58 protein-coding genes and 1 pseudogene (1 of these 59 only partly in view) are annotated in these 55,977 nt (G+C 72.2%); 35 read left to right on the top strand and 24 right to left on the bottom strand.

Going from position 1 to position 55,977, the window contains the following annotated elements; all coding sequences use genetic code 11:
* Positions 1–396, top strand: the 3' portion of a protein-coding gene (locus L2K70_RS14040; RefSeq protein ID WP_236402801.1) for an acyl-CoA dehydrogenase family protein. 804 nt of this gene lie to the left of the window's left edge; only the last 396 of its 1,200 coding nucleotides appear in the window; the start codon falls outside the window, past its left edge; its stop codon occupies positions 394–396.
* 176 nt (positions 397–572) lie between these two features.
* On the top strand, positions 573–1,577 hold the full coding sequence (trpS, locus tag L2K70_RS14035) for a tryptophan--tRNA ligase (RefSeq protein WP_236402800.1): 1,005 nt from the start codon (positions 573–575) through the stop codon (positions 1,575–1,577).
* Here the strand turns inward: trpS and L2K70_RS14030 are convergent.
* Complete coding sequence (locus tag L2K70_RS14030; RefSeq protein ID WP_236402799.1) at positions 1,567–2,256, bottom strand: HNH endonuclease; 690 nt, start codon at positions 2,254–2,256, stop codon at positions 1,567–1,569. The two genes, trpS and L2K70_RS14030, sit on opposite strands and share 11 nt — an antisense overlap.
* Before the next feature lie 22 nt (positions 2,257–2,278).
* Positions 2,279–2,854: a 13E12 repeat family protein gene (locus L2K70_RS14025; RefSeq protein WP_236402798.1), complete on the bottom strand. Its 576-nt coding sequence runs from the start codon at positions 2,852–2,854 to the stop codon at positions 2,279–2,281.
* A gap of 198 nt (positions 2,855–3,052) precedes the next feature.
* Between L2K70_RS14025 and L2K70_RS14020 the strand changes: the two genes are divergently transcribed.
* From L2K70_RS14020 to L2K70_RS14005, 4 genes are read left to right on the top strand one after another with little or no spacing between them, the layout of a single operon-like run.
* The gene (locus L2K70_RS14020; RefSeq protein ID WP_236402797.1) at positions 3,053–4,393 is read left to right on the top strand and encodes a sensor histidine kinase; all 1,341 of its coding nucleotides are present in this window, start codon (positions 3,053–3,055) and stop codon (positions 4,391–4,393) included.
* 11 nt (positions 4,394–4,404) lie between these two features.
* A complete protein-coding gene (locus tag L2K70_RS14015; RefSeq protein ID WP_236402796.1) occupies positions 4,405–5,082 on the top strand; it encodes a response regulator in 678 nt (225 codons plus the stop codon).
* Between the two features lie 51 nt (positions 5,083–5,133).
* Entirely contained in the window at positions 5,134–6,015 is an 882-nt protein-coding gene (locus L2K70_RS14010) for an ABC transporter ATP-binding protein (RefSeq protein WP_236402795.1), read from the top strand.
* On the top strand, positions 6,012–7,220 hold the full coding sequence (locus tag L2K70_RS14005) for an ABC transporter permease (RefSeq protein WP_236402794.1): 1,209 nt from the start codon (positions 6,012–6,014) through the stop codon (positions 7,218–7,220). Before L2K70_RS14010 ends, L2K70_RS14005 begins: the two co-directional genes overlap by 4 nt.
* A 22-nt stretch (positions 7,221–7,242) precedes the next feature.
* Here the strand turns inward: L2K70_RS14005 and L2K70_RS14000 are convergent, their stop codons facing one another.
* Genes L2K70_RS14000 through L2K70_RS13985 form a run of 4 tightly spaced genes read right to left on the bottom strand, consistent with a single transcriptional unit; the run spans position 7,243 to position 10,654 of the window.
* On the bottom strand, positions 7,243–7,701 hold the full coding sequence (locus tag L2K70_RS14000) for a VTT domain-containing protein (protein WP_236402793.1): 459 nt from the start codon (positions 7,699–7,701) through the stop codon (positions 7,243–7,245).
* Positions 7,701–8,342, bottom strand: a complete 642-nt coding sequence (locus L2K70_RS13995) for a CDP-alcohol phosphatidyltransferase family protein (RefSeq protein ID WP_236402792.1) — start codon at positions 8,340–8,342, stop codon at positions 7,701–7,703. Before L2K70_RS13995 ends, L2K70_RS14000 begins: the two co-directional genes overlap by 1 nt.
* Positions 8,343–8,360: 18 nt before the next feature.
* The gene (locus L2K70_RS13990; protein ID WP_236402791.1) at positions 8,361–8,966 is read right to left on the bottom strand and encodes a Maf family protein; all 606 of its coding nucleotides are present in this window, start codon (positions 8,964–8,966) and stop codon (positions 8,361–8,363) included.
* Positions 8,963–10,654, bottom strand: coding sequence for a DUF885 domain-containing protein (locus L2K70_RS13985; RefSeq protein WP_236402790.1), 1,692 nt, complete (start codon positions 10,652–10,654; stop codon positions 8,963–8,965). Before L2K70_RS13985 ends, L2K70_RS13990 begins: the two co-directional genes overlap by 4 nt.
* A gap of 116 nt (positions 10,655–10,770) precedes the next feature.
* Between L2K70_RS13985 and glsA the strand changes: the two genes are divergently transcribed.
* On the top strand, positions 10,771–12,552 hold the full coding sequence (glsA, locus tag L2K70_RS13980; protein ID WP_236402789.1) for a glutaminase A: 1,782 nt from the start codon (positions 10,771–10,773) through the stop codon (positions 12,550–12,552).
* A gap of 5 nt (positions 12,553–12,557) precedes the next feature.
* Here glsA and L2K70_RS13975 read toward each other — a convergent pair whose 3' ends face one another.
* On the bottom strand, positions 12,558–12,773 hold the full coding sequence (locus L2K70_RS13975) for an acyl-CoA carboxylase subunit epsilon (RefSeq protein ID WP_236402788.1): 216 nt from the start codon (positions 12,771–12,773) through the stop codon (positions 12,558–12,560).
* Positions 12,773–14,392: an acyl-CoA carboxylase subunit beta gene (locus L2K70_RS13970; RefSeq protein ID WP_236402787.1), complete on the bottom strand. Its 1,620-nt coding sequence runs from the start codon at positions 14,390–14,392 to the stop codon at positions 12,773–12,775. The genes L2K70_RS13975 and L2K70_RS13970 overlap by 1 nt, the downstream gene beginning before the upstream one ends.
* A gap of 50 nt (positions 14,393–14,442) precedes the next feature.
* On the opposite strand from L2K70_RS13970, the gene L2K70_RS13965 reads away from it, so the two are divergent.
* From L2K70_RS13965 to purE, 6 genes are all read left to right on the top strand, one after another.
* Positions 14,443–15,243, top strand: a complete 801-nt coding sequence (locus L2K70_RS13965) for a biotin--[acetyl-CoA-carboxylase] ligase (RefSeq protein ID WP_236402786.1) — start codon at positions 14,443–14,445, stop codon at positions 15,241–15,243.
* A 15-nt stretch (positions 15,244–15,258) separates the two neighbouring features.
* On the top strand, positions 15,259–15,762 hold the full coding sequence (locus tag L2K70_RS21720; RefSeq protein ID WP_236402785.1) for a PH domain-containing protein: 504 nt from the start codon (positions 15,259–15,261) through the stop codon (positions 15,760–15,762).
* Positions 15,752–16,777 carry an adenylate/guanylate cyclase domain-containing protein gene (locus L2K70_RS13955; RefSeq protein ID WP_236402784.1) on the top strand — a complete coding sequence of 342 codons (1,026 nt, stop codon included), beginning with the start codon at positions 15,752–15,754 and terminating at the stop codon, positions 16,775–16,777. Before L2K70_RS21720 ends, L2K70_RS13955 begins: the two co-directional genes overlap by 11 nt.
* Before the next feature lie 183 nt (positions 16,778–16,960).
* Positions 16,961–17,278, top strand: coding sequence for a winged helix-turn-helix domain-containing protein (locus L2K70_RS13950; RefSeq protein WP_236402783.1), 318 nt, complete (start codon positions 16,961–16,963; stop codon positions 17,276–17,278).
* Positions 17,279–17,321: 43 nt separating this feature from the next.
* Positions 17,322–18,491 carry a 5-(carboxyamino)imidazole ribonucleotide synthase gene (locus tag L2K70_RS13945; RefSeq protein ID WP_308195822.1) on the top strand — a complete coding sequence of 390 codons (1,170 nt, stop codon included), beginning with the start codon at positions 17,322–17,324 and terminating at the stop codon, positions 18,489–18,491.
* A 3-nt stretch (positions 18,492–18,494) separates the two neighbouring features.
* Entirely contained in the window at positions 18,495–19,037 is a 543-nt protein-coding gene (gene purE, locus L2K70_RS13940; protein ID WP_236402782.1) for a 5-(carboxyamino)imidazole ribonucleotide mutase, read from the top strand.
* Here purE and arfB read toward each other — a convergent pair.
* On the bottom strand, positions 19,034–19,462 hold the full coding sequence (gene arfB / locus L2K70_RS13935; RefSeq protein ID WP_236402781.1) for an alternative ribosome rescue aminoacyl-tRNA hydrolase ArfB: 429 nt from the start codon (positions 19,460–19,462) through the stop codon (positions 19,034–19,036). The two genes, purE and arfB, sit on opposite strands and share 4 nt — an antisense overlap.
* Positions 19,463–19,501: 39 nt before the next feature.
* Here arfB and L2K70_RS13930 point away from each other — a divergent pair, with 39 nt between their 5' ends.
* On the top strand, positions 19,502–20,500 hold the full coding sequence (locus tag L2K70_RS13930; protein ID WP_236402780.1) for a Gfo/Idh/MocA family protein: 999 nt from the start codon (positions 19,502–19,504) through the stop codon (positions 20,498–20,500).
* Positions 20,501–20,511: 11 nt separating this feature from the next.
* Here the strand turns inward: L2K70_RS13930 and L2K70_RS13925 are convergent, their stop codons facing one another.
* Positions 20,512–20,958, bottom strand: a complete 447-nt coding sequence (locus tag L2K70_RS13925) for a CoA-binding protein (RefSeq protein ID WP_236402779.1) — start codon at positions 20,956–20,958, stop codon at positions 20,512–20,514.
* A 54-nt stretch (positions 20,959–21,012) separates the two neighbouring features.
* On the opposite strand from L2K70_RS13925, the gene L2K70_RS13920 reads away from it, so the two are divergent.
* Genes L2K70_RS13920 through L2K70_RS13910 form a run of 3 tightly spaced genes read left to right on the top strand, consistent with a single transcriptional unit; the run spans position 21,013 to position 23,817 of the window.
* Positions 21,013–22,185, top strand: coding sequence for an acyl-CoA dehydrogenase family protein (locus L2K70_RS13920; protein ID WP_236402778.1), 1,173 nt, complete (start codon positions 21,013–21,015; stop codon positions 22,183–22,185).
* A 22-nt stretch (positions 22,186–22,207) separates the two neighbouring features.
* Positions 22,208–22,951 carry a dienelactone hydrolase family protein gene (locus tag L2K70_RS13915; protein ID WP_236402777.1) on the top strand — a complete coding sequence of 248 codons (744 nt, stop codon included), beginning with the start codon at positions 22,208–22,210 and terminating at the stop codon, positions 22,949–22,951.
* A 23-nt stretch (positions 22,952–22,974) separates the two neighbouring features.
* On the top strand, positions 22,975–23,817 hold the full coding sequence (locus L2K70_RS13910; RefSeq protein WP_236402776.1) for a DUF8832 domain-containing protein: 843 nt from the start codon (positions 22,975–22,977) through the stop codon (positions 23,815–23,817).
* Here L2K70_RS13910 and L2K70_RS13905 read toward each other — a convergent pair.
* From L2K70_RS13905 to L2K70_RS13880, 6 genes are all read right to left on the bottom strand, one after another.
* Positions 23,786–25,477 carry a copper resistance CopC/CopD family protein gene (locus L2K70_RS13905; RefSeq protein ID WP_236402775.1) on the bottom strand — a complete coding sequence of 564 codons (1,692 nt, stop codon included), beginning with the start codon at positions 25,475–25,477 and terminating at the stop codon, positions 23,786–23,788. The genes L2K70_RS13910 and L2K70_RS13905 overlap by 32 nt on opposite strands.
* The gene (locus tag L2K70_RS13900; RefSeq protein WP_236402774.1) at positions 25,474–26,229 is read right to left on the bottom strand and encodes a YcnI family copper-binding membrane protein; all 756 of its coding nucleotides are present in this window, start codon (positions 26,227–26,229) and stop codon (positions 25,474–25,476) included. The genes L2K70_RS13905 and L2K70_RS13900 overlap by 4 nt, the downstream gene beginning before the upstream one ends.
* Positions 26,230–26,315: 86 nt before the next feature.
* Positions 26,316–26,870 (bottom strand): hypothetical protein, encoded by a 555-nt coding sequence (locus L2K70_RS13895; protein ID WP_236402773.1) that lies wholly within the window; start codon positions 26,868–26,870, stop codon positions 26,316–26,318.
* 74 nt (positions 26,871–26,944) lie between these two features.
* Positions 26,945–27,373, bottom strand: a complete 429-nt coding sequence (locus tag L2K70_RS13890) for a DUF1707 SHOCT-like domain-containing protein (protein ID WP_236402772.1) — start codon at positions 27,371–27,373, stop codon at positions 26,945–26,947.
* Positions 27,370–28,011, bottom strand: coding sequence for a PadR family transcriptional regulator (locus L2K70_RS13885; RefSeq protein ID WP_236402771.1), 642 nt, complete (start codon positions 28,009–28,011; stop codon positions 27,370–27,372). Before L2K70_RS13885 ends, L2K70_RS13890 begins: the two co-directional genes overlap by 4 nt.
* Before the next feature lie 109 nt (positions 28,012–28,120).
* Positions 28,121–29,341, bottom strand: a complete 1,221-nt coding sequence (locus tag L2K70_RS13880) for an LCP family protein (protein WP_236402770.1) — start codon at positions 29,339–29,341, stop codon at positions 28,121–28,123.
* A 24-nt stretch (positions 29,342–29,365) separates the two neighbouring features.
* Between L2K70_RS13880 and L2K70_RS13875 the strand changes: the two genes are divergently transcribed.
* The 10 genes from L2K70_RS13875 (at position 29,366) to L2K70_RS13830 (ending at position 41,876) form a co-directional block, all read left to right on the top strand.
* Positions 29,366–29,863, top strand: a complete 498-nt coding sequence (locus L2K70_RS13875) for an acyl-CoA thioesterase (RefSeq protein ID WP_236402769.1) — start codon at positions 29,366–29,368, stop codon at positions 29,861–29,863.
* Positions 29,864–29,870: 7 nt separating this feature from the next.
* Positions 29,871–30,482 carry a GNAT family N-acetyltransferase gene (locus L2K70_RS13870; RefSeq protein ID WP_236402768.1) on the top strand — a complete coding sequence of 204 codons (612 nt, stop codon included), beginning with the start codon at positions 29,871–29,873 and terminating at the stop codon, positions 30,480–30,482.
* A gap of 90 nt (positions 30,483–30,572) precedes the next feature.
* Positions 30,573–32,108: an LCP family protein gene (locus L2K70_RS13865; protein ID WP_236402767.1), complete on the top strand. Its 1,536-nt coding sequence runs from the start codon at positions 30,573–30,575 to the stop codon at positions 32,106–32,108.
* 22 nt (positions 32,109–32,130) lie between these two features.
* Positions 32,131–33,060 (top strand): glycosyltransferase family 2 protein, encoded by a 930-nt coding sequence (locus tag L2K70_RS13860; protein ID WP_236402766.1) that lies wholly within the window; start codon positions 32,131–32,133, stop codon positions 33,058–33,060.
* A complete protein-coding gene (locus L2K70_RS13855; RefSeq protein WP_236402765.1) occupies positions 33,057–33,962 on the top strand; it encodes a glycosyltransferase family 2 protein in 906 nt (301 codons plus the stop codon). Before L2K70_RS13860 ends, L2K70_RS13855 begins: the two co-directional genes overlap by 4 nt.
* A 48-nt stretch (positions 33,963–34,010) precedes the next feature.
* A complete protein-coding gene (gene glf / locus L2K70_RS13850; protein WP_236402764.1) occupies positions 34,011–35,216 on the top strand; it encodes a UDP-galactopyranose mutase in 1,206 nt (401 codons plus the stop codon).
* Entirely contained in the window at positions 35,213–37,264 is a 2,052-nt protein-coding gene (locus L2K70_RS13845; protein ID WP_236402763.1) for a glycosyltransferase, read from the top strand. Before glf ends, L2K70_RS13845 begins: the two co-directional genes overlap by 4 nt.
* Complete coding sequence (locus tag L2K70_RS13840) at positions 37,261–38,232, top strand: ABC transporter permease (protein WP_236402762.1); 972 nt, start codon at positions 37,261–37,263, stop codon at positions 38,230–38,232. The genes L2K70_RS13845 and L2K70_RS13840 overlap by 4 nt, the downstream gene beginning before the upstream one ends.
* Positions 38,232–39,020, top strand: a complete 789-nt coding sequence (locus L2K70_RS13835) for an ABC transporter ATP-binding protein (protein WP_236402761.1) — start codon at positions 38,232–38,234, stop codon at positions 39,018–39,020. Before L2K70_RS13840 ends, L2K70_RS13835 begins: the two co-directional genes overlap by 1 nt.
* 141 nt (positions 39,021–39,161) lie before the next feature.
* Complete coding sequence (locus L2K70_RS13830) at positions 39,162–41,876, top strand: FG-GAP-like repeat-containing protein (protein WP_236402760.1); 2,715 nt, start codon at positions 39,162–39,164, stop codon at positions 41,874–41,876.
* A 13-nt stretch (positions 41,877–41,889) separates the two neighbouring features.
* Here the strand turns inward: L2K70_RS13830 and L2K70_RS13825 are convergent, their stop codons facing one another.
* The 4 genes from L2K70_RS13825 to cofD all read right to left on the bottom strand — a co-directional run bounded on the left by L2K70_RS13825 (position 41,890) and on the right by cofD (position 45,405).
* Positions 41,890–42,621 carry a TIGR03089 family protein gene (locus L2K70_RS13825; RefSeq protein ID WP_236402759.1) on the bottom strand — a complete coding sequence of 244 codons (732 nt, stop codon included), beginning with the start codon at positions 42,619–42,621 and terminating at the stop codon, positions 41,890–41,892.
* Positions 42,622–42,634: 13 nt separating this feature from the next.
* Positions 42,635–43,372, bottom strand: a complete 738-nt coding sequence (locus L2K70_RS13820) for a DUF3105 domain-containing protein (RefSeq protein WP_236402758.1) — start codon at positions 43,370–43,372, stop codon at positions 42,635–42,637.
* 63 nt (positions 43,373–43,435) lie between these two features.
* Positions 43,436–44,368 (bottom strand): coenzyme F420-0:L-glutamate ligase, encoded by a 933-nt coding sequence (gene cofE / locus L2K70_RS13815; protein WP_236402757.1) that lies wholly within the window; start codon positions 44,366–44,368, stop codon positions 43,436–43,438.
* A complete protein-coding gene (gene cofD, locus L2K70_RS13810; RefSeq protein WP_236402756.1) occupies positions 44,365–45,405 on the bottom strand; it encodes a 2-phospho-L-lactate transferase in 1,041 nt (346 codons plus the stop codon). Before cofD ends, cofE begins: the two co-directional genes overlap by 4 nt.
* A 138-nt stretch (positions 45,406–45,543) precedes the next feature.
* Between cofD and L2K70_RS13805 the strand changes: the two genes are divergently transcribed.
* From L2K70_RS13805 to L2K70_RS13795, 3 genes are all read left to right on the top strand, one after another.
* The gene (locus L2K70_RS13805; protein ID WP_121140335.1) at positions 45,544–45,801 is read left to right on the top strand and encodes a WhiB family transcriptional regulator; all 258 of its coding nucleotides are present in this window, start codon (positions 45,544–45,546) and stop codon (positions 45,799–45,801) included.
* 65 nt (positions 45,802–45,866) lie between these two features.
* A complete protein-coding gene (locus L2K70_RS13800) occupies positions 45,867–48,791 on the top strand; it encodes a glycosyltransferase family 2 protein (protein WP_236402755.1) in 2,925 nt (974 codons plus the stop codon).
* The gene (locus tag L2K70_RS13795) at positions 48,784–50,181 is read left to right on the top strand and encodes a DUF5719 family protein (RefSeq protein ID WP_236402754.1); all 1,398 of its coding nucleotides are present in this window, start codon (positions 48,784–48,786) and stop codon (positions 50,179–50,181) included. Before L2K70_RS13800 ends, L2K70_RS13795 begins: the two co-directional genes overlap by 8 nt.
* 18 nt (positions 50,182–50,199) lie before the next feature.
* Here the strand turns inward: L2K70_RS13795 and L2K70_RS13790 are convergent, their stop codons facing one another.
* The gene (locus tag L2K70_RS13790) at positions 50,200–50,673 is read right to left on the bottom strand and encodes a metallopeptidase family protein (RefSeq protein WP_236402753.1); all 474 of its coding nucleotides are present in this window, start codon (positions 50,671–50,673) and stop codon (positions 50,200–50,202) included.
* A 49-nt stretch (positions 50,674–50,722) separates the two neighbouring features.
* On the opposite strand from L2K70_RS13790, the gene L2K70_RS13785 reads away from it, so the two are divergent.
* The 5 genes from L2K70_RS13785 to L2K70_RS13765 all read left to right on the top strand — a co-directional run bounded on the left by L2K70_RS13785 (position 50,723) and on the right by L2K70_RS13765 (position 53,956).
* Positions 50,723–51,088, top strand: coding sequence for a DUF3499 domain-containing protein (locus L2K70_RS13785; RefSeq protein ID WP_236402752.1), 366 nt, complete (start codon positions 50,723–50,725; stop codon positions 51,086–51,088).
* Between the two features lie 15 nt (positions 51,089–51,103).
* Positions 51,104–51,280: a Trm112 family protein gene (locus L2K70_RS13780; protein ID WP_308195820.1), complete on the top strand. Its 177-nt coding sequence runs from the start codon at positions 51,104–51,106 to the stop codon at positions 51,278–51,280.
* Positions 51,280–52,311, top strand: coding sequence for an SIS domain-containing protein (locus L2K70_RS13775; RefSeq protein ID WP_236402751.1), 1,032 nt, complete (start codon positions 51,280–51,282; stop codon positions 52,309–52,311). The genes L2K70_RS13780 and L2K70_RS13775 overlap by 1 nt, the downstream gene beginning before the upstream one ends.
* A gap of 115 nt (positions 52,312–52,426) precedes the next feature.
* The gene (locus L2K70_RS13770; RefSeq protein WP_236402750.1) at positions 52,427–52,606 is read left to right on the top strand and encodes a hypothetical protein; all 180 of its coding nucleotides are present in this window, start codon (positions 52,427–52,429) and stop codon (positions 52,604–52,606) included.
* A gap of 9 nt (positions 52,607–52,615) precedes the next feature.
* A complete protein-coding gene (locus L2K70_RS13765; RefSeq protein WP_236402749.1) occupies positions 52,616–53,956 on the top strand; it encodes a DUF2254 domain-containing protein in 1,341 nt (446 codons plus the stop codon).
* Positions 53,957–53,961: 5 nt separating this feature from the next.
* Here L2K70_RS13765 and L2K70_RS13760 read toward each other — a convergent pair whose 3' ends face one another.
* From L2K70_RS13760 to L2K70_RS13750, 3 genes and pseudogenes are all read right to left on the bottom strand, one after another.
* A complete protein-coding gene (locus L2K70_RS13760; protein ID WP_236402748.1) occupies positions 53,962–54,468 on the bottom strand; it encodes a GNAT family N-acetyltransferase in 507 nt (168 codons plus the stop codon).
* Positions 54,469–54,472: 4 nt separating this feature from the next.
* Positions 54,473–54,844, bottom strand: a complete 372-nt coding sequence (locus tag L2K70_RS13755; protein WP_236402747.1) for a nuclear transport factor 2 family protein — start codon at positions 54,842–54,844, stop codon at positions 54,473–54,475.
* A gap of 356 nt (positions 54,845–55,200) precedes the next feature.
* Positions 55,201–55,977 (bottom strand): annotated as a pseudogene (locus tag L2K70_RS13750) (HNH endonuclease); the annotation flags it as partial.

Raw genomic sequence — 55,977 nt, 5'->3', positions numbered from 1 at the left:
TCGCTGGAGTACGCCGGTGAGCGCCAGACCTTCGGCGGTCCGATCGGGCGCAAGCAGGGTGTCGCCTTCCAGGTCTCGGACCTGCAGGTGATGCTCGACGCCTCGCGCCTGCTGACCTACAAGGCGGCGGCGATGAAGGACGCCATGGACGCCGGCTCCGCGTCCGTCTCGATGGGCGCCTTCAAGCAGGCCGCCGCCGTGGCCAAGCTCTACGCCACCGAGTCCGCGGTGACCGCGACCCGCATCGCGACCCAGGTCTTCGGCGGCTACGGCTTCATGGAGGAGTACCCGGTCACCCGGTTCTACCGCGACGCCAAGGTCCTCGAGATCGGCGAGGGGACCTCCGAGGTCCAGCGGATGCTCATCGCCCGGGGGCTCGGCCTGCCGGTCGAGTGACAGTAGGTGCGCGTCGTGTGATGCTGTCTCCCGTGAACGCGCGCCTGATCCAGACCTGGTGGCTGTCCTAGCGGACGGCCATCTCGCGCAACCACACAAGCCGTCCCTCGGGGCGGCTTCTGTGTTCTCCAGGCAGGAGTGGGACCTCGACGGACCCACACACCAGGAGGACATCCATGAAGGACCACCGCGGCCGGGACCTGTCGGGGATCACCCCGTCGGGCCGCCTCACGTTGGGCAACCATCTCGGCGCGCTGCGCCGCTTCGTCGAGCGCCAGGACGAGGTGGAGGGTTACTACTTCGTCTCCGACCTCCACGCCCTGACCCTGCCGCAGGACCCGGCGCGCCTTCGGGAGACGACGCTGTCGACGGCCGCGACGCTGATCGCGGCAGGGCTCGATCCCGCCCGGAGCACGGTCTTCGTGCAGTCGCAGGTGCCGACGCACGTGGAGATGAGCTACCTGCTCGAGTGCACGGCGTACGTCGGCGAGCTGTCCCGGATGATCCAGTTCAAGGAGAAGGGCGGGAGGCCGCGCACTCGCGCCTCGTTGTTCACCTACCCCTGCCTCATGGCCGCCGACATCCTCCTCTACGACGCCGACCGAGTGCCGGTCGGCGGCGACCAGAGCCAGCACGTCGAGCTGACGCGCGACCTGGCGATCCGGTTCAACGCGACGTACGGCGACACGCTCGTCGTGCCGCAGATCGCGCCCGCGGCGCTGGCGGCGCGGGTGACCGACCTCCAGGACCCCAGGATCAAGATGAGCAAGTCCGCGCCCGACGACGCGCTCGGCGTCGTCCGGGTCCTCGACACCCCCGACGCCATCGCCCTGAAGATCAGGCGCGCCGTGACGGACTCGGACAACGTCGTGACCTACGACCCTGCGGCCAAGCCGGGCGTCTCGAACCTGCTCGACATCCTGGCGGTCCTGACTCGACAGGACCCGCAGGTGGTGGCCGACTCGCTGCGCGACTACGGTTCCCTGAAGCGAGCCGTCACCGCCGCAGTCGTAGCCGAGCTCGAGCCTCTTCGACGCCGCCACGACGAGCTGATGGGCGACCGGGCCCAACTGGCCGCCCTCCTCGCGGTCGGTGCCGACAAGGCCCTGCGTCAGTCGAGTGCGGTGCTCGAGCGAGCGAAGAAGGCAGTTGGCTTGACTGCCGCCCGGCTCAGCCGCTGAGGACGAAGTCGACCTGAAGTGCCGGCAGCTGCCGTCTGGCGATCGTGACGACCGGCGGAGGCCGGGTGGTGGTGGAGTGGCCGGTCGGAGTCGTGGTGGTCACGGTGCCGTCCGGCCCGGGTCTGGCGCGCCATCGGGCGGCTTCCTTGGCGTAGTTGCACGCCTCGCACAGGCCCTCGCCGTTGATCGCCGAGGTCGGGCCGCCGGTCTCCCAGGACTGGACGTGGTCGATGTGCCGGATCGGGGCGTCGCACCACGAGGTCCGGCAGACCTGGTCGCGCAGCTTGATGAATCGGGCGAGGCCCGCCGGGAAGAGTCGGGACTTGCTGTCCATCGCGACCAGCTCGCCGGTCGTGGGTGAGGCGTAGAGCCGGCGGAGCCAGACCTCGTCGCCGCGTCCGACGGCGTTGGCGACGATCTCGCGGGCCAGCTCGGCGGGGATGGGTCCGAAGCCGGCGATGCGGGCGTCGTCGTCGGCGGTGCCGAGGAGCGCGTCGTGGGACATCACGAGGTTGAGCGCGACCGACCGCGCGGCACCACCCTGCCGGTGCGCTCGCTCCTGTGAGCTCGCTCCTGCTTCGTCTCTCGGTGTCGTGCGGTCGGCGGACTCGGCACCCGGAGCACCGTCGCTGGCTGCTTGGTGGGTCCCGGCGATCCGTAGGACCAGCTCGTCGGCCATCACCTGGCCCCGGGTCCGGGGATCACCGGTGGCTCGGGCGGTTGCGGCGGCGGGCGGTGACGGCTTCGGCGTCGAGGCGGGCGGCTTCGGTCTGCACGCCTCCGACGACCTCGCGCTCGCTCATCGCTTCGAACACGTCGTGGTCGGCGGCGAGGAGCTCGTCGATCGCGAGCCGGTCCTCGAGCGAGAGGCAGGCGGTCTCACGCGCCATCACGGTGGCGCGCCACTCGGTGACGCGTCCGGCCCGCCACGCAGCCCAGGTGTGCGGAAGCTCGGTGCGCACGACACGAGCCAGGCCGAGGTGGCGCTGGCCGCGGTGCGGCGACTCCCGTCGGGCCCGGGCGATCATCGCGCCGACGCCCTGACCGCGTCGCGAAGCCGGCACGCCCAGGGACTCGTGGTCGGCCTCGACCCACTCGGCCAGGTCGGCGGCGACCGCAGCCTGCGCGGCTGTCGCCGTGCAGACCAGCTCCTCGAGCGCCCTGAGCAGATCGAACCGCGCGGCATCGTCGAGCTCGCTGGGTCCGTCGAGCGACACCTGCACCTCACGCCGCATCGCCGCGACAGCGGCTGCGGTGAGGGGCTCGGTGGTGGTCATGGATCCACTCAACGTGAAGGGTCCGACAGTCGAGTGGCCGTCTGTGGACAGGCCGGCAGGAAGGTCTTCTGTGGACGATCAGTGGTCTGCTCCGGCAGCTCGATCACTCCAACCACGCTGAGGACGCCGACAGCCGGTGCCCACCATCTCCGCCTCCCGACGGATCCGGAGAGGGACGCACCGATCTACCCTCGCCCCATGTCGTCCCCGGTCGAGCGCGTCCTGACGTGGCTGGGCGCTTGGCTGGGCGTGGACGACGTGTGGGAGCGGCCGCGCCCCGCGATCGGGCGGCAGGACGTCGTGCTGGCGGCGAGCGTCGAGGCGGTCAGCCTGCTGGCGCTGGAGCTGGTGCGCAGCTCGGGCGGGCTGGACGGCGTCGACGCCCCGGTCTGGGCGGAGTGGCTGGCGGTGTCGACCGGTTCGGTGCTGCTCCTCGGGCGGCGCAGGTGGCCGCTGACGGTGGCGCTGCTGGCGGCGCTGCACATGTTCGTCGCCGGCGTGACCATGCCGCAGGTGATGGCGCAGGTCTCCCTGCAGATCGTCTACTTCGTCGCGCTCCTGTCCGGCGTCGCGTGGGCGCGCGACCGCCGGGCGATGGTCGTCGTGGTGAGCTCGATCGTGCTTTTCATGTTCGCCTGGCTCACCTGGCAGTTCACCCTCGGCTCGGCGGTGCAGGACTGGCTGGACGAGGAGGACCTCTCCACCGACGTCGGGTTCTTCCCACCCGTGACGGCGGCGATCGCGATCACGCTCCTCGTCAACGCGATCTACTTCGGCGGCGCGATCGCGGGCGGTGGCGTCTCGTGGCGCGCCGCGCGGCAGCGCGCCCGCCTGCAGGACCAGGCGGCCACGATCGCCGCCCAAGCAGGCCGGCTGCGGGAGCAGGCGGTGATCGACGAGCGCCTGCGGATCGCCCGCGACCTGCACGACGTCGTCGCTCACGGCGTCTCGGCGATGGGCATCCAGGCGGGGGCCGCGCGCCGGGTCCTGGACCGCGACCCCGACGCCGCGCGTACGGCCCTCGCCAACGTCGAGGAGGCCTCGCGCGATGCCGTCACCCAGATGCGGCGGCTGCTCGGTGCCCTGCGCGAGGGGGTGGGGGAGGACGCCGAGGACGGCAGCCGGGCGCGTACGAGCGAGGCGGGCGTGTCCGACCTCGCGAGCCTGGTCGCCGAGGTCGACGGGCAGGGCCTGGCCGTGACCCTGGACGTGGTCGAGGAGCAGGACGGCGCGGTGGCGAGGCTGCCGCGGGGCATCGGTCTCGCGGTCTACCGCACGGTCCAGGAGGCGCTGACCAACGTCCGGCGGCACTCGACGGCCGACACCGTCTCGGTCGTCGTCCGCGTGGACGAGCGCGCGTACGCCGAGGTGGAGGTGGTCGACAACGGTCGTCCTCGTCGCGGCACGTCGGGCAGCGGACTGGGCCAGCTGGGGATCCGCGAGCGTGCGGCCGGCCACGAGGGCCAGGTCGACATCGGCCCGCGCGTCACCGGTGGCTACCGGGTGCGTGTCCGCTACCCGCTGGGGGCCGGCGGATGACCGACCCGCCGATGGATCGACTCAGGGTGCTGCTCGTCGACGACCACGCCATGGTGCGCTCGGGCTTCGCCATGGTGCTGTCGGTCGAGGACGACATCGAGGTCGTCGGCGAGGCGGCCGACGGCCTGGAGGCGATCGAGCAGGCACGCGCGACGCGTCCCGACGTGGTGCTGATGGACGTCCAGATGCCGCGGATGGACGGCATCGAGGCCACCGGGCACCTCGTCGCCGACGACCTCGGGCACGTCGTCATCGTGACGACCTTCGACCGCGACGACTACCTCTTCGACGCCCTCCGGGCGGGCGCAAGCGGCTTCCTGCTGAAGAACGCCGGACCGGAGCAGCTCCTCGACGCCGTACGTGCTGCCGGGCGCGGTCACGCGCTCCTCGCCCCGGAGGTGACGCGGCGGGTGATCGGCCGGATGGCGGGGAAGGACGACGACCGGGGCGACCGCGTCGAGCGGCCCGAGCCGGAGGCGCTGCGCCACCTCACGGCGCGTGAGCGGGAGGTGCTCGTCCTGCTCGGCCGCGGGCTGTCCAACGCCGAGATCGCCGCCGAGCTCGTCCTCGGTGAGGCAACGGTCAAGACCCACGTGTCCAACGTGCTCGCCAAGCTCCACCTGCGTGACCGCGTGCAGGCGGTGATCTACGCGTACGAGGCCGGTCTCATCCTCCCGGCGGAGGACTGATCCATCCGCGCGACGGATCCGCCCGTCGCGCCAGACCCCTAGCGTCGGGGCATGCTGGAGATTCGGGAGCTGACCAGACGGTTCGGTGACGCCACCGCCGTGGACCACGTGTCGTTCGAGGTACCGGCCGGGCAGATGACCGGCTTCGTGGGCGCGAACGGCGCCGGCAAGACCACGACCATGCGGATGGTCATGGGCGTGCTCGGGATCGACGAGGGCGAGGTCCTGTGGCGAGGCAGCCCGATCACCCGCCTCGACCGCCGCACCTTCGGCTACATGCCCGAGGAGCGCGGCCTCTACCCGAAGCAACCCATCCTCGACCAGCTCGTGTACGTCGCCCAGCTCAAGGGCATGGGGCGGACCGAGGCGCGGGCCGGGGTGCAGGAGCTGCTGGAGCGGTTCGGGCTCGGCGAGCGGACCAAGGACCACCTGGAGAAGCTGTCGCTGGGCAACCAGCAGCGCGTGCAGATCATCGCGTCCGTTCTGCCGCGACCGGCCGCGCTGATCCTCGACGAGCCGTTCTCGGGGCTCGACCCGGTGGCCGTCGACTCGATGGTCGACCTGCTGCGCGAGCACACCCGCGACGGGGTCCCCGTCCTCTTCTCCAGCCACCAGCTCGACCTGGTCGAGCGCCTGTGCGACCGCCTCGTCGTGCTGGCCCAGGGCCGCCGGGTCGCCGCCGGGACCGTGGCGGAGCTGCGCGACGCGGGGGTGCCGCGCTTCCGCCTCGTCCTCGGCGGCGACGCCGGCTGGGTGCGTGACCAGTCCGGGCTCGACGTCCTCGACCTCGACGGCACCACGGCGCTCGTCGAGGTGCGCGAGGACGGGGCCGAGCAGCACCTCGTCGCCGAGGCCACGCGCCGCGGCGCCGTCCACGAGTTCGTCCGGGTCCGCCCGGCGCTCAGCGAGATCTACCGGGAGGCCACGGCATGAGCACCGACACCAGCACCGACCGCACCGACCGCACCGACGAGCCCGCCTGGCTGCTCGTCACCCGCCGCGAGGTGGTCTCGCGGATCACCGACAAGTCGTTCCTGATCGGCACCGCGCTGATGGTGGTGATGATCGTCGGCTTCCTCGGGTTCACCGCCTGGCAGGACGAGAAGACCGACGACGTCACCCTCGGCGCGACGCCCGACGCCGTCGCGATGGCGACCGCGGTCAAGGACGGTGCGTCGGCGGTCGACGACAAGGTGAGGGTCGCCGTGGTCGAGCTCGACGACGACGCCGCCGCGAGGGCCGCGCTGCGCGAGGACGACGTGGACGCCTGGCTGCACCCGGCCGAGGACGGTGACGGCTGGCAGCTGACGTCGGAGTCGAGCGAGCAGGACTCGCTCACCGACGTGACGGAGGCCGTCGTACGCCAGCAGGTGCTCGCCCGGAACGCCGCGGACGCCGGCACGTCGGTCGATGCGCTCGAGGCGGGCAGCTCGGTGACGACGAGCTTCCTGCGCGGGGACGCGGAGCGCGCCGCCGTGGCCGAGGTCGTGGGATTCGCCTTCGTCTTCCTGTTCTACTTCGCCGCCCTGATCTTCGGCATGCAGCTCGCCTCGTCGGTCATCGAGGAGAAGCAGAGCCGCATCGTGGAGATCATCGCGGCCGCCATCCCGCTGCGGCACCTCCTCGCCGGCAAGGTGCTCGGCAACACCGCGCTGGCGGTGATCCAGCTGCTGGTCTACCTGGTCGTGGGCCTCGTCGGGATGTCGTTCACCTCCTACAAGTCCTACCTGCCGGCACTGTCCGGTCCGACTGCCTGGTTCATCGGCTTCTTCCTGGCGGGCTTCGTCGCCCTCGCCTGCCTGTGGGCCGTGGCGGGGTCGCTCGCGTCACGCACGGAGGACCTCCAGGCGACGTCGACGCCGCTGACGATGCTGATGCTGGTGATGTTCTTCGGCGGGCTGTCGCTCGACGGCCGTGCCCAGGTGATCGCGTCCTTCGTCCCGCCGGTCTCGGCGGTGGTGATGCCCAAGCGCATCCTCGCCGGCGGCGTGGAGTGGTGGGAGCCGCTCGTCGCGCTCGGCCTGCTGGCCGCGTTCGCCGCGGTGACCGTGTGGGTGGGGGAGAAGCTCTACCGCCGGGCGCTGCTGCAGACCGGCGGCCGCGTCAGCCTGCGACAGGCGTGGTCCGCGGCGGAGTAGCCCACCCGGGTGCGGGCGGCGGTCAGAAGAGGTGGAGGAGGGACGAGGTCCCGAACACCACGGCCCAGAACCGCAGTCCGCGACCCAGCAGGCCGGTCATGAAGAAGATCCCGAACGGCACGCGCAGGATGCCCGCCAGCACGGCCGTGATGGCGTACGGCGGGAAGCCGACGGCCGCGGAGAAGAAGAGCAGTCCCGCCGTGAACCACGGACGCCCCTCGGCCCGCTCGTGCCACCGGTCGAGGGACGCCTTGGCCTTCGGCTTCTGCAGCTGCCGGTGGACCCACGGGGCGCGGTCGACGTGCATGCCGCCCCAGTACCAGAGGATCTTGCCGACCATCTGCCCGACCGTCGCCGCGATCAGCAGGCCCCACACGTGCTCCGGTGCCTGGCTGACCGAGACCGCGAGGATGGCCTCGATGTTGATCAGCGGCAGCAGCGCCGAGGCGATCGAGGCGCCGAAGACGCTCCAGAAGAGCATCAACCCGCGGTCCCGGGGACGGGCAGCCCGATCCGTACGAGCCGCTGGAGGGACACGCACTTGAGCACGAGCAGGGCCGAGGCGATCACCAGCCCGACCCACATCCAGCCGGTGACCAGCAGGAGCACCGCGAACAGCGCGCTGTTGATCGCCTTGGCCGGCTTCGACCAGTTCCAGAGCCAGATCGGGCGGTCGACGACGAAGAAGTAGTTGGGGCTGCGCACCGGCCAGGCGAGGAACGCGATCGACAGGAAGCAGTCGATCACCATGAACTCGGCGAGGTAGACGAAGATCGCCGGTGACAGCTCGGGCTGCAGCCAGGCGAGGCCGATGTAGAACGCGCCCGCGTTGAGCCGGTCGCTCATGATGTCGAGCACCGCCCCGATGCGGGTCTCGCAGTCGCGCAGGCGGGCGTAGAAGCCGTCGAGCATGTCGCCGACCCAGTAGACGGCGAGGGCGGCGACGAGCAGCTCGAGGCTCTGCTGGTGCGCGGCGACGGCGGAGAGCACCACGGAGGCGATGGTGCGGACCGCGGTGATGACCGTCGCGCCGGTCAGGAGCCGCTCGTCGCGGACGCCGTACCGGTTGTCGGGGTCGGCGACAGGTCGGGCCTGCACCCCGCCAGTCACCCCGCCACCCACGCTCGGGATGCTATCGGGTCACGTCGTGGTCCACAGGCTCGGCCACGCGTGTCCGAGCTCGAGGACCAGCTCGCGCAGGAGCGGCAGGCTCACGCCGACCACGTTGTGGTGGTCGCCGTCGATCCCGGTGATGAAGGCACCGCCGACGCCGTCGATGGTGAAGGCGCCCGCGACCTCCAGCGGCTCGCCGGTGGCGACATAGGCGTCGATCTCCTCGTCGGTGACGTCGGCGAAGTGCACGGTCGTCGACCCCGTCGCGGCGGCGACCCGTCCGCTCGGCACGTCGCGCAGGCAGTGGCCGCTGTGCAGCACGCCCGAGCGGCCCCGCATCGAGCGCCACCGGCGGGCCGCCTCGTCGGGGTCGTGCGGCTTGCCGAGGGCCTCGCCGTCGAGCTCGAGCACGGAGTCGCAGCCCAGGACGAGCGCGTCGGAGGGAACCTCGTCACGGTCGACGACGGCCGCGCACTTGAGCTCGGCCAGCTGGAGCGCGAGCTCCGCCGGGGGCAGGTCGGCCACCTGGGACTCGTCGACCCCGCTCACGACGACGATCGGCTCGATGCCGGCCGCCCGCAACGTCGTACGACGGGCGGGGGAGGCGGAGGCGAGGACGAGCGGGGTGCTCACAGCCGCTCCAGCGCCGTCCGCAGCGGGTCGAGCCCGAGCGAGCCGAGATCGAGCGCGGCGCGGTGGAAGGCCTTGAGGTCGAAGTCGTCCCCCTGCCGCCGCTGGACGGCCTCCCTGGCCTCGAGCCAGATGCGCTCGCCGACCTTGTAGGACGGCGCCTGGCCGGGCAGGCCGAGGTAGCGCTTGACCTCGAACTGGATGAACTCGTCGTCCATCCGGCAGTGCAGCCGCATGAACTCCAGCCCGAGCTCGGGCGTCCAGGTCTCACCGGGGTGGAAGGCGGTGCCGCCGGGACCGAGGCGGTTGTCCTCGGGGATGGTCAGCTCGAGGTGCATGCCGATGTCGACGATCACCCGGGTGGCGCGCAGCGACTGGCCGTCGAGCATGCCGAGCAGGTCGGCGGGGTCGTCGAGGAAGCCGAGCTCCTCCATCAGCCGCTCGGCGTAGAGAGCCCAGCCCTCGCCGTGGCCGCTGCACCAGCACATCAGGCGTTGCCAGCGGTTGAGGGTGTCGCTGCGGTAGGCCGTCTGCGCGACCTGGAGGTGATGGCCCGGGACGCCCTCGTGGTAGACGGTCGTGACCTCGCGCCACGGGTGGAAGTCCTCGATCCCGTCGGGCACCGACCACCACATCCGGCCGGGCCGCTCGAAGTCCTCCGACGGGCCGGTGTAGTAGATGCCGCCGTCGTTGGTGGGCGCGAGCATGCACTCGATCCGGCGGATGGGCTCGGGGATGTCGAAGTGCACGCCCGCCATCGCCTCGATCGTGCGGTCGGCCAGCTGCTGCATCCAGTCGCGGAACGCCTCGCGTCCGTGGACGACCCGCTCGGGGTCGGCGTCGAGGTGCGCGACCGCGGCGTCGACGTCGGCGCCCGGCAGGATCCGGTCGGCCGTGGCGTGCATCAGGTCGGACAGCCGCTGCAGCTCGGTCCAGCCCCAGGCGTAGGTCTCGTCGAGGTCGACCTCGGCGCCGAGGAAGTAGCGGCTCGCGAGGCCGTAGACCTCGCGGCCCACCCCCTCCTTCTCCTTGCCCTGCGGCTCGAGCTCGTCGGTGAGGAAGAGGCCGAACGACGCCGTGGCGGCGCTCGCCGCGCCCGCCAGCGCCCGGAGGTGGGCGGGGTCGCCGCCGTCGAGCCGGTCGACCAGGCCGAGGTAGAAGTCGCCGGCGTCGCCCACCTGCCCGGTCCAGCGGCGCACCTGCTCGGCCACCTCGGCGTACTGTCGCGCGGCGACGACGTTGCCCTTGCGCGCCTCGTCGGACAGCGTCACCCGGAGGCCCTCGAGCGCGGCCGGGACGGCCTCGAGCCGCGACGCGATCGCGGCGACCGCCTCCTCGCCCTCGGTCGGCATCAGGTCGAAGACGCCCCGGATCTCGTGGAGCGGGCTCCACAGCACCGACATCCGCGAGCGGTTGACGCCCGCGTCCTCGAGCGCGATCTCGAGGCGGGTGCGCTCGAGGAACGCGTCCTGGGCGGCCGCCTCGCGGTCGTCGACCGGCGTCGCGGCCTCGACGGCCGCCACCACCTCGCGCGCCAGCGCCTCACGCGCGTCGAACCCGGCGGGGGAGTAGTCGGTCATCTCGTGCTCGTGGCCGGCCACCCCGATCGAGGTCGCGGTCAGCGGGTCGAGGGCGCAGTAGTCCTCGACGTAGGCGTTGCAGAGGGCGTCGATGGTGCGGGTGGAAGTCACCCGGCCGACCCTAGTCCCGGCCTCCGACCGCCTGATGAGCGCGCGGGCGCGTCGTCGCTCGGCGCTGGGACCATGTCTCCAGAGACGACCCGAATGGCCGCGAGGTGGGAGGCCCCATGGACCAGGTCACGACGACACTTCCCGTCGAGACGTACCTCCGGCGCGTGCACCGCACGTTCAGCGGGTTGAAGGACGGTGCCGTCGCCGACTACATCCCGCCGCTCGCCGCGGCCGACCCGGAGCCGTTCGGGATCTGCGTCGTGACCGTCGACGGGCAGGTCTACGCGGTCGGGGACAGCGACGCGCCGTTCACGATCCAGTCCATCTCGAAGCCGTTCACCTACGCCCTCGCCCTGGCCGACCGGGGCCTGCCCGAGGTGCGACGCCGCATCGGCGTCGAGCCCAGCGGCGACGCCTTCAACTCCATCAGCCTCGACTCGGCGGGACGTCCCCGCAACCCGATGATCAACGCGGGCGCCATCGCGGCAGCAGGGCTCGTCGACGGCGGCGAGAGCGGCGACCCGGCCGAGCGCCTGGTCGAGTCCCTGGGGGTCTGGGCGGGACGGCGGCTCGAGGTCGACGAGGAGGTGTTCGCAGCGGAGCAGGAGACGGGGCACCGCAACCGGGCGATCGGGCACATGCTGCGTGCGGTCGGGTCGCTCGACGGCGACCCCGAGCGGGCGCTGGACGTCTACTTCCGAGCGTGCTCGGTCGAGGTGACCTGCCGTGACCTCGCGGTCATGGCAGCGACCCTGGCCGGGCGCGGGCTCAACCCGCTGACCGGTGCGCGGGCCGTTCCGGACGCACTGGTGACCCAGGTGCTGTCCGTGATGACCACGTGCGGCATGTACGACGCCGCAGGCGAGTGGCTGGTCAACGTCGGCATCCCGGCCAAGAGCGGCGTCGGTGGCGGGGTCATCGGTGTCATGCCGGGCCAGCTGGGGGTGGCGGTGTTCTCCCCGCGCCTCGACGCCGTCGGCAACAGCGTGCGGGGCGTCGCCGTCTTCAACCAGCTCGCGCGCGACCTGCGGCTCCACTTCGTCAACACGGGCCGGACCCAGCGTGCTGCGATCCGCGTACGCCTGCTGTCCGAGACCCCGTCCGCCCGTCAGCGCCCGGCCGAGCAGCGCGGCGACCTCGCGGCGGCCTCCGAGCGCTGCATCGTGGTCGAGGCTGGCGGCGACCTCCTCTTCGCGGGCGCGGAGGCCGTGAGCCGCGAGGCGCTGGCGCCGGGACGACGACTCGTGCTGCTCGACCTGCACCGGGCCCAGACCATCGACGCCGCCGCCGCGCAGGTGCTGGCCGAGCTGGCGCGCCAGCTCAGCCGCAGCGGTGGTGAGCTGGTGGTGGCAGGCGCCCACGACGTCACCGCGGCCGCCATCGGCGCGCGCCTCTTCCACGACCCCGACGCCGCGCGCGAGTGGTGCGAGGACAAGCTGCTGGGCAAGGAGCACGCCCCGGTCGTCCTGGGCCCGGGCGACCACCCACTCGTGGGAGGTCTTCCCCAGCCCCTGCGCGAGGAGCTCGAGGGCATCACCCGGGTGCACGACTTCGTGCCGGACGAGCAGCTGGTGGAGGCCGGTACCCCGGCCCAGCGCGTGCACCTGTTGCTGGCGGGGGACGTGGTGGTCAGTGTCCCGACCGCCGGCGGGGCTCGACGTCGCCTGGCTTCCATCGGGCCGGGCGCGACCTTCGGTGAGTCAGCGCTGGCGTTGGGCGGCGTCCACACCGCCGACGTCCACGGTGCCACCGCCGGGCGGTGCCTGGTGCTGGACGTGGCCGCCCTCGAGGGCGCGTCCGCCGAGCTGCAGGTGCACCTGCTTCGCTCCTTCCTGGGCAGTGCCTTCGGGGTGCTGTCGCGGGTCACCCGCGACAGCTCGACAGCCGTTCCGGAGTAGTCGACTCAGCGCGGCAGGCCGCTCGCCCGCCAGCCGCCCTCGCCATGCCTGTGGGTACGGCGCACGAGCCGGGCGGGTGCGTTCCACGCGGGTCGCGGGCGCCTCGGGGCCTCGACGTCCGTCGAGCCGAGGGCGGAGAACACCGCGACGAGCGCCGCGACCTCCTCCGGCGTCGCGTCGGCGTTGAGGACCCGCAGCAGGGGCTTCTCGACGTCGCCCATCAGAGCGGGATGTTCCCGTGCTTCTTGGCCGGGAGGGTCTCGCGCTTGGAGCGGAGCAGGCGCAGCGAGCGGATGATCTCGATGCGGGTCTCGTGCGGCGCGATGACGGCGTCGACGTAGCCGCGCTCGGCGGCGATGTAGGGGTTGGCGAGCGTGGTCTCGTACTCGTCGATCAGCTCCGCGCGCTTCGCCTCGACGTCGCCGCCCTCGTCCTGCACGGCCTGGAGGGTCTTGCGGTGCACGATGTTGGCCGCGCCCTGCGCGCCCATGACGGCGATCTGGGCGGTGGGCCAGGCGACGTTGATGTCGGCGCCGAGGTGCTTGGAGCCCATGACGTCGTACGCCCCTCCGTAGGCCTTGCGGGTGATCACCGTGATGAGCGGGACGGTGGCCTCGGCGTAGGCGTAGATCAGCTTCGCGCCGCGGCGGATGATCCCCTGCCACTCCTGGTCGGTGCCGGGCAGGAAGCCCGGCACGTCGACGAACGTCAGGACCGGGATGTTGAAGGCGTCGCAGAACCGCACGAACCGGGCGGCCTTCTCGGAGGCGTCGATGTCGAGGGTGCCGGCGAACTGCATCGGCTGGTTGGCCACGACGCCGACCGAACGCCCCTCCACGCGGCCGAAGCCGACGATGATGTTGGGGGCGAAGAGCTCCTGGACCTCGAGGAAGTCCTCGTCGTCGAGCACGGCGGTGATCACGTCGTGCATGTCGTAGGGCTGGTTGGCGCCGTCCGGGATGAGGGTGTCGAGCGCCCGGTCGGTGTCGGTGACCTCCATGTCCGGCACCTCGTCGAGCTCGGGGGCCGGGTCCAGGTTGTTCTGCGGGAGGTAGGACAGCATCGCCTTGACGTAGTCGATGGCGTCCTCCTCGTCGGAGGCCATGTAGTGGGCGTTGCCCGACTTGGTGTTGTGCGTCCGCGCGCCGCCGAGGTCCTCCATCGTGACGTCCTCGCCGGTGACCGTCTTGATGACGTCGGGGCCGGTGATGAACATCGCCGAGGTCTGGTCGACCATCACGGTGAAGTCGGTGACGGCGGGGGAGTAGACGTGGCCGCCGGCGCAGTTGCCCATGATCAGGCTGATCTGCGGGATGACGCCGGAGGCGTGGACGTTGCGCCGGAAGATCTCGCCGTAGAGCCCGAGGCTCACGACACCCTCCTGGATGCGGGCGCCCGCGCCCTCGTTGATGCCGATGATCGGGCAGCCGGTCTTGATCGCGAGGTCCATGACCTTGGTGATCTTCTCGCCGTAGACCTCGCCCAGCGAGCCGCCGAAGACGGTGAAGTCCTGGCTGAAGACGCAGACCATCCGGCCGTCGACCTCGCCGTAGCCGGTGACGACGCCATCCCCGTAGGGCCGCGTCTTCTCCAGGCCGAACGCCGTCGAGCGGTGCCGCGCCAGCTCGTCGAGCTCGACGAAGGTGCCCTCGTCGAAGAGCATCTCGATCCGCTCCCGGGCTGTCTTGCGGCCCTTGGCGTGCTGCTTCTCGATGGCCTTGGCGGACCCGGCGTGCACCGCCTCGTCGAGGCGCCGCTCGAGGTCGGCCAGCTTGCCCTCGGTCGTGTGAAGGTCGATCTGGTCGGGAACCTCGGTTCCCTCGCCCGGCTGTGCACTCACGCGGCGGCCTCCTGGAGTCTGGTCAGTGGTCCATCCGGCAATGTAGTGCCATGACCGACGCACCGGCACCGCGCCCACCCCTCGACCCCGGGCGCCTGGTCCCGCCCGCCGGCTGGCGCGTCGAGGTGGAGGAGGCGACCCCGTCGACCAACGCCGCGGTGGCGGCACGAGCCCGCGCCGGGGAGGAGCCGGGCCTGGTCCTCGTCACCGAGCACCAGACCGCGGGGCGCGGCCGCCTCGACCGCACGTGGGAGACGCCGCCCCGGTCGTCGCTCACCTTCTCCGTCCTGCTGCGCCCCGACGTGCCACCGGAGTCGTGGTCGTGGCTGCCGCTGCTCACGGGGTACGCCGTCCAGGCCGCGCTCGGCGACCGGCTGCCCGACGTCGCGCTGAAGTGGCCCAACGACGTGCTGGTCGACGGGGGCGACCTCGGCGCGGGCCGCAAGGTCGCGGGGATCCTCGTCGAGCGGATCGAGAGCCCGTCGGGGCCGCTCGCCGTCGTCGGTGTGGGGATCAACGTCGACCAGACGCTCGACGAGCTCCCGATCGCGCTCGCCACGTCGGTCGCGCTCGAGACCGGCGAGCCCGTGGAGCGCACCGGCCTGCTCAACCAGGTGCTCGGCTCGCTCCACGGCCTGCAGGGTCTCCTCGACGACACCGCGTCCCTGCGCACCGCCTACGCCGACGCCTGCGTCACGCTCGGGCGCACGGTCGACGTGCACCTGCCCGCGGGCGACGTACGACGTGGCGAGGCGCTCGACATCGACGCGACCGGGGCGCTCGTGGTGGGCACCGACGACGGCACGCTCACGGTGGCGGCCGGTGACGTGGTGCACGTGCGCCCCGCGTAGTGACATGATCGCGACGTGGCCTTTCCGACCAAGCTCCTCAACGAGGGCGAGACCGTCGTCGTCTCCACCCGGACGCACGTCAAGGCGCTGATCCTGCCGGGTCTCGTCGTCCTCGTGGCGCTGGCCGCGGCGATCTTCCTCGACCGGGTGATCGACGGCTCGGTGGGCTCCCTGGTGGTGTGGATCCTGTTCCTCGCGGTCGTGGTGTGGTTCGTGGCGGGCCCGTTCCTGCGGTGGCTCACCACGACGTACACCTTCACCAACCGCCGGTTCATCAAGCGCTCCGGCTTCATCGCCAAGGAGGGCCGCACGATCCCGCTCAACCGGATCAGCGGCGTCGACTTCGAGATCGGCGTGATCGACCGGATCTTCGGGTGCGGCACGCTCGTGGTCTCCGACGCGAGCACCGACGGCCAGGTCGAGCTGCACGACATCCCGAACGTGGAGAAGGTCCAGCTCCAGGTCTCCGACGAGCTCCATCGCCTCGCCGGCGGTGACCGCCGCGACGATGGCACCTGAGCGGCCGAGGAAGGGCAAGGCCCGCAAGGGGTCGTCTGCTCCCACGGCCCGGCCGGGGGAGCAGCTCGACCAGGCGATCCTGCGCAGCAAGCCGCGCTTCAACGCGCTCGAGGTGGCTGCCGAGACAGGCGTGACGATCGACGAGACCCGCCGGTTGTGGCGCGCGCTCGGCTTCCCCGAGTTCGTCGGCGAGAAGGCCTACACGGCCGCCGACGTGGAGGCCGTCTCGACCCTGATGGGGTTCGTCGACGCCGGCGCGGTCGACTTCGACATGGCGGTCAACCTGACCCGCGGCGTCGGGCAGACGATGGCCCGGCTCGCCGACTGGGAGGTCTCCACCCTCGTCAGCCGCGTCGAGGAGATGGAGGCGAGCGACGAGGCGACCGGGTCGCGCATCGGGTCGGCGCTGCGCCTGATCAACGAGGTGAACCCGCCCTTCGAGGCGCTGCTCATCTACGCCTGGCGCCGCCACCTCGCCGCGGCCGTCGGCCGCATCGAGGCGATGGGCGCCAAGGACGAGGACCTCCACACGATCGACGTGACGGTGGGCTTCGCGGACCTGGTGTCGTTCACCGCGCTGTCCAACACCCTCGACCGCGAGGAGATCGGCGACCTGGTCGAGGTGTTCGAGAGCCGCTGCCAGGACGTGGTCGCCCGCTACGCCGGCCGGATCATCAAGAGCCTCGGCGACTCGGTCCTGTTCGTCACCGGCGGCGCCGAGGACGGCATCGCGGTCGCGGAGGGGATCATCAACGTCATCGGCCGCGACTCGAAGATGCCCGACGTCCGCCTCGGGCTGGCGAGCGGACCGGTGATCCAGCGCCTCGGCGACATCTTCGGCCCGCCGGTCAACCTGGCCGCGCGGCTGACGCAGGTGGCGCGCCGCAACCGGCTCATCGTCGACCAGGCCACCGCCGACCTGCTGCCGTCCACGGAGTGGGAGAGCAGGCGGCTCCCGGCCCGTCCGGTCCGGGGCTTCGGCCTCGTCGAGCCGGTCGCCGTACGCCGTCGCTGACGCTCCGCCCACCCGTCGCCCACCCTTCGCCCACCCGTCGCCCACCCGTCGCCCACCCGTCGCCCACCCGTCGCCCACGCTCGTCCGAGGCGTCTCCCACGCTCGGCAGGTGGACCAGACCAGTTGGTCATTTTTCGCTCATTAGGCCACCCCGACGGGTGCCGGATCCTTACCTTCAGCCACGTGTTGGCTGTGCAAGACGTGCGACTGGACCCGGGCACACGACAGGTGTGGCGGGGCGACCGCGAGATCCGACTGAGCCGCAAGGAGTTCCAGCTCCTGCAGGCGCTGATGGCGCGCCCCGGTGACATCGTGACCCGTGGCGAGCTGATGGCGGACGTGTGGCAGACCTCGTTCTACACCAACTCCAAGACCATCGACGTGCACCTCGGCTGGCTGCGTCGCAAGCTCGACGACGACCCGCGCAACCCGACGCTGATCACCACCCACCGCGGCCGCGGGCTCCGCTTCGAGCTCAGCGCGGACCGGGTCGCCAGCTGAGCCGGAGGGGCCGCTCCGCTCCCGCCTTCTATAGGCTCCGGTCGTGTCCTCGACCGGTTCGCACCGCGCACCCACGCTCGCCGTCATCGGGGGCGGGCAGCTCGCCCGGATGATGGCCCAGCCCGCGATCGCGCTCGGCCTCCCGCTCCGCCTGCTCGCCGAGGCCGAGGGCGTCTCCGCCGCCCAGGTCATCCCCGACCAGCTCGTCGGCGACTACACGGACCTCCCCACGCTGCGGAGGGTCACGGACGGCGCCGCGGTCGTCACCTTCGACCACGAGCACGTCCCGACCGACCACCTCCACGCGCTCGAGCGGGACGGTGTCGCCGTACGGCCCGGGCCGGACGCGCTGGTCCACGCGCAGGACAAGGCCGTCATGCGACGCCGGCTCGCCGAGCTCGACGTGCCCTGCCCGCGCAACGCCGTGGTGACCACGACCGAGGAGGTCGCCGACTTCGGGCTGCCGTGCGTCCTCAAGACCACGCGTGGCGGCTACGACGGCAAGGGCGTCTGGGTCGTGCGCGAGCTGGACGAGAGCCGTGCGGCGTTCGACGCCGCCGCGGCGGCCGGTGTCGAGGTGCTCGCCGAGGAGCTCGTCGACTTCCGTCGCGAGCTGTCGGCGCTGGTCGCACGCTCGCCGAGCGGCCAGGCCGCGGCGTACCCGGTCGTCGCCTCCACCCAGCTCGACGGCATCTGCCACGAGGTCGTCGCCCCCGCGCCGGACCTCTCGCCCGCCCTCGCCGGTCAGGCGCAGGAGATCGCCCTGCGCATCGCCGGTGCGCTCGACGTCACGGGCATCCTCGCCGTCGAGCTCTTCGAGACGACCGACGGCCGGATCCTGGTCAACGAGCTGGCGATGCGTCCCCACAACACCGGCCACTGGTCCCAGGACGGCGCCGTGACGTCCCAGTTCGAGAATCACCTGCGCGCCGTCATGGACCTCCCGCTGGGTTCGCCGGCCCCGCGTGAGCGCTGGACCGTGATGGTCAACATCCTCGGCGGCCCCACCGACACCGGCCGGCTCTACGACGGCCTGCCGCACGCGATGGCGCGCGACCCCCAGCTGCGGGTGCACTTCTACGGCAAGGACCTCCGCCCCGGCCGGAAGGTCGGCCACGTCAACGCCTACGGCGACGACCTCGAGGACTGCCTCGAGCGCGCCCGGCACGCCGCCGCGTGGTTCCGCGGCGACCTCGGCAACGAGAGTGAGTGAGAGATGACTGACGGCGACACCATGGACCAGGCAGTGAAGGTCGGCATCGTGATGGGCTCGGACTCCGACTGGCCCGTCATGCAGGCCGCCGGCGAGGTGCTCACCGAGCTCGGCGTCGGCTGGGAGGCCGACGTCGTCTCCGCGCACCGGATGCCCACCGAGATGATCGCGTGGGGTCAGGCGGCGCACACCCGCGGCCTCTCGGTGGTGATCGCCGGTGCCGGGGGAGCCGCCCACCTCCCCGGGATGCTGGCGAGCGTCACGCCACTGCCGGTGATCGGCGTCCCGGTGCCGCTGAAGTACCTCGACGGCATGGACTCGCTGCTCTCCATCGTCCAGATGCCCGGCGGGATCCCGGTGGCCACCGTCGCGATCGGCAACGCGAAGAACGCGGGCATCCTCGCCGCGCGGATCCTGGGCACGAGCGATCCCGAGCTCCAGCAGCGGCTGGTCGACTACCAGGCCGGCCTCGCCGAGACTGCCCACGCCAAGGGCGACGTCGTACGGCAGGCGGCGAGGGGCGGTAGCCGCCGGGTCGGCTTCTAGTCCCGCACCCGCCCGCGCAGCGCCTTGGTCTGCGCACGCTCCTTCTTCGCCCGCAGCCGCCGCTCCTTCGACCCGCGGGTCGGTCGGGTGGCCCGCCGCGGCGGTGGCGGAGGAGCCAGGGCCTCGCGCAGCAGCTCGGCGAGCCGCTCGCGCGCGGCCACCCGGTTGCGGTGCTGCGATCGGTGCTCCGACGCCGCGATCGTGATGCTCCCGGACGGCCAGCGCCCCAGTGCCCGGCGCCGCTGGGTGTCGGTGAGCACGGTCGACGCCGCGACGTCGTACTCGAGCTCGACGCGGGAGTCGGTGGTGTTGACCGACTGACCGCCGGGGCCGGGTGACTTCGAGAACCGCTCGACCAGCTCGGCGGCGGGCACGACCAGGCCGTCGGGGAGGCCGGGGCCGGCCGGGACGTGGAGGTCGCGCACCTGCCCATCCAACCCGATCCGGGGTCCTAGGGTGACGCCATGACCACTCGCTGGGGCATCGCCGCGACCGGCGGCATCGCCGCGACCTTCGCCCAGGACCTCGCCCACGTGCCGGGCGCCGAGCTCGCGTTCGTCGGCAGCAGGTCGGCCGACTCCGCCGCCGACTTCGCCGACCGGTTCGGCGCACCGGGCTCGGGGACGCACGCCGAGCTGCTCGCCGCCGGCCGCGACGGTGAGGTCGACGTCATCTACATCGCCACGCCCCACCCCCAGCACCACGACCTCGCGCTCGCCGCGATCGAGGGCGGCACCCCTGTGCTCGTGGAGAAGGCCTTCACCGCCACCCTCGCCGGTGCGCAGGAGGTGGTCGACGCGGCGCGGTCCGCGCAGGTGTTCTGCATGGAGGCCATGTGGACGCGCTTCCAGCCGTCGACGGCCCTCGTGCGCGAGCTCGTCGCGGCGGGGGACATCGGCGACGTGCTGCTCGTGCAGGCCAACTTCTGCGCCGAGCGCGACTACGACCCGACCCACCGGCTCTTCGACCTCACGCTCGGCGGCGGCTCGGTCCTCGACCTCGGTGTCTACCCGATCTCGTTCGCCCAGCACCTGCTCGGCCGACCCGACGGCGTCACGGTCACCGGGACGACGTACGACAACGGGGCGGACGCGTCGGCCGCCTTCCACCTGTCCTACGACGACGGGCGGGCGGCCTCACTGGTCAGCGCGCTCACCGCCGAGCTCCCGGGGCGGGCGACCGTCGTCGGCACGAAGGGCTCCATCGAGCTCGAGCCGCCGTTCCACCACGCCAGCCGGGTCGTCGTACGGCGTCACGGGCAGGAGGCCGAGGTCGTCGAGCGTCCGGCGACCGGGCGCGGCTACGCCCACCAGGCGATCGAGGTACAGGACTGCCTCGCGGCCGGTCTCACCGAGAGCGCCGTCATGCCGCTGTCGGACACGCTCGACGTGCAGTGGGTGCTGGAGGAGTCGCTGCGCCAGCTCGGCGTCGAGATGGCCGAGGGCCGCGTCGACCTGGGCTGAGCCCGGACGGGTCAGCGCTTGCGCCACTCGATGGCCGGGCACGTGTCCATGACCATCGGCACGCCGGCGGCCAGCGTGCGGGCGAAGGCGTCCTCGTCGATGACGCCGAGCTGGAACCACACGCCGCCCGCGCCGATCTCGACGGCCTGGTCGGCGAACGCGCCGGCCGACTCCGAGCGGCGGAAGACGTCGACGACGTCGATGGGGAAGGGCACGTCGGCCAGGGCGGCGTACCCGTTCTCGCCCAGCACCTCCGGTGCGTCCGGGTCCGCGAACACCGGGTGGATCGGGACGATCCGCTTCCCCCGCTGCTGGAGCAGCGAGGCGATGGAGTACGCCGTCCGCGACGGGTCCCCCGACAGGCCGACCACCGCCCAGGTGGTCGCCTCGTCGAGCATGTGGTCGACGGTGGCGGTGTCCTGCCAGGACTGGTCGGGACGGGTCGCGGGAGTGGCCATGCCCACACCGTAGACCGCTGCTCCACAATGGTTGGACGTCCTAGAATCGGCCCCATGAGTGAGTACCCCCTCTACGCCCTCTCCGAGGAGCACCAGGCCATCCGCGAGGCGGTCCGAGCGGTCGCCGACGCCAAGATCGCGCCGTTCGCCGCCGAGGTCGACGAGGAGGGTCGCTACCCCCGCGAGGCCGCGGAGGCGCTGCTCGCCTCGGACTTCCACGCCCCGCACGTGCCGGAGGAGTACGGCGGTGCCGGCGCCGACGCGCTCGCCACCGTGCTGGTCATCGAGGAGGTCGCCCGCGCGTGCGTCTCGTCCTCGCTCATCCCGGCGGTCAACAAGCTCGGCTCGCTGCCGGTGCAGATCGCGGGCTCCGAGGAGCTCAAGCAGAAGTACCTCGGTGCGCTCGCCCGTGGTGAGGGCGGCTTCTCCTACTGCCTCTCCGAGCCCGACGCCGGCTCCGACGCCGGCGGCATGAAGACCCGCGCCGTCCGCGACGGCGACGAGTGGGTGCTCGACGGCGTCAAGCGCTGGATCACCAACGCGGGGGAGTCGGAGTTCTACACCGTCATGGCGGTCACCGACCCCGAGAAGAAGACCCGCGGCGGCATCTCCGCCTTCGTTGTCGAGAAGTCCGACGAGGGCGTGAGCTTCGGTGCTCCCGAGAAGAAGCTCGGCATCAAGGGCTCGCCGACCCGCGAGGTCTACCTCGACAAGGTCCGCATCCCCGCCGACCGGATGATCGGCGAGGAGGGCAGCGGCTTCACCACCGCGATGAAGACCCTCGACCACACCCGGATCACGATCGCCGCCCAGGCCGTCGGCGTCGCGCAGGGCGCTCTCGACTACGCGCTCGACTACGCCAAGGAGCGGCAGCAGTTCGGGAAGTCGATCGCCGACTTCCAGGGCCTGCAGTTCCTCCTCGCCGACATGGGCATGAAGGTCGAGGCGGCCCGCCAGATGACGTACGCCGCCGCGGGCAGGTCCGAGCGTGGCGACGACGACCTCACCTTCTTCGGCGCGGCCGCGAAGTGCTTCGCCTCCGACGTCGCGATGGAGGTCACCGTCAACGCGGTCCAGGTGCTCGGCGGCTACGGCTACACGCGCGACTACCCGGTCGAGCGGATGATGCGCGACGCCAAGATCACCCAGATCTACGAGGGCACCAACCAGGTCCAGCGGATCGTGATGGCACGTCAGCTCCTTGCCGGGGTGCAGTCGCAGCTGTGACCCCCGGGGCTAGCCTCGGGGCGTGCCGACCCTCACCCTGTCCCTGCCCGACGGCGACGCCGAGGCCTACGTCGCGATCGCACCCGGTGGCGGTCCTGCGCCCGGGGTCCTCTTCATCGTGGACGCGATCGGCCTGCGGCCGCAGATCGAGCAGATGGCCGACCGCATCGCGTCGTGGGGCTACACCGTGCTCGTCCCGCACGTGTTCTACCGGGAGGGGACCGCGGCCGAGCTCGCGCCGAGCGGTGACCTGCGCGAGCCGGAGGCCCGCGAGGCGTTCATGGGTACGGCGATGGGCCGGGTCAAGGCGCTGACGCCCGACCTGCTCGCCCGCGACCTCCCGGCCTACCTGGCCGCGCTCCGCGGGCTGCCGGAGGTGACCGGTCACCGGGTGGGCGTCACCGGCTACTGCATGGGCGCGCGGATCGCCGTACGGGCTGCGGGGCTCGACACCGGCGTCGCGGCCGTCGGCGGCTGGCACGGCGGCGGGCTGGTCACCGACGAGCCGGAAAGCCCGCACCTCGCGCTCGCGACCGCGCGGGCGTCGTTCGCCTTCGGGCACGCCGACAACGACCGCTCGATGCCTCCGGAGGCGGTCGCCGCGCTGGGCGAGGCGCTCGAGGCCGCGGGGCTCGAGGCGGTCAACGAGGTCTTCCCCGGACCGCACGGCTACAGCATGGCCGACACGTCGTCCTACGACGCGGAGTCGGCCGAGCGGCACTTCGAGAGCCTGCAGCGCCTGCTGGTCTCGACGCTCGGCCGCTGAGCACGGCCCGGCATACTGGGGCCGTGACTCCTCCCGCGCGCCTGGCCGCCGGTGCCGTGCTCGTGCTGGCGACCGCCGGGTGCAGCGCGGACTCCGGGCAGGTCGCGGCGGGCCACTCGCACGCGGGCGGCGTGATGGTGTCGATGGCCGTCGGTGACGGTACGACGTCCTCGGAGGTGGGCTACTCCCTCGACGGCCTGCAGGTGCGCCAGGACCCCGCCGGCACCGGCGAGGTCCGGTTCCGGATCGACGACTCCCAGGGCGAGCCGGTCACCGACTACGTCGAGGAGCTGACCAAGGAGCTGCACCTCTACCTCGTCAACGACGAGCTCACCGTCTTCCGCCACCTCCACCCGACGCGGGACGACAGCGGCACGTGGACCGCACCCTTCGACGTGCCCGACGCCGGCGGCTACCGCGTGGTCACCGAGTTCGTCGCCCGCGACGAGGGCGGCAACGGCGACCACGTCGTCCTCGGTCGTCCGCTCGCCCTCCCGCCCGGCGACCCCGGCGACACCGTGGCCGGGGACCAGCTCGTCTCCGTGACGGTGACGCAGGCGCCGACCACCGGTCCCAACGGCCTGCTCAGGCTGCGCGTCCGCGACGCCGCCGGCGACCCGGTCACCCTCGGCACCTACCTCGGCGCCTACAGCCACGTCACCGGCTTCCACACCGGGACCGGCGCGATGGTGCACCTGCACCCGCTCTCCGCACCCGAGATCACCGAGGACGGGTCCGAGCTGACGTTCCACTCCGACATCGCGGAGCCCGGCGACTACCGCCTCTTCGCGCAGGTCCGCGTCGACGGCTTCCTGCACACCATCCCGGTCGAGCTCACCGTCGCACCGTCAACCTCACCGTCGTGACGGGGTTCTCGAACCGGCTCAGCTCGATGCTGACCTGCACCTCCCACGTGCCCGGGCGCGGCAGCACCACCTCGCCGCGGTAGGTGCCGGCTCCCACCGGGCGCATGGCGACGTCGCCGACGTCGAGGCCCTCGGTCCGCAGGGAGACCACCGGGTTGGCGGGCGGGTCGTAGGGCTCGCCGGACGCGTCCTGCACCTGCACCAGGAGGGTGTTGCTGCCCGTGCGTCGCGGGTCGAGGGCGGCGAGCACGCGCAGGTCGCCCGCGGTCGCCGTACCGACCCCGGTCGTGCCGGACGCGGGCGTGACCGGAGCGGGGCGGGGGGACTGGTTGACGAGGAAGCCGGTGACCCCCAGCAGGACGACCAGCAGGACCGCCTCGACGCGCACGGTCCGCGTCACGGTCGCGGCCGCGCGCTCGCGGTCGCCGAACCCGGCCGCCGCCTGCACGGCGGGGAGGGTGCGCCAGCGGTTCCAGCCGCCGATCGCGGCGACGACCAGGGCGATGCCGATCTTGGTCAGCAGCAGCCAGCCGTAGGTCGTCTCGACGAAGCCGGCCCACGACCCGAGGATCCGCCAGGACAGGAAGGCGCCGGCGGCCGCGACCACGACCAGCGCGAACGCGGCGACCGTCGAGAAGCGGGACAGGGTCCGGGCGGCCAGCAGCTCGCGCCCGGCCAGCGCCCGCAGCGAGAGCACCAGCCCGACGAGGCCGCCCAGCCAGATCGCCCCGGCAGTTACGTGGATGACGTCCCACGCGACGAGGACGGGGGCGGGGGCGAAGGCGCGCGTGTGCCCGACGAGCGAGGGCCCGATCAGCGCCAGCAGCGCGCCGGCGAGGAGGAGGGCACGGTCGTTGGCGTCGGGCGGGACCGTCCGGGCCCCCCGCACCACCATGCCGAGCCCGAGCAGCACCAGGCCCGCGTTGACCAGCTCGTTGACGACCGTGCCGGGGTCGAACGCGGACACCACGTCGGTCAGCTCGACGCCCTGGCCGTAGACGGCCGAGACCGGCACCTGCAGCACGAAACCGCCGACGCCCGCCGCGGCGGCGTACGTCACCACGCGCCGCAGCCGCTGCCGGGTCTGCGTACCCTCCCACGAGTCGGGGAGCACCTTCGCGAGGAAGATCGCGAGCCCGGCGGCCAGCAGCAGGCCGACCAGCGAGACCACCGTGACGAGGTCGCGCACGACCTCGACGACCCGCGAGGAGGTCTCGGGCTCGGGTGGTGCCGACACGCTCGCGCTGGGCGCGCCGACCGAGAACGTGAGTGCGCCCGAGATCGGGTGGCCGTCACCGGACAGGACGTTCCACGACACGACGTAGGTCCCGTCGGCGAGCCCGGCCGCGCCGGGCAGGTCCACCGAGACCTCGCTGTCGACCCCCGTGGCCGACGACTCCACCGGGTCGCCCTCGGCGTCGTAGACCGCGACCTCCTGCGAGGTCAGCCGCACCGGCTCGTTGAAGGTCAGCGTGACCGTCGCGGGCGCGCTGTCGAGGACGGCGCCCTCCTCGGGGTCGGTGCTGACGAGCTCGGCGTGGGCCGAGGCCGGCGAGACGCCGGCCAGCACGATCGCGAGCGCGACCAGCAGGGCGGCGACCAGGCCCGTTCCGCGGAGCGGGGCCCGGTCCCACCGTGCCGGTCGCGCCTGCGGCGTCACGTGGTGGAGCGGGTCCGGGCCAGGGCGAGGCCGCCTGCCACCAGGCCGAGGAGTCCCGCGCCCAGGCCGGCCCACCCAAGGGCCGACGAGTCGCTGTCCCCGGCCTCGTCCGCCTCGGCGGCCTCGGACGCGTCCGAGGTGTCGGACGCGGGCTCGGCCGAGTCGTCGGACTCCTCCGACGCCGAGGCCTCGTCGCCGTGGTGGCCCTCGCCGCTGGCCGGGAGGATCGTGAACGACGGCGCCGGGCTCTCCAGCTCGTCCTCGTCCTGTCCGGCGGTGGGGATCTGCGTCCAGGCGGTCTCGCCCTTCTCGCAGGTCTGGATCGTCGGGAAGGCGAGCACCTCGCCCTCGGCGTCGGGCACCTGGAAGGACAGCTCGAAGGTGTCGCGCTGGCCGTCGGGAAGCGGCGTGCTCGCGGTGTAGGAGATGGTCGAGGTGCGCTCGGTGATCTCGTTGCCGTGGGCGTCGGTGACCGGCTCGTCGAGCTTCTCGATGGTCGCCTCGAGGTCGTAGAACGGGTTCCGGGTGGGCGTGACGGAGAAGACCGACTCGGGCACCTGGACCTCGATCCTGGTGGTGGGGGAGCCCTCGCAGCCGTGCGGCACGCTCAGCGTGAGCACGGTGTAGGCCCCGGCCGACGCCTCGGTGACGGAGGCGCTCACGTGGGCGCTGGCGGGGGCGACGATCGAGAGGGCGATGGCCGCGGTGGCGGCAGGGACGACGGCGAGGCGCGTCAGGGTACGGCTGGACATCAGGGTTGCTCCTGGGGAGTCGTGGATGATCGTGCGGGACGTGGGGTCGCGTGTGCCCCTAGTCCCGACCGCGACGCAGCCGGGACTCAGGTGGGCTGGACCCCGCCCGGCGGACCCCTTCCCGGAGGGACCACGAGGTGCACGAGCGACGTGCCGAGCCGTACGTCGGCAGGGCGCGGTCGCAGCCGCGGCGCCACGGGAGGCGCGGCGGCGAGCAGCAGCGCGACGACGTAGAGCGCCGCGCGCCGGCCCACCCACCACAGGAACGCGGTGAGCAGGGTGACGAAGAGGTGGGCGCCGACCATCTGCCACGTCCAGCCGGCGTCGGCGGCGGGCGCCATGCCCGACATGCCGGGCTCGTGGGTGTGCTGGGCGACGAGGCCGAAGCTCTCGTGCAGCCCGAGCTGGGCGGCCGCGACGAGGGGCAGCACGGCCCACAGCGGCACCTCGCGGGTGAACAGCAGGACGCCGCCGGCGAGGACGACGGCGGCGACGAGGGTCAGCCCGGGGCCCGTCGGGACCGTTCCGCCGGCCCACGTGTGGGCGGCGAGGGCGCTGACGACGACCACGACGGTGGCGGCGACGGCGCGCGCGAGGACGTGCGGCGCACGCGTGCGCACCACCCTCGCCCCCGTCTCCACGCGGACATCGTCGCAGAAGGGCCGGCGGGCCCGGGCCGTGGTCCAGCCCGGTCCCGCCCGGGGTCCACCTCTGGCTAGCGCCGGCGGCGGTAGTCGGTCGGCCCGTGGCCGAAGCCGTGTCCTGGTGCGCAGGCGCTCGCGCCGCGGCGCGACCTGAGGAACACCAACGGGAAGACCAGCAGCCAGAACGGTGCGTGGAAGAGCACGCTGAGCAGGACGAGCACGGCGACCACCGGCAGCAGCGGGAAGCGGCGGCGCGGACCGTACGGCCGCGAGGACAGGTGCGCCGAGGGCCGGGACTGCGCCGGCGGGTAGGCCGCCTGCGGGCGGGGCAGGTCGCTGAACAGGACCGCCAGGTCGGCGCGGGTCCGCGCCGTCCAGATCGCGTCGAGGCGCTCGTCGTACTCCTCGTGGTCGAGACGCCCGTCCGCGTAGTGGCCGGCCAGGTCGGCCATCGCACGCTCGCGGTCGGCGTCGGAGATGCGCGTGCGGGGGTCGCTCATCGGTCACCACCCCGGCCGTCGGCGAGGATGCCGTAGAGCCGGCGCCGGGTGTCGACCAGGACGTCGAGCGCCGCGCGCTTCTGCTGCTCCGAGCCCTGGGTGGCGAGCTGCCAGACCGCGCTGACGACCTGGCCGATCTCGCTCTTGATGTCGGCCTGTCCCGACGGCTGGTCGCCGCTGACGGGCTCGGTCCGCGCGAACGGCGCCCACACCGAGGAGAGCTCGTCGGCGTTGGCCTCGGCCCACTCGACGCCGGCGTCGGTGAGCCGGATCGTGCGACGCCCGCGCTCGTCGTCGGACTCGACGAGGCCCTCGTCCTGCAGCTGCTGGATCGTGGGGTAGACCGAGCCGGGGGAGGGGCGCCACTCACCGTTGCTGAGCTCGGAGATCTCCTGGATCACCTGGTAGCCGTTGATCGGCTCGTCGGCACGCCGGGCGCGGTGCAGGACGTCGATGATCGCGGTGCGCACGTCGCCGCGCCGTACCTTCGGGCCGCGCTGCGGCGGCGGTGCCTGCGTGGCGCCGACGAACCCGAGGATGTCGCCGAGCCACGGCGGCGGACCGCCCGGGCGGCGTCCGTGGCGCGGGCCGTTGCGGTCGTCCTGGGGCCAGTCCGCCCCGGGCCAGTGGTGTCCCATGTCTGCTCCCTCGGCTGAGTGTGACGCGTGTGCTCGTGACCTATCGCCGGTACATCGCGATATATCGGGAGCGTACGCGCGCACCCAGGCCTGCACAAGGCCGCCGCTGCTAGCGCGCTCGGCCGGTCGGCGTGCAGGCGCGCTTGGGGACGGTCGAGTCCTCGATGATGGCGTCGAAGAGCGCCGGAGCCCGGTCCGGGTCGGCGATGATCCGGTTGGGGTCGCTCGGGGCGGGCAGGTTGGGCATCGTGCAGGTCTGGTTGTCGCCCGCCATGGCGAGCGCGAACCGGCCGAGGTCGACGGGGTTCATGCCCTCGTCGACGCGGATGGCGCCGGCGGCGGCGGAGTTGATCCGCCAGTAGCGCACCGGGTTGAGGAAGGTCCACGGCGTGAGCGCCTCGTCGCCGAGCGCGCTGATGACCTCGCGCTGGCGGGCCACGCGGTCGAGGTCGCTGAGCGCGGTCACGTGGCGCGACCGGGAGTACGCCAGCGCGGTCAGGCCGTCGACCTCCTGGCAGCCCTTCTTGATGTCGAGGCGGGCCAACGGGTCCTTCATGTCCTGCTTGGGGCAGATCTCGACGCCCCCGAAGGCGTCGACGGTGTTGATCACACTGCCGAAGCCGAGCTCGACGTAGTGGTCGATGTGGATGCCCGTCAGCGCCTCCACGGTGGCGACCAGCTTGGGCGCCCCGCCGCTGGCGAAGGCGGAGTTGATCATCTGGGTGCCGTCGCCCGGCACCTCGGTGAGGGTGTCGCGCGGGATCGACATCATCGTCCGGCCACCCGAGCCGGTGTGCAGGACGATGATCGTGTCGGTGTTGGTGCCGCCGCGCTCGCCGGTCTTCAGCACCTTGCGCTGGTCGGCGGTGAGGTCGTCGGCCTTGTCCGAGCCGACGATGAGGTAGTTGGTCCCGGGCTGGTCGTCGGGGCGCTTGCTGCCGCTGGGCTCGGCGTCCACCTTGTCGATCTGCGTCCAGTGGTAGAGCGGCACACCCAGGAGGTAGACGAGGAAGAGGATCAGCAGCAACGGGATGAACCCGAGCCGCAGGCGTGGGCGCCAGCGGCGCTTCTTCGGCTTCGGGGTGGGAGCCGGGGCGCTCGCCGCGGCCATCCGGCGGTCGGCCGGGGGCTGGCCGCCCCCGGAACGTGCCTCGCGGCGCGCAGCGGGCATCACCCGGGTCTCGTCGGGACGGTCGGACGCCGCTGCGCCCTGGGTCGGCACGCGCTGGGTCGCGTCGGAGGGCGGGGACTGCGACGTGCCTCCGTAGAGCCAGTCGTACTCCGGCGTTCCCTTCTCGGGCATCCCGGAGCCCTGCGGACGATCAGCCATGAGAGATGACGCTACCGTGCAGGAGTGAGCGAAGCCCGCACCACGTCGTACAGCCGGGTGAGCCTCGGCATCATCGCCTCGTCGACCGAGTCGAACCTGTTGGGCAACGTCCACGGCGGCGACATCATGAAGCTCGCCGACTCCACGGCCGGCGCCGTCGCCTACCGCCACAGCGGTGGTCCCGCGGTGACGGCGGCGATGGACGAGATGACCTTCCTCGAGCCGGTGCACGTCGGCGACATCATCAAGACCTACGCCCAGGTCAACTGGGCGGGCACCTCCTCGATGGAGATCGGCGTGCGGGTGGAGGCCCAGCCGTGGGGCGACGCCGCCGACGCGCCCCTGCACGTGGCGAGCGCCTACTTCGTCTTCGTCGCGATCGACGAGGACGGCCGCTCGCGCCCCGTCCCGCCGCTGCAGACCGAGACCGACGACGACGTACGACGTCAGCGCGAGGCCGAGATCCGCCGCACGCACCGGCTGGCGCGCAAGGCCGAGATCGAGCAGGGCCGGCAGGGGTGAGTGAGCGGTGACGCGCTGGCGCCACGTCCGCACCGAGCGACTGTGGCTCGACGAGCCGGCCGACGGCGACGCGGCAGCGCTGTTCACGATCCACCACGACCCCGCGTCGTGGCGGCACTTCCCGGCCGGCCGGGTCACCGACCCCGCAGCCGGTACGACGATGGTGGGCGCGAGCCGCCGCCGGTTCGACCGCGACGGCCTGGCCTACTGGTCCGTGCGTGATGCCGAGGACGGGCCCGTGATCGGTCGTGGCGGGTGCGCGCTCCCGGACGAGGCGATCGAGGCGGACGTGACCGGCCGCGGCTGGTGGAACCTCTACTACCGCCTCGACCAGCGGGTGCTGGGGCGCGGCTACGCCACCGAGATGGGACAGGCGGCCATCCGCGCGGCGCGCGAGGTGTCTCCCGAGCGACCCGTCCTCGCCTACCTCCTCGAGCACAACGTCGCCTCGCGGCGGACGGCGGAGCGCCTGGGGATGCGGCTGGCGTGGCGCGGGGCCGACGCGGGAAACGCCGACGCGGACGCCGTACGCCTGGTCTTCCTGGACCGCGAGCCCGACGACGTGCTGGTGGCGGCACTGGCGGTCGAGGGCATGGCGGCTGCCGGGCTCGTCGGCTGACCTGACGGCCACGGCGCGTCGCGCACCGATGGGACGGGTGTGACTGGTGATACTGGGCGGGCTGACTTCCCCCAGCAGAGAAAGGCCACCATGTCGACGGCCACGTCGCCCCAGGTGCGGTTCACCGCCCTCCACCGCGCCCAGCGCGTCCGGTTCCGCCGGGCGGTGACCCTCATGCTGATGACCCTCGTGCTCCCGGGATCGGCGCAGCTGGTCTCCGGAAGCCGCCGCACCGGACGCATCGCCATCCGGACCTGGGCCGTGCTGGTCGTCCTGGGCCTCGGCACGCTGGTGGCGTCGTTCTTCTGGCACGGCGTCGCGTTCTGGGCCGGCACCAACACGATGGTGCTCCAGGGCGTGCGGGTCGGCCTGATGGTCCTCGCGATCGGGTGGGCCTACCTCTTCGTCGACGCCTGGCGGCTCGGCCAGCCCCTGACCCTGCAGCGCCAGCACCGGCTGGCGATCGTCGGGGTCAACGGCCTGCTCTGCTTCAGCGTCGCGGGTGCGTTGCTCTTCGGCGCCCACGTGGTCGGCGTGCAGCGCGACTTCATGATCTCGATGTTCGGGGACGGCGCGGCCGTCGACGCCCACCACGGCCGCTACAACGTGCTGCTCATGGGTGGCGACTCCGGCGCCGGACGGTGGGGCCTGCGCCCCGACTCGATGACGGTCGCCAGCATCGACGCCGAGACCGGCAAGACCGTGCTCATCTCGCTGCCGCGCAACATGCAGAACTTCCCGTTCGCCGAGGGCTCGGTGATGGCCGAGCAGTTCCCGGACGGGTTCGACCTGGAGGGGATGTACCTCAACGGCCTCTCCACCTGGGCGCTCGACCACACCGAGCTCTTCAAGGGCTCGAAGAACCCCGGCATCGACGCGACCATCATGGGCGTCGAAGGCATCACGGGGCTGAAGATCAACTACTGGGCCATGGTCAACCTCCAGGGCTTCCGCGACCTCGTCGACGCGGTCGGCGGTGTCGAGCTCAACGTCCGCCAGCGGATCCCCGTGGGACTGCCCAGCGACTCCTTCTTCCACTACATCGACCCCGGCAAGCGCACGCTCAGCGGCATGGACACCCTGTGGTTCGCCCGCGCGCGCTACGACTCCGACGACTACTCGCGCATGGCGCGCCAGAAGTGCGTGATGAGCGCGATGCTCCAGCAGGTCAGCCCGCAGACGGCCGTCACGAACTTCCAGAAGATCGCCAAGGCCAGCTCCGCGATGGTCTCGACCGACATCCCGCGCGGCGAGGTCGACCGCTTCGTCGACCTGGCGCTCAAGGCCAAGGGCCAGAAGATCGCGACGCTCTCGCTCGTCCCGCCGATGATCAACACCGCCCACCCCGACATCGCGCTCGTCCAGAGCAAGGTCGCCGCGGCGATCGCGAAGGCGGAGGGCGCCAAGCCGCCCGCCCAGGAGACGGCCGAGGCCGCGCCCGCCACCGAGGCTCCCGCGGCGGAGGCGCCGGCCGGCGACGCGACCACGACGGCGCCCGCGCCGGCCGCGAAGCCGTCCCCGACGCCGACGCCCACCGCCCCGCAGTCGGTCACCGGTGGTTCGCTCGGCTCGCTCGCCGAGGGCTACGCCGCCAACGAGTCGGAGGACCTCGGCGCCGTCTGCTGAGGCGACACCTAGGGTGTACGCCGTGACCACCGGACCGCTGCCCCGCATCGTGGCGGTCGTGGTCACCTTCAACCGCCTCGGCCTGCTCCAGAAGCTGGTCGAGCGGCTCGGCGAGATCGAGGGCATCGCCGAGGTGCTGGTGGTCGACAACGCGTCGTCCGACGGCACGGGGGAGTGGCTCGACGCCCGCGGCCACACCGGGGAGATCCCGCTCCGCTCGCGCACGCTGAGCACCAACCGCGGCGGTGCCGGCGGCTTCCACGACGGGCTGGCCTGGGCGATCGACCGCGAGGCCGACCTGGTCTGGCTGATGGACGACGACGGGCTGCCGGACCTCGACTGCCTCGACAAGCTGCTGGAGGAGACCGACAACCTCGACTTCTGGGGGCCGCTGGTCGTCGACGAGGACGACCCGGGCCGGCTGGTCTTCCCGATCCGGCTCCCCGGCGGCACGCGCGTGGTGCATGCCGTCGACGACGTACGACGAGCGGCGAGGGCCGACCGCATCGACGGGATCGTCATCCCCTTCAACGGCGTGCTCGTCACCAAGGAGCTCGTCGACCGCATCGGCCTGCCCCGCGAGGAGTTCTTCATCTGGGGCGACGACCACGAGTACCGGCTCCGCGCCGAGGAGGCCGGCGCCCGCGTCGCCACCGTGGTGACCGCGACCGTGCGGCATCCCAGCGTCGGCAACCTCGGGACGCCGATGATGTTCGGCCGCACCACCTACAACGACTCGCCGAGCGACCTCAAGCACTACTGCATGGCGCGCAACAACCTGGTCAACCTCCGCGACTACCGCGGCCCGCTCCACGCCGCCGCCTTCGTGGTGAAGACCGCGTGGTTCTACACCTTTACCCGGCCCAGCCCGGCCCGGCTGCGGCTAAGCCTGCGCGCGATGCGGGCCGGCATCGCCGGTGACTTCGACGGGCACCGGCGGTACCTCTCATGACGCACGAGACAGTCGCGGTCGTGGTCGTCACCCACAACCGCGCCGACCTGCTCGGCGGCATGCTGGACGGCCTGGCCGCGCAGACGCGGAGGCCCGACGCCGTGGTCGTCGTCGACAACGGCAGCACCGACCACACCGCCGAGGTGCTGGCCGCGTGCACCGACCTGCCGCTCGAGGTGGTCTCGCAGGACAACGTCGGCGGGGCCGGCGGCTTCCACCGCGGCGTGCGGGCGGCGTACGACGCCGGCCACGACCGGATCTGGCTGATGGACGACGACGTCGTACCGGCTCCGGACTGCCTGGCCGCGCTGATGGCGGTCGACGAGGACTGCCTGATCGCGGTGCGCGAGGACCGCAGCGGCGCGCTGGTCGAGAAGGCCGCCACCGACTTCGACCTCCGCAACCCGCTCGCGATCCGCCCCAAGCGCGCATCCGTCGACTCGACGTACGCCGACCGGGCGTCGATGCCGGCCCTCGTCGAGGTGCAGAACGTCGCCTTCGAGGGCTTCATGGTCCGCCGCACGGTGGTCGAGGAGATCGGCTTCCCGGACCCGGCGTTCTTCATCTTCTACGACGACGTCGACTACGCCGTCCGGGCGCGGGAGGCCGGCCGCCACGTGTGGGCGGTTCGCGACGCCGTCCTGGTCCGGCAGCTCGACTTCAACCAGCAGCACGACCTGAGCGGCTGGAAGGGCTTCTACATGTACCGCAACCTCTTCGTGGTGCACCTGCGCCACGGGGAGAACCTCCTCGTCCGGCTCAAGCCGTGGCTCATCACGGCGGCGGTCGTGCTGCTCAGTCCGCTGCGCGGCGGCCGCGCGGAGGCCCGCAACGTGATCCGCGCCATGGCCTCCGCGCGGGGGATGCGCCGCCTGTCCGGTCCCGCCCGTCCTCCTCGCTAGACTCGCTCGAGCCTCTCAGGCGCTTTTCCGACCACAGGAGTTCCTCCCTTGTCCCAGGGCACCACCCACGACGCCCCGCTCCCCGACCTCGTGATCGTCGGTGCCGGACTCTTCGGCCTCACCATCGCCGAGCGCTGCGCCGAGGAGCTCGGCCTGCGCGTGCTGATCCTCGAGCGGCGCCACCACCTCGGCGGCAACGCGTACAGCGAGCGCGACCCGGAGACCAACGTCGAGGTGCACAAGTACGGCGCCCACCTCTTCCACACCTCCAACGAGCGCGTGTGGGAGTACGCCAACCGGTTCACCTCGTTCACGGACTACCGGCACCGCGTGTTCGGCAAGTACCAGGGGCAGGTCTACTCGCTCCCGATGAACCTCGCGCTCATCAACCAGTTCTTCGGCAGGTCCCACACGCCCGACGAGGCACGGGCCCTGATCGCCGAGCAGTCGAGCGAGATCGCGACCGAGGACGCCTCCAACCTGGAGGAGAAGGCCATCAGCCTGATCGGCCGGCCCCTCTACGAGGCGTTCATCAAGGGCTACACCGCCAAGCAGTGGCAGACCGACCCCCGCGAGCTGAGCGCCGACATCATCACCCGCCTGCCGGTGCGCTACACGTTCCAGAACGGCTGGTTCAGCGACACCTACGAGGGCCTGCCCACCGAGGGCTACACGGCCTGGCTGACCAAGATGGCCGACCACCCCAACATCGAGGTCCGCCTCGAGACCGACTTCTTCGAGGTCGCCGACGACTACAAGGGCAAGGTGCCGATCGTCTACACCGGTCCCGTCGACGAGTACTTCGCGAACTCCGAGGGTCGCCTGTCCTGGCGCACCGTGGACCTCGAGGAGAGCGTCGTCGACACCGACGACTTCCAGGGCACCGGCGTCGTCAACTACAACGACCAGGACGTGCCCTACACCCGCATCATCGAGTTCAAGCACTTCCACCCCGAGCGCGAGAGGACCCACCTGCCGGGCAAGAGCGTGATCGTCCACGAGTACAGCCGCTTCGCCGAGGAGGGCGACGAGCCGTACTACCCGGTGAACACCGCGGACGACCGCGCCAAGCTGCTGAAGTACCGCGAGCTCGCCAAGGCCGAGCCGATGGTCCTCTTCGGCGGCCGCCTCGGCACCTACAAGTACCTCGACATGCACATGGCCATCGGCTCCGCCCTGTCGATGTACGACAACAAGCTCAAGCCGCACTTCACCGAGGGCGCCGAGCTGACCAGCGGAGGCATCGACGCATGACCACGACCGACAACCCAGGCGCTGATCGCGTGGCCCGGCTCCTCCAGCGGCAGATCCTGCCGATCGACCGCGACACCGACGTCTTCCCGCTCTACGTCGACCTCGAGGAGGCCAAGCTCGACACCGACCGCGACGCCGTCGGTGGCGACAAGGCCGCCAAGGACCTCAACAACGCCGCGATCCGCCAGTCCACCTCGACCGGTCGCAAGCTGCACCCCGACCAGATCCGCTCGCGGACCGCGCTGCGCCTCGAGCCGTCGCAGCTGCTGTCCTTCGGCACCTACTTCAACGCGTTCCCGGCGTCCTACTGGCGCCGCCACACGATCGTCGACCAGGTGCAGCTGACCGTGTCGGTCACCGGCGCCGGCGCGACCGTCACCGTCTACAAGTCGATGGCTCGCGGCCACTCGCAGCGCGTCGACGCCGCCACCGTCGAGGGCGACTCCGGCACCTTCACGTTCTCGCTGACCCTCAAGCCGTTCGTCGACGGCGGCTGGTACTGGTACGACGTCGTCGCCGGCGACGACGGTGCCACCGTCGAGAGCGCCGAGTGGACCGCCGAGGTCCCCACCGACCGCGCCGAGCACGGCACCGTCGACCTCTGCATCACCACGATGCTGCCCGACATGAGCGCCCAGCTGCTGACCCAGCTCGGCGACGCCGAAGAGCTGAAGCCCTACCTCGACACCGTCTTCGTGATGGACCAGGGCAAGGAGAAGGTCACCGACAGCGAGTACTTCCCGGCGGCGCGCGAGGGCCTCGGCGACACGCTGCGGGTCATCGTGCAGGGCAACCTCGGCGGCTCGGGCGGCTACGCCCGCGGTCAGCTCGAGAGCGTCCGCAAGGGCACCGCGACCTACGCCATGATGATGGACGACGACGTCGTGTGCGAGCCCGAGGGCATCATCCGTGCCGTCACCTTCGGCGACCTCGCGAAGCGGCCGACGATCGTCGGCGGCCACATGTTCAACCTCTACAGCCGCTCCGAGCTGCACTCCTTCGGCGAGATCGTCCAGCCGTGGCGCTTCTGGTGGCAGACCCGCCTCGACGGCTACAGCCAGTGGGACTTCGCCGCGCGCAACCTGCGGTCGTCGCGCTGGCTGCACAAGCGTGCCGACGTCGACTTCAACGGCTGGTTCATGTGCCTGATCCCGCGCGTCGTGCTCGAGGAGGTCGGGCTCTCGCTGCCGGTCTTCATCAAGTGGGACGACTCGGAGTTCGGGCTGCGCGCCAAGGCCGCCGGCTACCCCACGGTGTCGTTCCCCGGTGCTGCTGTCTGGCACGTGCCGTGGACCGACAAGAACGACGGCCTGGACTGGCAGTCCTACTTCCACCACCGCAACCGCATCATCGCCGCGCTGCTGCACTCGCCCTACGAGCGCGGTGGCCGGATGGTGCGCGAGAGCCTCAACCACCAGGTCAAGCACCTCGCGTCGCTCCAGTACTCGACCGCCGAGCTGCGGCACCTGGCGATGGAGGACGTGCTCCGCGGCCCGCACGCCCTGCACGGCGAGCTGGCGACCAAGCTCGCCGACATCAACACCTTCCGCAAGCAGTGGTCCGACGCGCAGCTGCACACCGACCGTGACGAGCTGCCGCCGGTGCGTCGCAAGAAGCCGCCGAAGAAGGGCAAGTCCGACATCGAGATCCCGGGGCGGAAGGCCACCGCGGTCGCTGCCCTGCTCGCGCCGTTGCGGCAGCTGCGCCCGGTGCGCGACATGTCGGGGGAGTTCCCGGAGACCGAGCTGACCGCGATGGACGCCAAGTGGTGGAACCTGGTCAAGTACGACTCCGCCGTGGTCTCGATGAACGACGGCACCTCGGTCGCCCTCTACCGGCGCGACCCGGCGCACTACCGCGACCTGCTGAAGCGGACGATCGACATCCACCGCCGCTTCCACCGCGAGTGGCCCGAGCTGGCCCGCCAGTACCGCGAGGCGCTGGGAGACATCACGTCGCCCGAGGCGTGGGAGAAGACCTTCACCCCGTGGACGGGCCAGGGGGACTCCACGGGCGAGGCGGCGAGCACCCGGGACGGGAAGGCGTGAGCACGACCAGCCCGGTCAGCCCCGACCCCGGCTCGGTCGAGGTCCGGCACGACCTCGCCCACGTCCCGCTCGCGCCGCCGTCGCGCACCTCGGGGATCCTCGAGGTGTTCCGGCGCCGCTACCTCCTCCGCCTCATGGTGCGTCGCGAGATCCGCGCCCGCTACGCCGGGACCGCGTTCGGCCTGGCGTGGTCCTACATCAACCCGTTCACCCGGTTCCTGACGTTCTACTTCGTCTTCGGCCTGCTGCTCGGGCGTGGCAACGGGATGCAGAACTTCGCCATCCACCTCTTCGCGGGCATGGTGCTCGTCAACTACTTCACCGAGTCCGTCACCTCCGGCACCCGCTCGCTGCTGTCCAACCGGGGCGTCATCGGCAAGATGGCGATGCCGCGTGAGATGTTCCCGGTCGCCTCGATGCTCGTCTCGCTCTGGCACGCGATCCCGCAGCTGATCATCCTCGTCGTCGCCTGCGTGGTGACCGGCTGGGTGGGCGACGGACCGCTCTGGGTGCCGGACGCCGTGGGGATGGCCGCGTCGTTGCTCGGCTTCGTCCTGATCATGGTCTACGGCACGGCGTTCGGGTTGATGTTCTCCTGCGTCAACGTGATCTTCCGCGACTTCCAGCGCATCGTGCAGACCTTCATCAACATCGTCCCGTTCACCGTGCCGATGATGTACCCCTACTACCTGATCGCCGACGGGGAGCGGATCCCGCGGCAGTACCACGACATCTACGTCGCCAACCCGGTCGCCGAGGCCGTCATGCTGATCCAGCGGGGGTTCTGGCAGCCCACCTGCGACGGGCCGTGCGTCGTCAAGCCGGGCACGCCGCCCACCGTGCAGCCGGACTTCGTCGGTGACCTCTACAGCCGCGGCCTGATCATGCTCGTCATCGGGATCGTCCTCCTCGGCGTCGGCCAGTTCGTCTTCTCCCGGCTCGAGAAGTCAGTCCCGGAGCGCCTCTGATGACGACCTCCATCGTGGTCCAGGACGTCTCCAAGACGTTCCGCTACCAGGCCCACCCCACCCTCAAGAAGGTCCTGCAGGACAGGCTCCGCGGCGAGCACGCCAAGGGGTCGTTCAAGGCGCTCGACGGCGTGTCGTTCGAGGTGCAGCAGGGGGAGTCCATCGGCCTGATGGGCCTCAACGGCTCGGGCAAGTCCACGCTCCTCAAGCTCGTGAGCGGCGTGATGCGGCCCGACGAGGGGCAGGTGCTGGTCCGGGGCCGGATCTCCGGACTGATCGCCACGGGCGCCGGCTTCCACAACGAGCTCTCCGGGCGCGACAACATCTACATGAACGCCGCCATGCTCGGGATGACCAAGGAGGAGACCGACGCGAAGTTCGACGACATCGCCGCCTTCGCCGACGTCGGCCGCTTCATGGACACCCCGGTCGGGAACTACTCCTCCGGCATGTTCGCCCGCCTCGGCTTCTCCGTCGCCGTGCACGTCGACTGCGACATCTTCATCGCCGACGAGGTCCTGGCGGTGGGGGACCGGCCCTTCAAGCGCAAGTGCCTCAAGCGCATGAAGGAGATCCGCGAGTCCGGCATCACGATGTTCTACGTCAGCCACTCCGCCGCGTCGGTCAAGAAGATGTGCGACCGTGCGATCGTGCTCGACAAGGGGACGGTGGGCTTCGACGGCGACGTCGAGGAGGCGATCAAGTTCCTCCACTACGACGGCGACGACGACGAGCCGGACGCGGAGGACGAGGACGAGCGCGACGAAGAGCTCGCCAACGACATCTGATTTCTCAGAATGACACCGATGCAACGGCGTGTCGACTGGAAATTACAGCGTTGTAGTTACTCAGAAACCCTTCCGTGACTGATGTGACTGGTGTGAAACTCCTGCCTTGTGTGACCTTCCCCCACACAGGAGTAGATCTGCATGCGACCCCTTCAGGCCCGTCTCGTCACCCTCTGCCAGCAGGTGCTGGCCCTGGGCGTCGTGCTCGTCGTCCTCACGCCCGCCTCCGGCGTGGTCTCGCTCGACATCGTCGGTGAGCGCCCGGGCCGGCAGCCCGCGCGCAGCGGCCAGGCGGCACCCGCCGAGCTGATGTCCGCGACGGTGCCGACCAAGCCCGTCGCCCCGTCCGTCACCGAGGTGCCGCTGACCGGCGCCGGGGGCGGCTTCGCCGGGCTGCGGGGCCGTACGGTCGCCGGCGGCGCGACCAGCGCGCGGGTGACCAGCACGCCCCAGTCCGTCTCCGGCTTCGCCGCGATCGGCGTGACCTGGCAGCACGGCGAGGACCTTGACGAGGACCAGATCGCCCTGCAGGTGCGCACCCGCACCGGCGACGAGTGGAGCGACTGGGAGGCCCTCGAGTACCACGACGAGCACGGCCCCGACGCCGGCAGCGCGGAGGCCGCCAAGGCCCGCCCCGGCACCGAGCCGATGTTCGTCGGTGAGGTCGACGACGTGCAGGTGAAGGCGGCCACCGAGGGCACGTCCCTGCCCGACGACCTCTCGCTGGCCCTGGTGGACCCGGGCTCCGCGACCTCCAGCGAGGTGGAGAAGCCCGCGGACGGCGGCTCGGACGAGGCGACGTACGACGACGACTACGCGCAGCAGGGCGCGCTGGACGACGACTCGAAGGGCGGCTTCACCCTCCAGTCCGCCCGGACCGCCAAGGCCGTCGCGCAGCCGACGATCTTCTCGCGTGCCCAGTGGGGCGCCGACGAGAGCATCCGCGACAAGAGCGCCCTGCGCTACGGCACGATCAGCGGCGGCTTCGTGCACCACACGGTCAACGCCAACGACTACACCGAGGCCCAGGTGCCCGCGATCCTGCGCAGCATCTACGCCTACCACGTGAAGTCCCGCGGCTGGTCCGACATCGGCTACAACTTCCTCGTCGACCGTTTCGGCCGGATCTGGGAGGGCCGCTACGGCGGGATCGACAAGCCGGTGGTGGGCGCCCACACCCTCAACTACAACCAGTATTCCTTCGCGATGTCGGCCATCGGCAACTACGAGACCGCCCAGCCGACCGACGCGATGCTGCGCGCCTACGGACAGCTCTTCGCCTGGAAGCTCTCCATCAGCGGCGTCAACCCCGCCTCGACCTCGCAGAAGATCGGCAGCGGCACGTTCCAGGCCATCAACGGCCACCGCGACGCCGGCTCGACCGCCTGCCCGGGCAAGTACCTCTACGCCCAGCTCCCGCTCATCCGGCAGTACGCCGCCCAGGCCGCGCCGGCGACCCCGGTCGTCGTGCCGATCGCGGTGTCGGCCCCGAACCCGCAGAACAACCTCGACGCGTCGCCGTACCCGGACCTGGTCGTGCGGCGGGCGGCGGACGGGCGCGGCATGGTGATCCCGACCGGTGGCCTGACGTCCTTCCAGCAGCGCACGGTGGTGGGCAAGAAGGGCTGGAACAAGGTCGCCGAGGTCCTCGTGTCGCCCGACCTCACCGGTGACGGCATCGCCGACCTGGTCACGCTCGACAAGGCCGGCAAGGCCCGCATCCGCGCCGGGAAGGGCAACGGGAAGTTCGGCAAGACGGTCAAGACCTTGTCGCTGCGCGGCTACTCGCTGCTCACCGCCGTCGGCGACATCAACGGCGACGGCCGCAACGACCTGGTCGCCCGCTTCAAGGGACGCCTGACGACGCTGGTCGCCACCGGGCGTGGCGGCTTCGACCGCAAGGCCACCCGCAAGGGCTACGGCAACTACCTGCAGCTCATCGGGGCCGGCGACGTCAACAGCGACGGTCGCGCCGACCTGCTGGTGCGCACCAAGAAGCGACTGCTCCTGCAGACCGGCTACGGCACGGGCCGGTTCGCGCCGCCGGTGAAGGTCTCCGGCTCCTGGCGCTACAACCGCTACATCGCCGGCGACTTCAACGGCGACGGCCGCTCCGACCTTGTCGCGCGGACCTACTCGGGCACCATGATGCTGCTCCCCGGTCGCGGCGACGGCACGTACGGCGCCGCGCTCGGCCCGGCCACGAACCTGAAGTCGATGCGCCACATCACCGGCGCGCAGATGGTGGGCGGCTCGGGCGCGGACCTCGTGGGCGTCATCGGCACGCAGCTGGTGGTCGTCGCCAACCGCGACACCTTCGAGCTCGGCACGCCGGTCGACGCGGGCGTCTCCTTCGCCGGCATGGACACTCTGCTCAACGCCGGCGACGTCAACCGCGACGGCCACGGCGACGTCCTGGCCCGCAACACCTCCGGCGAGCTCTACCTCTACGCCGGCAACGGCACCGGCACCCTGGCGGCGCCGACGCTGCTCGGCGGCGGCTGGACCGGCGTCACCGGGCTCACGGCCGTCGGCGACGTCACCGGGGACGGCCTGCCCGACCTGATCGGCACGCCTCCCGGCGGGTCGCTCTCGGTCTGGCGCGGCAACGGCAGCGGCTTCGGCGCCGCCGTCCCGGTCAAGGGATCGGTCCCGTCGCCCGCCGGCCTGCCCTCCGACCTGTCGGGCTACGACTGGGTGCTCGAGGTGCAGCCGATGAAGCTCAAGGGCAAGGCCGACTACATCGTGCGTGACCGCGCGAGCGGAGCGACGTACGTCTACGGCGGTCGCAAGAAGGGCGTGTCCGCGCCGCGGCTGCTGGGCGAGGGACTGGGGGCCTTCGACCTGGCGGGCTGAGGATGAGCCGCGGTCAGGCTCGGGCGGTCGCCCGCTCGGCGTCGTGGACGCCGTCGAGGCGGTCCGGGTCGGGATTGCGGACGAGGACCAGCGAACCTCCTCGTCTGAGGGGTTCGGTGAAGGTGGCCATTCCTGGTGGGGAAGCCGGGTCGGCCACCGAGAGGAGACGGCCGCCGTCGGTGAGAGAGCTCCCGGCGGCGGCCGTCAGCTCGCTCTGCCCATCCTTCGCGGGGGCGAAGAGCTCGTCCTGGGTGAGGTCGTCCGTGGCGAGGTCGTCACCGGTCGGCGGGTCCCACGGTGCCCAGCCGTCGGGCTGGGACCAGATCTCGACGCCGACGTCGAGCACACCGGCGGGGACCGGGTCGGCGAAGCGCACGCCCAGTGGCCGGAGGCTGCACGCCAGCACCGGGATCTCCCCGGCGCGCGGCGCCCACGTGTCGAGGGTGTCGGGACCGCACACGACGGCGTCCGGGTCGTCGTGCGCGGTGATCCGCAGGCCGACGCTCCACGCGGCGCCCAGGAACACCGGCGAGAGCCAGTGCGGCGGCAGGTCGACGCGCAACGACATGCCGCGCTCGAGGTCGGCCACCTCGGTGAGGAGGCCGGCCGCCTTGGCCACCCAGTTGGCGTACGTCGTCACCGACAGCTCGACGCGCTCGTCGCTGGCGTGGTCGTAGAACGTCAGCAGCGGTCGACCGGGCTCTTGTCGCAGCTGGGCGGCGAGCACCTCGGCGAACGTGGCCATGGGATGAGCCGGCTCAGACGGCGTTGGGCTCCGGGGAGTCCATGTAGGGGTAGTCCTTCATGAACGTGTCGAGGGCGGCACCGCTGATGTCGGAGCAGTACTGCCAGACGCCGACCTGCTTGCTCGTGTCGGTCTCGCCGGCGCCACCGACGGACCAGTGGGTGAAGGCGACGTGCTGGCCCTTGGGGAAGGCCTTGCCGTCCTCCGAGGTCCACGGCACGGCCTTGAACTTGTCGCGCAGGTTGGTGGTGCCCTGGAGCTTGGACGCGATGCCGCGCAGCTCGGACATCTTCTCGCCGCTGTCGGCGATGGTCTTGTCGTACCAGAGGATCGTGAAGCCGTGCTCGAGGTTGTGCACCAGCTCGCCGAGCTCGGGGCGGTCGGAGGTCGTGTAGAGCTTGCGGTCCATGCTGTCCCACATGTTCCAGTGCTGGCCGAAGGCCGGCGGGGCGTCCGGGTAGCTCATCGGCGTGCCGACGTCGACGTGGTCCTGGTTGCCCTCCGCGGGCTTGGTGGTGACCTTCTGGCACACCGACGCCTTGGCGCCGATGTCGCTGAGCGAGTCCGAGGCGTAGGAGCGCAGGTCGTACCAGTCCTTGACGGGCTTGAAGGCCGCGGCGCCGATGATGACGACGGCGACGAGGACGCAGAGGCCGACGATGGCCATGCCGCGTCGGTTCTCACCCTTCGCCTGCTGGGAGCGGATGGAGTCGATGACCGCCTGACGGTCGGTCCTTGCCTGCTTGGCCACGGTGCTCTGGGTCTCTCGGTCGACTGCTGGAGGGGCAGCCTCAGAGGGCTGCGCTGGCAGAGTCTACGTAGTCGCAGGTGAGACACGGCACACGACGTCGTCCTCCCACCCGTCGACCCGCCAGCCGTGGGCGAAGCAGACGGCCTCCACCGCGGTGCGGTCGGCGCGGTCGGGGAGCCGGTCGAGCGCTTCGCGGAGCTCCTCCTCGGGCACCGGTGCGCCGAACGGCACGCGGTCCGCGGCGGCCCCGGCCAGCGCGCGTACGACGGCCTCGCGGGCGCCCCAGCCGAACAGGTCGTGGCCCTCGGCGCGCACGAGCGCCGCGGCACCCGGCCCGTCCTCGCCGGGCGGAAGCACCAGGTCGGCGCGTCCGCGGACGACCGCCACCGGGCGACCGGCCAGCTTGCCCTGCGCCAGCTCGGCGGCACCGGCGATCTCGTCGGCGACAGCGGGCAGGGTGACCACGAGCGGGTTGCCGTAGGGGTCGGTGCGACCGGCGAGGTCCTCGGCCACGTGGAGACCGGCGGCGCCGATCGCGATGTCGGTCTGGCCCTCGCGCCACGCGCGTCCGGCGGTGTCGGTGACGACGACGCCGACGTTGACCCCGGCCCGCGCGTGGACCTCCCGGCGCAGTCCCCGGGCGGAGGCGTCCGGGTCGAGCGGGAGCAGGACGATCGAGCCGACGGCGACGTTGGAGGCGTCGACGCCCGCGGCTGCCATCGTCAGCCCGAGCCGGTGCCGCACGATGCGCGTCCGGCCGCGCTGCGCCACGAGCCGTACGGACTCCTCGTCGACCGCTGCGTCGCGATCGCCCTGCCGGGTGCGCCCCTCGGACTTGCTCACCACCTTGCTGGTCACCGACACGACGTCGCCGTCGGCGAGGTCGGCACCGTCGCCGAGCGCGGCCAGCACGATGCCGGCCAGGTCGTCACCGGCGGCCACCTCGGGGACGCCGTCGGGCGCCCAGACCTCGAGCCGGTGGGCGTGCCCGCTCATGCCGGTCCGCGGACCAGCGTCACGGCCTCGGCGGCCATCGCGGCCGTCGCGTCGAGGTCGCTCATCATCAGCGGTACGGCGCGCGCGCGGACGCCCGCCGCCTCGAGCGGCGGCAGGTGGTCGGCGTCGCGCGTGTCCACGAGCCAGCCGTCGAGCACGCCACCGGCCGACCGGGCGCCGTAGTGCGTCCCGACGGCGGAGGCGGAGACCTCGACGCCGATGCTCGTCAGCATCTGGGCGGCCATGCCGTGGACGTGGGACCCCCCGACGATGGGGGAGAGGCCGACCACCGGCGCAGGCGTCCGGCGCACGGCGTCGCGGATGCCGGGCACGCCGAGGATGGTGCCGACCGACACGACCGGGTTGGACGGTGGCACCACCACGAGGTCGCACCCGTCGATCGCCTCGAGGACGCCCGGCGCCGGAGCGGCGGCGTCCTGGCCGACCACGAGGACCGTCTCTGCCGGTACCGAGGCACGCATCCGCACCCAGTACTCCTGGAAGTGGACCACCGATCGTCCGCTGGGGCTGTCGGGGTCGGCGATCGCGATGTGCGTCTCCACCCGGTCGTCGCTCATCGGCAGCAGCCGCACGCGTCCCCCGTGGGCAGGCGAGAGCCAGCGGCGGCACAGCGCCTCGGTCACCTGGGAGAGCGTGTACCCGGCCTCGAGCATCTGGGTGCGCACGAGGTGGGTGGCGATGTCGCGGTCCCCGAGGCCGAACCACGTGGGCTCGACGCCGTACGCCTCGAGCTCGGCCTTGGCGCTCCACGTCTCGTCACGCCGGCCCCACCCGCGCTCGACGTCGATGCCGTCGCCGAGGGTGTACATCAAGGTGTCGAGGTCCGGGCAGACCTTGAGGCCGTGGATCCACCAGTCGTCGGCGGTGTTCGCGACGACGGTCACCTCGGTGTCGGGGGAGCCGCCGGGCACCGTGCCGGACCGCAGTCCGTGCAGCAGTCCCTGGACGAACCTTGCCCCGCCGACACCTCCGGAGAGGACGGTGACGCGACGGAGCGGGAGCGGGGATGATGGCACAGGACAAGCCTGCCGTACCCCGATTGGCCATATCAGATCCGGGCTTGACTTGAGCGGTACGACAGGCATGTAATTCCCACAGTGTCGTTCACGCTTGCGGCGCCATTTCAGTGGCAAGGGTCGAAAGGGCGTACCACCATGAGAGCAGAACTGTTCCTCCTCGAGCCTGAGGGCGAGGAGCTCGGCTGGCAGGACCGCGCACTGTGCGCGCAGACGGACCCCGAGGCGTTCTTCCCCGAGAAGGGCGGCTCGACGCGCGAGGCCAAGAAGGTGTGCCTGACGTGCGAGGTCCGCGACGAGTGCCTGGAGTCGGCGCTGATGAACGACGAGCGCTTCGGCATCTGGGGCGGACTCTCCGAGCGCGAGCGCCGCAAGCTCAAGAAGCGCGCCGTCTGACGCACCTCTTCCACCGCTCACAGCGCTGTTTTTGGCGGCATGGAGCGCCTCGCTAAGGTGCTCCGGTGTCCGTCACAGCGCTCCTCGTCAGCCATGACGGGACGAGGTGGCTGCCGGCGGTCCTCGCTGGTCTGACCGGGCAGACCCACCCGGTCGACCGCGTCGTGGCGGTGGACACGACCAGCCGCGACGACAGCGTCGAGCTCGTGCGAACGGCGTTCTCGACGACCGGTCCGGACCGCCTGGTCCTCGACGTCGTCCCCGGCTCGACGAGCTATCCCGCCGCCGTGCGCCGCGGGCTCGAGCTGGCACCCGCCGAGCAGGACCCCGCCGGAGCCGATGAGTGGGTGTGGCTGCTGCACGACGACAGCAACCCCGAGCCCACCGCCCTCGCCGAGCTGCTCGCCGCCGCGGCGGAGCACCCCGAGGCCGCGATCCTCGGCCCCAAGCTCCGCGAGTGGCCCTCGCTGCGGCGCCTGCTCGAGGTCGGCCTCACCATCACCGGCACCGGCCGTCGCGAGACCGGGCTGGAGCGGGGGGAGTACGACCAGGGCCAGCACGACGAGGTCCGTGAGGTCCTCGCGGTCAACACCGCCGGCATGCTGGTGCGCCGCGAGGTGCTCGAGGCGCTGGGCGGTCTCGACGAGGACCTGCCGATCTTCGGCAACGACATCGACTTCGGCTGGCGCGCGGCGCTGGCCGGGCACCGCACCCTGGTGGTGCCGCAGGCCGTGGTGTTCCACGCCGAGGCCGCGCACCGCGGCATCCGGCGTACGCCGCTGACCGGGCGCCACACGCACTACCAGGAGCGCCGGGCAGCGCTGCTGACGTCGCTGGCCAACGTGTCGGGTCGCGGCTTCGCGTGGCAGTACGTCCGACTCTTCGTCGGCTCGATCCTCCGGGTGCTCGGGTTCTTCGCGGTCCGCTCCGTGGGGGAGGGGTTCGACGAGCTCGCCGCGGTGCTGTCCGTGCACGGCCGTCCGCGACAGGTGCTGGCCGCGCGGCGCGAGCGCGCGCGTCGTCGCCGGGGCGAGCCCGCCGACGTACGCCACCTGCTGGCGCCCACGTGGCTGCCCTACCGGCACGGGCTCGACTTCGTCACCGACCTCGCCTCGGCCGTCACCGGCCAGGCCGCCGACGTCGCCGAGCGGAGGCGGGCGGCGCGCGCGACGGACGGCGTGCCGGCCGGGGAGCAGCGGACCGCCTCCGCCCGCCCGGGGGCCAGCGAGGACGACGAGGAGGCCTACCTGACCGACAGCGGTCTGGTCGCGCGGTTCTTCACCAACCCGGTCGCCGTCGTGCTCGTGCTCTTCGGTGTGCTGTCGCTGCTGGCGGCGCGGGAGGCGTTCGGCTCGATCGTCGGTGGTGCGCTCTCCCCGGTGCCCGCAGCCGCCTCGGACTGGTGGTCGCTGCACGTCTCCACCTGGCTGCCGCTCGGCACCGGCACCGACGTGCCCGCCCCCGCCTACGTCCTGCCGTTCGCGATCGCCGCGTGGCTCTTGCTCGGGCACACGGGCGCGGTGGTGTCGGCCCTGATGCTGCTGGCCGTGCCCTTCGCGGCGTGGGGTGCGTGGCGCCTGCTCGCCGTGGTGGGGCGGCTGGTCGACCCGCTCGGCCTGCCGCGCTGGCTCGTGGTGTGGGGCGCACTGACGTACGCGCTCGTGCCGGTGTCCTCGGGCGCGTGGGCCGAGGGCCGCTTCGGCGTCGTCGCGGTGGCGGCCCTGCTGCCGTGGGCCGCCCACGCCGCGCTCGGCTTCGTCGACCCCGACCGTGACCGACGCTGGCGAGCCGCCTGGCGCACGGCGCTGCTGCTGGCGCTCGGCGCCGCCTTCGTGCCCGGGCTCTGGCTCTTCGCGCTCCTCGCCACCGCCGTCGTCCTCGGCTCCGCGGCCGTCATCTCGCCGCGGCTGCTCAGGGAGCGCGACAGCTGGGGCCCACCGGTGGTCGCCGTCGCGGCCACGCCGGTGCTGCTCGCGCCCTGGCTCGTCCCCCTCGTCACCACCGGGTCGGCGTCCGGCCTGCTGCTGGAGGCGGGACGGCTCACCGTCGACCAGGTCACCTTCGGCGGACTGCTGACCGGCCGGCTCAACGACCTCGGCGCGCCCGCCTGGCTCGGCGCGGTGCTCGGCGCGCTCGCCGTCGCGGCGCTCGTCCCGCGCCGCACGCGCGTGCCCGTCGTCATCTGCTGGATCGTCGCGCTCGCCGCCGCGGTGGTGTCCGGCGCCCTCTCGCACGTCACCCTCGACCTGCCGTCGGTCACCACCCGTCCGAGCCTGGGGCTGTTCGTCGTCATCCTCCAGGGCACGTCGGTCGTCGCCGCCGTGCTGGGGGCGGACGCCTACCTCCGCCGCCTCGACGAGCACCACCCGTGGTGGCAGCGCGGGCTGGCCACCGCGCTCGCGGTCGTCGCCGCCGCCGTACCGCTCGGCGGCCTCGGCTGGTGGCTCACCACCCCGGGCAACGCCCTCGCCCGCGACGCCGAGGCATCGGTCCCCGTCTACATGCAGCAGAGCTCGCTGCTCGGCCAGGAGCACGGCGTCCTCGTCGTCAACGGCTCGGTCGAGGACGGCATCACCTACCGGATCCGCCGCGACGACGGCACGACCGTCGGCGAGGACGAGGTGCTCACCCTCGCCGCCGAGGACACCTCGCTCACCGAGGACGTCCGCACGCTCGTGTCGTCGCCGACCCCCGCCGTGGTCGCCGACCTGGGGGCCCGGGGGATCGAGTACGTCGTCCTGACCGCGCCGGCCGACGGGCAGGTCTCCTCCCTGCTGGACGCCACCGCCGGGCTCGACCAGGCGAGCGCGGAGGACCGCAGCACGCGCGCGTGGCACGTCGACCGTCCGCTCGACCCCGACGCGCTGGCCGGCTCGCGCTCGTGGTGGCGCACCGGCCTCCTCGTCCTGCAGGGTCTCGCGATCGTGGCGGCCCTGGTCCTCGCGGCTCCGACCGTGCGGCAGCGCAGGGGGGAGCGGTCCGATGCCTGAGCCCGCTCCCGACACCCGGCCCGCCGGGCGCCGACGGGTCGCCGAGGCGGCCGGACGTCGGCCGTCGCCGCTGACGCTGCTCGCTGTGGTCGTCCCACTCCTCACGGTGGCCGCGCTGGCGATCGTCCGCCCGGCCGCGACGCCACCCACCTCCCACCCTCCGTCGAGCGCCACGCTCGACCGGGCCACCGCGGTGTGCCCGGCACGGCTGCCGGGCGCCGACGACGTCCGCCTGGGGAGCACCGGTCTCGGCTCGGGTGACGTCGCGATCCGGGTCGGCCGCCAGGACGACATCGCGCCGATCGACAGCGGGGTCGGCTCCCTCACCGAGCGCGAGGCCGTCGTGGTCGACGCGAGCGGCGACCTGGCCGCCGGGCTCGTGGTGGCCCGGTCGGGGGCGGGGTCCGCTGTCGACTGCGACCGGCCGGTGCCGGAGCGCTGGTTCACCGGCGCCGGCGCCTCGGCCGAGCACTCCTCCACCCTCACGCTGACCAACCCCGACAAGGGTCCGGCCGTCGCCGACGTGACCGTGTGGGACGGCAGCGCCCTGGTCGACGTCCCGGCGCTGCGCGGCGTCCGGGTCCCCGGCAGCGGCACGGCCTCCTTCGACCTGTCCCAGGTCGTCCCGAGCCGCGACGCCCTGGCGCTGCGCGTGCAGGTGTCGCGAGGCCGGCTCTCGTCGAGCGTCGTCGACCAGGTCGACCCCCTCGGTCCGGACCGGCCCGTGCGCGAGTGGCTGCCCTCGCAGACCGCGCCCGCCACGACGTCGTACGTCGCCGGGGTCGGGGCGGGCGCCGCCGACCGGACCCTGACGCTCGCCAACCCCGGCGACAGCGAGGTGCGGGTGACGCTCGAGCTGGTGAGCGCGGACAGCGAGTTCGCCCCGTCGGGGTTGGACGAGATCGCCCTCGCGCCGGCCTCCGTCAGCGAGGTGGATCTCTCGGGCGTGCTGCGCGGCACGAAGGCCGAGGGCGTGCAGGCGCTGCGGGTCGAGGCGACCGGTCCCGTCACCGCCTCGCTGCGCACCCGGATCTCCGACGACCTCGCCCTGTCGACCGCCGGGCCGACCATCAGCGGCGAGGCTGCCGCGGCCCTGCCCGCCGGGTCGAAGCGACTGGTCGTCGTCGGCGCCACCGCACCGGGCGTGCTGACGCTGCAGGCGTGGGACGAGGACGGCGCGGAGGTCGTGCGCGAGCGGCGGGTGGAGATCAACCCCTCGACCGCGGCGCGCGTCCGGCTGCCCGACGACGCCGTGATGGCGCTCGTGCGGCTCGACCGCACCGACGGCGTCGTGTCGCTGGAGGTGAGCGACCGCGGGCTCTCGGTGCTTCCGCTCGCGCCGCTGGTGACGACCAGCGAGGTCGCGGACGTCCGGCCGGCCCAGCGCTAGACCAGATCCGGCCACGCGCTAGTCGTCCTCGCCGTACCTCTCGTCCACCTCGCCGGGGGGCAGGCCGAGCAGCTCGGCGAGCTGCTCGACGACGACCGTGTGCACCATCGCCTCGAGCTCGTCGCGGTTGGTGGCGCGGTGCTCGATCGGCCGCCGGAAGATCACCAGGCGGGTGGGGGACTGGCCCTTGCCGCGCACGAGCGACGACAGCGGGACGGTCTCGTCGCCCCAGTCGTCGGGGAGCATCGGGGCGTCCTCGACGGCGTACTCCACCAGGCCGAGGTGGCGCTGCCAGCGCTCGTCGAGCGGGGTGACCACGTCGAGGACCAGCTGGTCGAACTTCTGCCGCGTCGTGCGCAGCGCCGGCGTGCCGGGGTCGGCCGGCAGGACGCCAGGGCCACGCATCCCGCGGCCCCTGCGGTCGCGGGTGCGGCGTCGGGCACCGTCGGTCGCCTGCTCCGCCGGGTCTGCCATGCCTGCCAGGTCTGCCACGCCGCGAGCCTAAGCGCCGGACGTGCGGGCGGCGGGTAGCGTCACCGGCGTGAGCCTTGCCAGTCGTCGTTGTTCGCGGACGGCGTGTGGTCGTGCGGCCGTCAACACGCTGACCTACGTCTACGCCGACCAGACCGCCGTCCTCGGTCCGCTGGCGACGTACGCGGAGCCGCACGCCTACGACCTCTGCGAGCTCCACAGCGAGCGGCTCTCCGCCCCGCGGGGCTGGGAGGTGCTCCGGCTGGCTCCGGACCCGCGCGCGCAGGGGCCGAGCACGGACGACCTGCTGGCCCTCGCCGACGCCGTGCGCGAGGCCGCCCGCCCGGCGCCCGCCCCGGTGCCGCTGCACTCGACCGATGACCCGAGCCGCGGCGCCAAGCGTGGCCACCTGCGGGTCCTCACGCCCACCGACTGAACTAGTCTGCTCGGCGTGAACATCGACCCCCAGCTGCTGAGCATCATCGTCTGCCCGGCCTGCCACGGAGAGCTCGTGCCCGAGGTCGCCGACGGCGCGGACGAGCTGGTCTGCCAGGGGTGCGGCAACGCCTACCCCGTGCGCGACGACATCCCCGTGCTGCTGGTCGACGAGGCACGCAAGCCCGCCTGATGGCCACCTGGTTCGACGAGGCCCGGCTGGACGACGCCGGCGTGCTCCAGACCGTGGACCTGCGGCTGCGCACGCTGGCCGAGAGCGGTGCGCGGGTGCGGCGCGAGGCCCACGAGGCGGCGTCCGCGACGGCCGAGCTGATCGCGCGGGGGCGTGACGAGGCGCGTCCGCGTGCGGTCATCGCCGCCGGCCCTGATTCGCGCCTGCTGCGCGCGGTGCTGGAGCCGTGGTGCCCGGTGCCGTTCGTCGCGTGGCCCAACCCCGGGCTCCCGGGGTGGACCGGGTCGCTCGACCTCGTCGTCATGCTCGCCCCGGAGGGCAACGACCACGGGTCCGCGTCAGCGGTCGCCGAGGCCGTACGCCGCGGTGCGCAGGTCGTCGTCGCCTGCCCCGAGCGATCCCTGGTCGGCGAGCACGCCGCGGGCCGGCACGTCACCGTGCTGCCCACGGTGACCGGCGACCAGCTCGCGACGGCAGTCGTGATGCTCGACTACCTCGCGCACGTGCACCTCGGTCCGCGCGCCGACGCGGAGTCGGTCGCGGAGTCGCTCGACAAGGTCGCCACCGATTGCTCCCCGCACCGTGACCTGGCCGTGAACCCGGCCAAGATGCTCGCGATCGCGATGGCCGACACCAACCCGCTCGTGTGGGGCGGCTCGGTGCTCGCCGCGCGCGCCGCCCGCCGGCTCGCCGAGTCGCTGCGCCGCACCAGCGGTCGCTCCGCCATCGCCGGCGACGCGGAGCACCTGCTGCCCGTCATCGAGGCGACCCGGCCGCACGACGTCTTCGCCGACCCGTTCGCCGAGGAGGCGCCCGAGCTGCGGCCGCTGCTCCTCATCCTCGACGACCGCTCGGACGACCCCGTCGTGCGGGAGCAGACCGGCGTGCTGCGCGCCGCGGCCGCCAGCCACGGCGTACGGGTCGAGACCGTCGAGACCGACGCGGACGCCGAGGTCGCGCGCTATGCCTCGCTGCTGCTCACCGGCACCTACGCCGCTGAGTACCTGCGGGTGGGCCTGGTCGACGACTAGCCGGACCGCGTCCGACGGCTCCCCGTCCTCCCGCCACGGGATCGGCAGGTCTGCCGATGCCGCCGGGGACGGCGAGGCCCTAGCGTCGATCACACCCCGACGAGAGGACCGCCCCATGGCTGTCGACCGAGGACTGCTCGCAACCTTGAAGGCCCAGACCGGCAAGGGCGACGAGCTCGGTGCGTTCCTGGAGCGCGGCCGGGAGCTCGCGGCCCAGGAGCAGGGCACCGTGACGTGGTACGCCTTCGACGCGGACCCCGAGATCGTGCCGGTCGACGTCCTCGCGGCGAAGTAGCCGCGACCCGTGACCAGGTCGACCGAAGGAACGTCGCAGCAGCTCCATCTCGCGCTCCGTGATGCGTTGTGGCTGGTGCCACTCGTCTGCCTGCTCGGTGGCGCGGCCCTGTGTGTCGCCGCTGCCGGCATCGACCGGGCGGCCGGCGGCCCGCTCGTCCCGCACTGGGCGACGGGCTCGGCCACCTCCGCGCAGACCGTGCTGAGCACGATCGTCACCTCCATGGTCACGCTGATCACGCTGGTCCTCACGGTGGTGACCGTGGCGGTGCAGCTGGCCATGGGGCAGTTCTCCCCGCGGATCGTCGGGGCGTTGCTCCGTGACCGGCCCAGCCAGCTGACCCACGGGCTGTTCGCCGCCACGACGGTGTACGCGCTGCTGGCGATCTCGCAGGTGGACGACGTGTCGAGCAGCGACGGCTACGTGCCGGGGCTGACCGTCCTGCTCGGAGAGCTGCTGATGGTGGCGAGCGTCGTCGCCCTCGTCCTCTACGTCCACCACGCCGGCCAGACCCTGCGGGTCGCCGGTCTCATCGACCTCGTCGGCGACCACCTGCACGAGCAGCTGCGCCGCGTCTACCCGATCGACGGAAGCGGCGGTGCTGACCGGGACCCGCAGGAGGTCACCGCGTCCGAGCCGGGTGTGGTCGTCATGATCGACGTGCCCGGCATCGTCGCAGCGGCTCAGGCCGCCGACTGCTCGCTGCGGCTCCTGCCGGCGATGGGCGACTTCGTGTGTGCCGGTGCCCCGATGCTCGTCGTGACGACCGGGAGCGGCGAGCGGCTGGACCACCGCCGCCTTGCTCGCCTCGTCGCACTGAGCAACGAGCGCTCGTACCCCGACGACCCGGCCTACGGGTTCCGCCAGCTCGTGGACATCGCCGAGCGCGGTGTGTCCAGCCCCTTCAACGACCCCACCACGAGCGTGCAGGCCATCGACCGCCTTCACGACGCCCTGCGACAGCTCGCGACCCGCCCGATCCCCGGCGGTGAGCACACGGACGAGCACGGCGTCGTACGGCTGACCACGCCCGCCCTCGACTGGACCGGCTACGTCCGACTGGCGTTCGACGAGCTCCGCCTCGCGGGAGCCGGCTCGCCCCAGGTCGCCCGACGCCTGCGGGCCGCGCTGGAGGACCTCAGCCTGGTGGCCCCTGCGTCGCGACGGGGGGAGATCGACCGCCAGCTCGAGCTGCTGACGGCTGGCGTGGGGCGCGCCTTCGACGACCAGAGCGACGTCGAGAGCGCGTCGATACCCGATGCGCAAGGCATCGGCTCGGGAGCGGACGTGGTGCGCGAGAGCGAGGTGGGGCAGTCCGCGCACCACGTCCGCGTCCGCACCGGACGCTGACCCGGCTACGGGCTGCTCGACAACCGCATCCCGAGCACCAGCGCGTCGGCGCCGTGGACGTACGCCGTGCGCTCGAGCTCCATGCCCACGCTGCGGGCGACGCGTTGCGACGCAGCGTTCTCGGGCCGGATGAGGGCGACCAGGTGGTCGACGCCGTGCGCGGCGGCACAGTCGCGAACGGCGCGCGCGGCCTCCCGCGCGTAGCCCCTCCCGCGCATGTGCGCCACCAGGTGGTAGCCGATCTCGACGTGCGGCGTGCCCTCCACGTCCTGCACCGTCAGCCCGCAGTCGCCGACGAAGGCGCCGTCGCGCGTCTCGACCACCCACAACCCGAAGTCGTGCTCGGAGTAGTTGCGCTCCTGCCACTCGATCCATCGCACGGCGTCGTCGCGCGTGCTGGGCGGCCGGTCGCCGCGCATCGGGTCGAACGCGACCAGCATCTCCGTGACGGCATCGATGTCCGCCATCGTCATCGCGCGGAAGGTCAGCCGGTCCGTGGGGTCGGGGAGCACCGCGTCAGACCTGCCGGGTCCCGGTGGGCGGCTCCTGGTCGACGTCCGCCCAGACCTCGACGAGATCGCCGACCAGTCCGTCCCGCACCGTCGCGAAGCTCGCCACGGCGAACCTCAGCTCCTGTCCGTCGTCGTCCCGCCCGATGACCGTCGCGCGCAGGACCCCTCGGTCACCGTCGCTGACCAGGTCGTCCACGTGCATCCGCTCGAAGCCCGGGTAGTCGGCGTTGAACCGCACCCACTGCTCCCGGTCGAAGACCTCGCCGGTGTGCACCAACCGGCAGGTGAAGTCGGCGTGCAGGAGCGCGGGGAGCACGTCCCAGTCGTGGGCGTCGATCACCGCCGCGAGGCGGGTGAGGAGGGTGGCGGTGTCCATCAACGCTCCAGGCCTGCACGGCGCGCGCGGGAGTCCGACCTGATCGAGGTGATCATGGATGCAACGTAGTCGCCGCCACCGTCACTCCGCGTCCGAGCTCTCGGCGATCGTGCGCCTGGTGTCGTGCCAGGCGTGGTGAGGCTCCCCGGTCGTCTACCTGTCGCTCGACGAGTGGTGTCAACGCCCTGCCGGCTCGCCTGGCAACCGACGGTCCCTTGGTCGGCAGCAACTGGTCGAGTGGCCGCGCCAGGAGGTACGACCCTGCGCGGCGATAGTCGAGCTGATCCTGGCGGTGCGGGAGACCGCATCGCGCCTCTACCCCCTGACCGTGCTCGGTCAGGGGGTGCGGGGCGGGGTCATCGTCGGCGCGGTCGTGGGATGCCGGGTCGATCGTCGCCATCTGGGTCGTGGTCGACGTCGATGGACGTGGTTCCCGTGTGGTCGCGTCGGTAGCGGTGGCCGTGGGGGCTGGTCCACTTGAAGACCCCGTTGGCGGTCATGTCGTAGCGCCAGGCGGTGTGTGTCTTGAGGCGGTGGTGGTGCCGGCACAGGGGCGCGAGGTTCCAGGTGGCGGTGGGTCCGGGTTGTGGTCGACCTTCTAGGTCGGCGTCGTGGTCGAACGGGACGACGTGGTCGATGTCGCAGCGTCGGGCGGGTCGGGTGCACCAGGGGAACACGCAGGTCTGGTCGCGGAGGATGACCTGGTCGCGGATCCGGTCGGGGATGTCGTATCCCGGTGCGGACAATCCGGCGTTGAGGTCGATGACGGGCTTGACGGTGACCTGGGTGCGGGAGTCGCCGCACCAGGACGTGAGCTGGTCGAGCAGCAGGAGCTTGTGTCGTTCTTCCAGGCGGCCGGTGGGACCAAAGATGGTCTGCTCGCCCACCATTACGGCGTCGAAGTGGACGTGCAGCACCACCTGACGCGCTGCTGGAAGGTCGGGTCTCGATACGCCGGCTCGTTCCTCACCGGCTACTCGTCGAGCAGTAGCTGCGAGCTGAGGCGCGGTGGTTGAGGTGCGAGCGGAGCGAGCCTCGAAACCACCACCCATGCCCATGGCGAGGTCGAGGGCGGTCTGGGTGCGGGCGAGGTCACCGAGGGCCTTCGCCCGGCGGACGTCCAGCGAGTCGGT

Source organism: Nocardioides potassii (assembly GCF_021648885.1).
Lineage (GTDB): Bacteria > Actinomycetota > Actinomycetes > Propionibacteriales > Nocardioidaceae > Nocardioides > Nocardioides potassii.
The sequence above is the reverse complement of the archived record's forward strand: the minus strand, read 5'-3'. Positions and strand labels throughout refer to the sequence as shown.

Coding starts and splice junctions, on each gene's coding strand:
- trpS (WP_236402800.1), top strand. CDS start 573: ATGAAGGACCACCGCGGCCGGGACCTGTCGGGGATCACCCCGTCGGGC.
- L2K70_RS14030 (WP_236402799.1), bottom strand. CDS start 2,256: ATGGCCGACGAGCTGGTCCTACGGATCGCCGGGACCCACCAAGCAGCC.
- L2K70_RS14025 (WP_236402798.1), bottom strand. CDS start 2,854: ATGACCACCACCGAGCCCCTCACCGCAGCCGCTGTCGCGGCGATGCGG.
- L2K70_RS14020 (WP_236402797.1), top strand. CDS start 3,053: ATGTCGTCCCCGGTCGAGCGCGTCCTGACGTGGCTGGGCGCTTGGCTG.
- L2K70_RS14015 (WP_236402796.1), top strand. CDS start 4,405: ATGGATCGACTCAGGGTGCTGCTCGTCGACGACCACGCCATGGTGCGC.
- L2K70_RS14010 (WP_236402795.1), top strand. CDS start 5,134: ATGCTGGAGATTCGGGAGCTGACCAGACGGTTCGGTGACGCCACCGCC.
- L2K70_RS14005 (WP_236402794.1), top strand. CDS start 6,012: ATGAGCACCGACACCAGCACCGACCGCACCGACCGCACCGACGAGCCC.
- L2K70_RS14000 (WP_236402793.1), bottom strand. CDS start 7,701: ATGCTCTTCTGGAGCGTCTTCGGCGCCTCGATCGCCTCGGCGCTGCTG.
- glsA (WP_236402789.1), top strand. CDS start 10,771: ATGGACCAGGTCACGACGACACTTCCCGTCGAGACGTACCTCCGGCGC.
- L2K70_RS13975 (WP_236402788.1), bottom strand. CDS start 12,773: ATGGGCGACGTCGAGAAGCCCCTGCTGCGGGTCCTCAACGCCGACGCG.
- L2K70_RS13965 (WP_236402786.1), top strand. CDS start 14,443: ATGACCGACGCACCGGCACCGCGCCCACCCCTCGACCCCGGGCGCCTG.
- L2K70_RS13955 (WP_236402784.1), top strand. CDS start 15,752: ATGGCACCTGAGCGGCCGAGGAAGGGCAAGGCCCGCAAGGGGTCGTCT.
- purE (WP_236402782.1), top strand. CDS start 18,495: ATGACTGACGGCGACACCATGGACCAGGCAGTGAAGGTCGGCATCGTG.
- L2K70_RS13930 (WP_236402780.1), top strand. CDS start 19,502: ATGACCACTCGCTGGGGCATCGCCGCGACCGGCGGCATCGCCGCGACC.
- L2K70_RS13925 (WP_236402779.1), bottom strand. CDS start 20,958: ATGGCCACTCCCGCGACCCGTCCCGACCAGTCCTGGCAGGACACCGCC.
- L2K70_RS13920 (WP_236402778.1), top strand. CDS start 21,013: ATGAGTGAGTACCCCCTCTACGCCCTCTCCGAGGAGCACCAGGCCATC.
- L2K70_RS13900 (WP_236402774.1), bottom strand. CDS start 26,229: ATGTCCAGCCGTACCCTGACGCGCCTCGCCGTCGTCCCTGCCGCCACC.
- L2K70_RS13890 (WP_236402772.1), bottom strand. CDS start 27,373: ATGAGCGACCCCCGCACGCGCATCTCCGACGCCGACCGCGAGCGTGCG.
- L2K70_RS13885 (WP_236402771.1), bottom strand. CDS start 28,011: ATGGGACACCACTGGCCCGGGGCGGACTGGCCCCAGGACGACCGCAAC.
- L2K70_RS13880 (WP_236402770.1), bottom strand. CDS start 29,341: ATGGCTGATCGTCCGCAGGGCTCCGGGATGCCCGAGAAGGGAACGCCG.
- L2K70_RS13865 (WP_236402767.1), top strand. CDS start 30,573: ATGTCGACGGCCACGTCGCCCCAGGTGCGGTTCACCGCCCTCCACCGC.
- L2K70_RS13855 (WP_236402765.1), top strand. CDS start 33,057: ATGACGCACGAGACAGTCGCGGTCGTGGTCGTCACCCACAACCGCGCC.
- L2K70_RS13845 (WP_236402763.1), top strand. CDS start 35,213: ATGACCACGACCGACAACCCAGGCGCTGATCGCGTGGCCCGGCTCCTC.
- L2K70_RS13835 (WP_236402761.1), top strand. CDS start 38,232: ATGACGACCTCCATCGTGGTCCAGGACGTCTCCAAGACGTTCCGCTAC.
- L2K70_RS13830 (WP_236402760.1), top strand. CDS start 39,162: ATGCGACCCCTTCAGGCCCGTCTCGTCACCCTCTGCCAGCAGGTGCTG.
- L2K70_RS13825 (WP_236402759.1), bottom strand. CDS start 42,621: ATGGCCACGTTCGCCGAGGTGCTCGCCGCCCAGCTGCGACAAGAGCCC.
- cofE (WP_236402757.1), bottom strand. CDS start 44,368: ATGAGCGGGCACGCCCACCGGCTCGAGGTCTGGGCGCCCGACGGCGTC.
- L2K70_RS13805 (WP_121140335.1), top strand. CDS start 45,544: ATGAGAGCAGAACTGTTCCTCCTCGAGCCTGAGGGCGAGGAGCTCGGC.
- L2K70_RS13795 (WP_236402754.1), top strand. CDS start 48,784: ATGCCTGAGCCCGCTCCCGACACCCGGCCCGCCGGGCGCCGACGGGTC.
- L2K70_RS13775 (WP_236402751.1), top strand. CDS start 51,280: ATGGCCACCTGGTTCGACGAGGCCCGGCTGGACGACGCCGGCGTGCTC.
- L2K70_RS13770 (WP_236402750.1), top strand. CDS start 52,427: ATGGCTGTCGACCGAGGACTGCTCGCAACCTTGAAGGCCCAGACCGGC.
- L2K70_RS13755 (WP_236402747.1), bottom strand. CDS start 54,844: ATGGACACCGCCACCCTCCTCACCCGCCTCGCGGCGGTGATCGACGCC.